The following is a 55797-nucleotide window of genomic DNA, read 5'->3' on the forward strand; positions in this document are numbered from 1 at the left end:
GTACGGGTCGACCTCGCGCGCGTGTTCCCCTCCGGGTCCGGCCAGCACGGCACGATCACCGCGGATCCGCAGCTCCATGGGGTCCCTTCACCGGCCGACTCCCCGAACACTTAGAGGCACTTTAGTCACCCGGGGCCAGTTCGTAGAAGGCGACAGCGGCGGCCGTCGCGATGTTGAGGGAGTCGACACCCGCCGGCATGGGTATCCGCACCGCGTGATCAGCCGCCGCGAGCGCCGTTTCGGTCAGTCCGGGACCTTCGGCGCCGAACAGCAGGGCCACCCGGCCGGGCGCGTGCTTCCTGAGTTCGCGCAGCGGGATCGAGCCCGGGCGCGGGGTGAACGCCGCGACGGCGAACCCGCGCGCCCGCAGGCCGTCGAGGCCGCCCGGCCACTCTGGAAGGTGCCCGAACGGCACGCGCAGGACGTGCCCCATCGATACGCGAACGCTGCGCCGGTACAGCGGGTCGGAGCAACCGGGGCCGAGCAGCACGCCGCCGACGCCGAGCGCGGCGGCGTTGCGGAAGAGGGCGCCGAGGTTTTCGTGGTCCCCCACCCCCTCCAGCACGGCGATCGTGGCCGCGTTCTCGACGACTTCGGAAACCGTGAGGGGCTCGGGACGGTCGGCGACGGCGAGGATCCCGCGGTTGAGGTGGAACCCGACGACGTCGGCCATCGTCTCCGCGGAAGCGACGTACCGGGGCACGTCGAGGCCCTCGAGTTCGCCCGCCAGTTCGGCGAACCGCCGCTCCACGCCCAGCAACGCCCGTACCGGGTAACGGGACGTGAGCAGCCGGGACACCACGACGGTGCCCTCGGCGATGACGAGTCCCTTGCCGCCCGGGCGGTCCGGGCGGCGGTCCGCAGTGGACAGGTCCCGGAAGTCGTCCACGCGGGGGTCGCCGCGGTCGTCGATGTGGATCACTCCCATCCGCCCAGTCTGTCATCCGCTTGCCGGGCGCCGCACTGGTCCGATCGTCCCGCGAACCTTGGTACGAACGGGTTCATTTTGCTGTCGGTTAACTCGTCGTGACGGAGAGCACCAGTTTGGCCGCTAGCCCGGCATCAGCGGCTGTGTAACGGTTGTCCGCCGGGACCTGAAACACGTCCTAGTTCCACGACGACGCAAAGCAGGGATGGTCATGGGGATGGACCTCGCGGCTCAACCGTTCAACACGCTCGACCGGGGACGGTACCGCCGCAAGGTGCAGCGTTGCCTGGACACGTTGGCCCGCATGCTCACGGACGGCAGTTTTTCGTTCCCCCGCAAGAACATCGGCCTCGAGGTCGAGCTGAACCTGGTCGACCGCGAGCTGCGCCCGTCGATGACGAACACGGCCGTGCTGGAGGCGCTCGACGACCCGTCGTTCACCACGGAGCTGGGCCAGCACAACATCGAGCTGAACGTGCCGCCGCGGCCGCTGGCCGGCGATTCGGCCCTCCACCTCGAAGACGACCTGCGCGCGTACCTCGGCACGGCGGCGGCGAAGGCCCGTGACACCGGGTCGATGCTGGCGATGATCGGCATCCTGCCGACGTTGAAGCACGAGCACTTCGACCAGAAGTGGCTCACCAACAAGGCGCGCTACGCGACGCTGAACGACCAGATCTTCGCCGCCCGCGGCGAACGCACGGTGCTCGCCATGGAAGGCGCGGCCCTGCCGGGCCAGCAACCGGAACGCCTGCGCAGCTACGCCGAATCCATCCTGCCCGAGGCCGCGTGCACGAGCGTGCAGCTGCACTTGCAAGTGGCGCCGGAAGAGTTCGCCGCGCACTGGAACGCGGCGCAGTGCCTGGCCGGCCCGCAGATCGCGCTCGCGTCGAACTCGCCCTTCCTGCTGGGCAAGGCGTTGTGGCACGAGACGCGGATCCCGTTGTTCCTGCAGGCGACCGACACCCGGCCCGAAGAGCTGAAGAACCAGGGCGTGCGGCCGCGGGTGTGGTTCGGCGAGCGCTGGATCACGTCGATCTTCGACCTGTTCGAGGAGAACGTCCGCTACTTCCCCGGCCTGCTCCCGGAAACCGACGCCGAGGACCCGATCGAGGCGCTCGACGCGGGCCAGGCCCCGAAGCTCACCGAACTGCGCATGCACAACGGCACCATCTGGCGGTGGAACCGGCCGGTGTACGACGTCGTCGACGGCCTGCCGCACCTGCGCGTGGAGAACCGGGTGCTGCCGGCCGGGCCGACGGTCGTCGACACGGTGGCGAACGCGGCGTTCTTCTACGGCGCCCAGCGCGCGCTCGCCGAGGCGGAACGCCCGGTGTGGAGCCAGATGTCGTTCCAGGCGGCCGAGGAGAACCTCTACGCGGGCGCGCGCCGCGGGTTCGAGGCGCAGCTGTACTGGCCGGGCATCGGCTGGATCCCGCCGGACGAGCTGGCGCTGCGCGTGCTGCTCCCGCTCGCCCACGAAGGACTGCGCCGATCCGACGTCTCCGACGAAGCGCGGGAGCGCTACCTGGGGATCATCGAGCGCCGCTGCCTCGCGCGGCGGACCGGGGCGACCTGGCAGCGCGACTTCGTCGTGCGCGCGCAGGAACGCGGGCTGGACCGCGAAGAGGCGCTGCACCGGATGCTCGGGCGGTACCTGGAGCTGTCGGAAGCGGGCGAGCCGGTGCACACCTGGCCGCTGGCGGACTGACCGCTAACCTGGACCGATGCCGAAGATCCTCGGTGAGTCGCTGGAGGCGCACCGGCGCGAGGTGCGCGCGCGGGTCTTCGACGTCCTGCGCACCCAGCTCTACGAACGCGGTTTCGACGCGATCACGCTCGCCGGGGTCGCGTCGGCGGCCGGGGTGGGCCGGACCGCGCTGTACAACCACTTCCCCGACAAGGAAAGCCTGCTCGTCGCGTTCGTCGAGGACGAAGCGGCCCAGTACGTCACGCGGCTGACCGAAGCCGTCGAAGCGCAGACCGACCCGGCCGACCAGCTGGCCACGTTCGTCCGGCTGCAGCTGCGCGTGCTGGCCGAGTACCACATGCCGCCGGGCACGGCGCTCGCGTCGGCGCTGGCGCCCGCCGCGTACCGCCGGATCAGCGCCCACGCCGACCCGATCACCGACCGGCTGCGCGCGATCCTCGCCGGCGGCGTCGACCTGGGGCGCTGGCCGGCCGAGGACCCGGACGTCCTGATCCCGATGATCACCGCCGCGCTGGGCAACCGGACGCTGGTCGACGGGCCGCCCGAGCAGCTGGAAGACGTCGTCGAGGCCGCCGTTCGCTTCGTGCTCCGGGCGGTGGGAGCCTCGATTTAGGGTAGCCTAAGCCGAACTTGTGCCCTACGATCTTTCTGACAGCGTGTCAGATCGATCGCCGGGAGGCCTGCCCATGTCGGTGACCACGGACGCCCGCCCGTTCTCGGCGACGCTGCGCGCGTCGACGCTCGAGGTGCACGAGAAGGCGAACTACTCGGAGTACATGCGCGCCCTGCTGGGCGGCGAGCTGTCCCAGGAGGGCTACGCCCAGCTGGCGATCCAGTACTACTACGTCTACGGCGCGATCGAAGCGGCGAGCGACGCGATGGCCGGTCACCCGGTCGGGGGCGAGTTCGTCTTCGACGAGCTGCGGCGGCTGCCCAACCTCGAGCGCGACCTGACCCACCTGGTCGGCCCGGACTGGCGCACGACGATCTCACCGCTGGCCTCGACGCAGGCGTACGCCGAGCGGATCCGCGAAGCGGCTTCGTGGGCGGGCGGGTACGTGGCGCACCACTACACGCGCTACCTCGGCGACATCGCGGGCGGCCAGGCCATCCGCCGCCTGCTGGAGCGCCAGTACGACGTCGCCGAGGCGGGCGCGCTGTTCTACCACTTCGACGGGATCGGCAGCGCGCCCCGCTTCCGCGACCAGTACCGCGCGAAGCTGGACAACGCGCCGTGGGACGAAGCCGAGCGCGCCCGGGTCATCGACGAGACGCTGGTGGCGTTCGAATGCAACGTCGCCGTCTTCGCCGAGCTGGCCACGCGGCTGGACGAGTTCCGTGCCTGATCTCACAGCCCGTTGACCTCCAGTTAAGTCCAGGTAGCAGGCTCGGTTTCGGGCGGCGGACCCTCGGGTACGCCACTCACGAGCCGGTCATCCCAGGCGGTGATCACGATGCGCCCCCGCTCGCCGCGGAGGGGCGTGTGCTACTAGGTTCGGTACCGGAAACTTGTGTCGAAGACAGAAGGAGGGCCAATGGCCCGCTACGAGCTGCCCGATCTCGACTACGACTACGGCGCCCTCGCGCCGCACATCTCCGGCGAGATCAACGAGCTGCACCACAGCAAGCACCACGCGACCTACGTCAAGGGCGCGAACGACACGCTCGACAAGCTCGAAGCCGCCCGCGAAGCGAACGACTTCGGCTCGATCGTCGGCCTGGAGACCACGCTGGCCTTCAACCTGGCCGGCCACGCCAACCACGTCGTGTGGTGGAAGATCCTGTCGCCGGAAGGCGGCGACAAGCCGACCGGCGAGCTGGCCGCGGCGATCGACGAGGCGTTCGGCTCCTTCGACAAGTTCAAGGCGCAGTTCACCGCCGTCTCGACGACGATCCAGGGCAACGGCTGGGGCGCGCTGTCCTGGGACCCGATCGGCAAGACGCTGATCACCCAGCAGCTGCGCGACCACCACAACAACCTGATCCTGCCGACCGTGCCGATCCTGCTGGTCGACGTCTGGGAGCACGCGTTCTACCTGGACTACAAGAACGTGAAGCCGGACTACGTCAAGGCCCTGTGGAACATCTTCAACTGGGCGGAGATCTCCAAGCGCTTCGACAACGCCGTCGCCGGCGGCAACGGCCTGCTGCTGGGCTGAGCCCGTCCGGGAACGGGGTCCTCCTGCACGGGAGGGCCCCGTTTTTCGTCGTCGGCTGAATTCGCTTGACCTCGAGTGCGGTCGAGGTGTTTGGCTGGACGCATGGACGTCGACGCGTATCTGGACCGGCTGGGGGTGCGGCGGCCCGCCGCGGCCGACCTCGCGACCCTGCGCCACCTGCAGGAGCGGCACCTGGCCACGGTGCCGTTCGAAAACCTGAGCATCCACCTGGGCGAGCCGATCGAGCTTCGCGAAGACGCGTTGGCCGACAAGATCGTGCGCCGGCGCCGGGGTGGCTTCTGCTACGAGCTCAACGGACTCTTCGCGGCACTGCTGCGCGAACTCGGGTACCCGGCCTCGCTGCACGCCGCGCAGGTGTACCGCCCGGACGGCACGCTCGGCCCGCCCCTGGACCACGCGGCGATCGTCGTCACCCTGGACGAACCCTGGCTGGTCGACGTCGGCTTCGGCCGGTTCTCCCGGCACCCGCTGCGGCTCACCGGCGTGGACGCCCAGCTCGACCCGGACGGCGAGTTCCTCGTCCTGGACGCGCCCCACGGCGACCTGGACGTCGTGCTGGACGGCAAGCCGCAGTACCGCCTGGAGCGCCGCCCGCGCCCGCTCGCCGACTTCGTCCCGATGGCGTGGTGGCAGGCGACGTCCCCGGAGTCGCACTTCACGAAGTCGCTGACGTGCTCACGCCCGACGTCCCAGGGCCGCGTGACGCTGTCGGGCAGCAAGCTGATCGAGACGGTCGACGGCGTGCGCAACGAGGTCCTGCTGCCGACCGAAGCCGCGATCCGGGCGGCCTACCGCGTCTACTTCGGCCTCCCGCTGTCGCGGCTGCCCACGCCACCGGGTGAGAGTCCCTTGACGAGCGGGGCGCTCAGCCCGACACTCCCCTGAAGTGAACGAAGCCCCGGCCTGGGGTTCCCAGGGCCGGGGCTCCGTCCGTTCCCGAACTGACTGCCGCTCCCACCACGAAGCGGACATGTATGAGGTTAGCCTAACCTCACCTCACGGGCAAGACCCTCCTCACGGAGACCCCGATCTCACTCTTTCGAGTGGCTTCAGCTGTGCGAAACCGCCGGATTCTGTCGGTGCGTGGCGCTACGGTCACTCCGTGAACACGAGGGGGATGTACCCACCGAAGAAAGACCACACGGTGCTGATCGCGCTGTCCGTGCTGGCCGCGGTGAGCCTGCTGTCCACGGCGGCCTGGTTCTTCACGCGGGACTCGCCGGAGCCGGCCCCGCTGCGGCTGCCGGTCTTCTGGCCGTCCCCGGGCGGCGAGCAGGTCCGGCGGGTGCCGATGCCGACCGGAGAGATGGCCGTGGCGCTGCCGAACCGGACGAGCGGCCACGTGCTCTGCGGCGCGGTGCCCGAGCCGACGTGGTCGAGCGTGCTGGGCGGTCCGGTGCTGCGAGAGGTCGACCAGAACGGCCAGTGCCACGTCGTCTCGGCCACCCTCGACGTCTCGGCCACCCTGTGGTCCGACCCGGTGCCTGCGCCTCGTCCGGCCCCCGAGCCGGTGACGGTCGCCGGCCGCGCGGGCACCGTGAGCCCGTACGGCTCCGGCGCGGTCCTCACCGTCCGGCTGAGCGACTCCGCCGAGCAGTGGACGCGCTCGAACCTCCATGTGACCGTGAACCAGGTGGCGGGCGACCGGGCCGAACACGACTACCGCGGGATGGCGCTGTCCCTGGCCGGCACGATGGTCGGCGCGATCACCACGCCGGGACCGGCCCTGCCGGCCACCGGCGAGAACCGCGAGATGACCCCGCCACCCGGCACGGGCATCACCGACGCGCCTTACCCGTTCATCACCTGGCAGCTGTGCACGCAGCTGTCCAAGGCCCTGGGCGTCCCCCTGGACCAGCTGAAACCCGGTGCGTTCGGGTCGTGCGAACGCGAGAACGACGGCACGACCGTCTCGCTCACCTACAACGACGAAGGCAAGAACGCCTTCCCCGACCGGCTCGCGGGGCGCCCCGCCCACGCCGACGGGGCGGGCAACACCGTGGAGATCCGGCTCCTCGACGACTCGCGGCAGATCCTCGAGGTGTCCTGGATCGACCCCGCCAAGCCCGCCGACGCCCTGCGCGACCTGGCCGAGAAGGTGGTGCCGCCGCTACTCGGCCGTTAGACCTTCGCCCGCTTCAGCACGCGAAGCCCGAACCCGCGCTGAACCGGCCACGACACCCCACCCCGCCGGATCAGCACGACCGCACAGACCACCGCGGCGACGGCCGAAACCGCGCCCCCGATGTAGAAGGGAGACCGCCCGCCGAAGGCGTCCGCCATCCAGCCGACCATCGGCCCGCCGATCGGGTTGCCGCCGATGAGGACCAGCACGTACAGGCCCATCACGCGGCCCCGCATCTCGGGGCTGACCGACGTCTGCACCAGCGCGTTCGCCGTGTTGAGGAAGGTCATCGTGGCGAAGCCGAGCGGGATCAGGCCGAGGCCGAACGTCAGGTACGTCGGCATGAACGCCGTGATCAGCTCGAACACGCCGAGGAAGAACGCCGACACCAGCATCAGCCGGACGCGCGGGCGCCCCTTCGTGCCCCGGCGGGCGGACATCACCGCGCCGGTGAAGGTGCCGACCGCGACCAGCGTCGAGAGGAGCCCGTAGCCGTCGGCCGCCGTGTGGAAGACGTTCGCCGCGACGATCGGGAGCGAGCTGAAGTACGTGATGCCGAACGTGCTGACGAACAGCACCAGCACCATGACGGTCATCAGGTCCGAGCGACGCCGGACGTAGCGCAGGCCCTCGGCCAGCTGCCCCTTCTCGCGCGGGACCGCCGCGACGCGGAACAGCTTGTCCGGGTTCATCAGCACCAGCCCGGTGATCACCGCGACCGTGCTGAGCGCGTTCGCGATGAACAGCCAGCCCGTGCCGATCCAGGTGATCGCGAACCCGGCGATCGCCGGGCCGACGATCCGCGCCATGTTGAAGATCGACGAGTTCAGCGCGACGGCGTTGGCGACCTGGTCGCGGCCCACCATCTCGGCGACGAACGACTGCCGCGTCGGCACTTCGAGCGCCGCCGTCACGCCGAGCGTGAAGCACAGGACGTAGACCTGCCACAGCGCGACGATCCCGCTCAGGTCGAGCACGCCGAGGATCACCGCCTGGGTGCAGGCGATGGCCTGGATCCAGGTGAGCAGCCGCCGCTTGTCGACCCGGTCGGCGAGGACGCCGGCCCACAGCGAGAGGAAAAGCGTCGGCGCGAACTGCAGCGCGACCGCGATCCCGAGCGCGATCGGGTTGTTGCCGCTGAGGGTGAACACCAGCCAGTCCTGGGCGATGCGCTGCATCCAGGTGCCGATGTTCGAGATGACCTGGCCGGTGAAGAACAGCCGGTAGTTGCGGACCCGCAGCGAGGCGAACATGCTGCCGCGCTTCGAAGGGGAGGGCGGCGAGGCAGACGGCGGTGAAGCCGTTTCCCGGGTAGCAGTGGTTTGGATCGAACGCTTCGTGTCGCTACCCGTGGCCGTCACCGTGGTTAGTTCCCCGCCATCCTGTCGATTATTTCGGCGGCTTTCGAGAGCACTTCGAGCTCGTCGTCGCCGAGTTCCGCCAATTGCCGGTCCAGCCAGGCCTCCCGCACGGAGATGGCCTTCTGCACGTAGGCCAGTCCGCTCTCGGACAGCTCGACGATGGCCTGCCGGCCATCGGTCGGGTGCGGGCGCCGCTCGACGAACCCCATCTCCTCGAGCGCGGCGATCACCCTCGTCATCGAGGGCGGCTGGACGCCTTCCTTCGCGGCGAGCTGCCCCGGGGTCAGCGCGCCGCACTTGTGCAGGGTGGACAGCGCGGCGACCTGGGTCAGCGTGAGGTCGTCCCCGACGCGCTGTGCCCGCAGCCGGCGGTTGAGCCGGACCACCGCGAGACGCAGACGGCTCGCCAAGGAGCGTTCGTGCGTGTCGCCGGACATATAGTTAGCATACCTTACGAAACTTCAGGCGAACGGGTGATCTCCGTCAACCGCAACCTGGGACACCTCCAGGCGTCCTCTCACGGAGAAACCTGGGGGTTCGATGAACAAGAAGCTGGTGGGCTCGGCCGTGGTCGGCGCGGCGGTCCTGGCGATCGTGGCGGCGCAGCTCCTGAGCGGCGGCGAGGACGCCCCCGCGGCCGCGCCGACCACCACGACGCTCCCGTACCAGCAGACGAAGGAGATCTACGACTTCCCCGCCGAGCCCGGCAGCGAGACCGGCGGCTGGGACTTCGAGATCCCGGTCCCGACCGGCTGGGCCGTCGCCCACGACAAGGACCGCGCGACCTACCGCAGCGGGGAGCTCGTCCTGGAGACCGACCGCGTGCCGATCACGCAGGAGGACACGCTGAGTGCCCTGCAAGCCATCGCGAACGCGAGCCCCCACCCGGGCACCGTCGCGAAGCACGCGGACGTCGGCTACCGGGAGGCCGCCGAATGGGACTACACCTACGTCCGCGACGGCGTGGTCCGGCAGGCGAACCTGGTGGGCGTCGGCGCGGGCGACGTGCTGATCACCATCCGCTACGAAGCTCCCCAGCCGGACTTCCTCGGCCACCTGAACGTGCTGGCGGAAGCCCTCGAGGTCAGCAGCGCCGGCTGATCACTTGAACGCCGCCTGGATCGGCCCGACCGCGAAGTAGGCGATGAAGGCCAGCGCGATCACCCACATCAGCGGGTGCACCTGGCGGGCCTTGCCGGTCGCCGCGCGGATCACGACGTAGCTGACGAAGCCGGCGCCGATGCCGTTGGCGATCGAGTACGTGAACGGCATGACGACGATGGTCAGGAACGCCGGCAACGCGATCGAGTAGTCCGTGAAGTCGATGTCGCGGACCTGCGACATCAGCATCGCGCCGACCACGACGAGCGCCGGCGCGGCCGCCTCGACCGGCACCACCTGGTAGAGCGGCGTCAGGAACATCGCGGCGATGAACAGCACGCCGGTGACGATGTTGGCCAGGCCGGTCCGCGCGCCCTCGGCGATACCGGAGGCCGACTCGACGAACACCGTGTTCGAGCTGGCGGAGCCGAAACCACCGGCCGCGCCCGCGAGGCCCTCGACGAACAGCGCCTTGCCGACGTTGGGCAGCTGGCCGTCCTCCGGCAGCAGGTCGGCCTCCTTCGCGAGGCCGGTCATGGTGCCCATCGCGTCGAAGAAGTCGGCCAGCACCAGCGTGAACACCAGCAGGCAGACGGTGATGATCGGCAGCCGCGTCCAGGCGCCGAACGAGACGTCGCCGACCAGCGACAGGTTCGGCAGGCCGACGACCTGGTCCGGCAGCGCCGGGTAGCCGAGGTTCCAGCCCTTCGGGTTCGTGCCCTGCGACGGCCCGGCCTTGACGATCGCCTCGACGACGATCGCCAGCACGGTCGAGGAGAGGACGCCGATCAGGATCGCGCCCTTGACCTTGCGCACGACCAGGATGCCGGTGATCAGGAGGCCGACGACGAACACCGCGGTCGGCCAGGACGCGATCGAGCCGTTGATGCCCAGGCCCACCGGGACCGTCGTGTGCGCGGCGTCCGGCAGGCGCCGGACGAACCCGGCGTCGACCAGCCCGATCAGGCAGATGAACACCCCGATGCCGACGGCGATCGCGGACTTCAGCGCGGCCGGCACGGCGCGGAACACCGCGGTCCGGAAGCCGGTGAGCACGAGCAGCACGATGATGACGCCCTCGATGACGACCAGGCCCATCGCTTCGGGCCAGGTCATCTGCGGGGCGATGGTGACCGCGACCAGGCTGTTGATGCCCAGGCCGGTGGCGATCGCGAACGGGTAGTTCGCGACCAGGCCCATCAGGATCGTCATGACGCCGGCGACCAGCGCCGTCACCGCGGCGACCTGCGGCACCGGCAGGATGCCGCCGAGCAGGTCCTTGTGCGCGCCCGCGTCGTCGGCCGAGAAACTGCCGATGATCAGCGGGTTCAGCACCACGATGTAGGCCATCGTGACGAACGTGACCAGGCCGCCGCGCAGCTCGCGCGGCACGGTCGAACCCCGTTCGGTGATCTTGAAGAACCGGTCCAGTGTGGACGTCCCGGTACGGGTCGTCTCCTGCTCCGCCATTCGCCTGCCCATTCTGTCGCTGCTGCGGAGTACCCTTCACCACGTGAGTGAACCGATCAATCCACCGGACGTTACGGGTGCGTTGCGGCACACGCCGGAGCTGCCCAAGAGGCTGACCGACCTGACTCCGGTGGTGATCGTAGGCACCACGATCTGGGCTGTCGCGTTGGTGGTGCTGTTCTTCACGACTTCGGGGCTGTGGGTGCAGACGGCACTGTCCGGGTTCGTGCTCGGTTTCATCGGGATGGCGATCATCGGCTGGCAGCGTGCCGCCGCCCGCCGGGGCTCGAAGTCGGCGCAGCGGCTCTGAGGTCTGCCGGCCCTGCTTACGCGAGGAGTGTCCGCGGCGAGGGGTCGTCGAGCAGCGCCGTGATGAGGTGCCGGTCGGGCCACCGCTCGGCCGCCCAGGCGAACGCCCTCGCGAGGCCCTCGGACGTGTCGGCCGCGTGCAGCCGGCCGTCGGACCACCACTGGACGTCGCGTTCGGCGTCCTGGATCCGCACGGTGAGCGGGTCGTGCACGAGGACGCCGCCGCCGGGCAGCCGGATGCCGAGCTGGTCGGCGACGAGCTTCAGCGCGGGCAGCTCGGCCCAGGGCGCGTACTCGCCCTCGCTGACCACCCGGGCTTCTTCCGAGCTGGCGAGCGGCAAGTCGACCAGGAACGAGAGCCGGCCGGGGTCCGCGGGCGCGGCGACGAACCGGTCCGGCTCCAGCGCCCCGGCGACCCACGGCACGTCCAGCACCAGTGCACCGTCCACGACGGACCCGTCGGCGGCCCGCACCGCGTCCGGCGCATCGGGTTCGAACCCGGATTCGACGACCGCGTCGTAGGCCCGCGCGGCGAGTCCCGGCGTGATCCGCCGGTCCCGTTCGCCGAGCCTCGCCAGTACGTCGAACGCCTCATCCACAGTGGACAGACTCAGCCCGGTGCGCACCCCGGCGATCTCGAGAAGTTCCTCGCTCAGGCCGACTTCGGGGACTTCGTCGAAGAGCCCGGCCAGGTCGGCGCCGGGGAGGCGCCACTCGTGGGGCGCGGCCCCGCCGAGCACGGCGTACTGCGAGATCCACCAGCGGGCGTGCCCGTCGGGCGTGCGCAGGGCGTGCCAGGTCTCCGGCCGCGCGGCGAGCAGCCTCAAGGCGGCGGGCCAGGCATCGTCGTCCACGAGATCGAGGTCCCGGATGGCGACGAGCGTCGACGGCGGTTCCGCCAGCGAGTCCCACCAGGCTTCCTCGTCGGGCAGGTCGTGATCGGGCTCGTGCGGCTCGTCGTCGACGACCAGCGCGAAGGAGTCGAGCACGCCCGCGGCCTTGAGCGTCTCGACGGGCCAGTCTCCGGCGAAGTCCTCGTCGAGGACGTCGAGCGCACCGTCCTCTTCGAACACTTCCGCGTCGAAGATGTCCAGCAGCGGCGAGGTGGGAAGCGCGAGTTCGTCGGCACGGCGCCACGAGTCGGTGGCGGGCAGCGCGAGCGCGCCGACCCAGCGCGGGGCGTCGTCCCCGCAGTCCGCGATCAGCCTGAGCACCGCGCCCGCGAGCGTCGTACCGTCCAATCCGGACCTGACGTCGTCGACACTGCGCTCGACGGCGTCGCGGAGCTGATCGGCGTTGAGCAGCTCACGCGCGTCGGCTTGCTTGGCCCCCAACCGTTCCAGCAGCGGGTGCGACGCGGCGGGATGCACGAGCCGCAGCCCTGGAATGTCCACATCGGACAACAGTTCGAGGAGTTCAGCCGACCCTTCGACCAGCAGGCAACCCCTCGCACCGGGCAGCGTACGACCGTCGGAGAGCGGGACAGGCAGACCGTCGAGCCTTTCCGCGGCAAGGGCGTGGGACTCGACAGCCTTCGCCAGTGCGGCGTAGACGTCCCGCCACCAGCCAGGCTCACGAGTGACGCCGGTAAGCGTTTCCAGCACTTCTTCGATGCTGACCACTTGCACGGCAACGGCTTTCAGCACGCCGGCGGGCGCTTCCCCCTTGATCAGCCCAGGAACGACGTCGGCGATCAACGCGGCCAACCCTGGGACGTCGACGTCGAGCACCTTCGCCTGACGGCCCGAGACCTCGCTGTCGTCCTGAGTGGACAGCCAAGGCTCTTTGCTCAGGTTCGCGAGCACTTCGTCCCGCAGCTTGGCATCCACAGTGGACTTGGGAAACCCGGGTTCGGGCACGAGCGCGAACCGCCGTTCCGGCGGCAGCAGCCGAACAAGCCGAACGTACTCGGTGGCGGCGTCTTCCAGGGCTTTGTTCAGCTCGGGCCCAGGCAGCGCACGACGCCGGGAAGGCTCGACGGGAACGGCCGCGAGCAGCCGGGCAGGCAGCGACAGCCCGTCGTCGGTGGGAGTGGGCGCGTGCAGAACGTCCGACCCGAGCGGCTTCGGAACGCCGTCGACATCGACGGGCACGGCCCACACGACGTCACCACGATGAACCAGCCACCTGTTTTCCGTTACCGGCCCCCGAATCTCGACGACATCACCCGCGGCCCGCCGCGTCCAAACGCGACCCTCGATGTCTACTTCGGACAGCCAAGGCAAGGCGAGCAGAAGATCACTGACGTCTTCGGCGAGCTGCTCCAGCAGCGCGCGCCCGTCAACCTCGTCCCGCAACGGGAGTCGAACCTCGGTGTCGAACCCCTCGGGTACGTCGGCATCGACCGGCCAGGGCAGCCGCAGCACGGGAACGTCGCCTTCGATACCGGCGGCTTCTCGGGTCCTTTCGGCGGAAAAGACCACTCCGCCGGTCCGGGAAACGACGCTGGGCGTGTCGGAAACGGTGCGGACAGCGGCAAACCCGACCCCGAACCGCCCGACGGTTGCCCCGGTCTTCCCGGAAGCCCGCAGCGACGCGAGCGAGGCAACCCCACGCGCGTCGAGGGGCGCGCCGGTGTTGGCGAACCGCAGTTCACGGTCCACAAGGGACACCCGCACCTTGGCGGGCGTCCCGGCGGCCATGGCGGCGTCGGCGGCGTTCTGGGCGAGCTCGACGAAGAGCCGATCCCGATAGGCACCGACGCGCAGGTCCCGCTCGACGTTGGTGTCCTCGAGGAGCCGGGTGGGCGAGTCCTGCCAGGCGCGCAGGGTGGCATCCCGGAGCCGCGCGGTGCCGAAGGGATCGGCCCCGTGCGGCTCAGAACCCGCGCTGCCCACGCTCGTCGTCTTCGCCGGCTTCGGACTCACCCGGCGCGGCGGTGCCGGTCTCCGCACCGGCGGCCGACGCCTCGGTGACAACCTCATCGGTGAGCGCGGCGACGGGAACCTCGGCTTCCGCCTCCGCCCCACGCCCGCCTTGCTGCGCGTCGCTCTCGGCGACCACCTCGACGGGAGCCGGCTGGCCCTCGGGCGCAGTCTCTCCTGACTGCACGGCTTCGGCCGACTCGTCGACCACGACACCCACCTGGCCCGAAGCAACCGCATCAGCGGCTTCGGGTTGCGTCGACTCCGGCTGCGCCTCGACCGGCTCGGCAGCAACATCAGCCGCAGGCGACTCGGCATCGGCGGACTCAGCCGCAACCTCCGGCTCGACCTCGGCGGGCGCCAAATCGGCTTCCGCAATCCCGGTCTCCGGCTCGGCCGCCGCCGACTCCGGCTCGACCGCCGCCTCCACAGTCTCCGCGGGCTCCGCCTCCGCGACCTCCGGCTCCGCCTCGGCGACCGCCACCTCGGCGGTCTCCGGCGTTGCGGCCTCCGGCTCCGCCGCCGCCTCCGCGGGCTCCGGCGCTGCCTCCGCTTCCACGGCCTCCGCCTCTGCGGGCTCTGCCTCCGCGACCTCCGGCTCCGGCGCTGCCTCCGCCTCCGCGACCTCCGGCTCCGGCGCTGCCTCCGCCTGCGCGGACTCCGCCTCCGTACCCTCCGTCGCTTCCGCACCCTCCGCCACCGGCTCGAAGTCCAGCAGCGAATCGTCGTACACCAGCTCGGCCACCGGGACCGACGACGTCACCTCGACCTCGACCTCCGAGTGTGCTCCGCAGCCGTACTCCACGTCCACGACGTGACCGTCCGCCGGGGAGATGTCGTTGCTGCACACCCCGAACACCCCGCGCAGCGAACCCGCCAGCGGCACGAAGAACCCGCACGTCCCGCACACATCCGGCGCGCTGCGGGCCATGTCGGAGCGCGGGCCGAACTCGCCCGAGTGCCAGCGGGTTGCCGCGTCCGTGCGGCCGAAGCGGGACAACACGTGCACCCGGCCCAGGCCCGCCTCGTGCGAGACCTCCTCCACCGCCGGGTCGTCCGACTGCAGGTACGCCGGGGCCAGGCGGGGGTCGTTGTCGTCCGTGGGGAAGATGTCGCCGACGCCCAGGTCGCCCGCGCGGACTCGGCGCTCCCACGGCACCCAAGCCGGGGCGATCAGCGCCGACGGGCCCGGCACCAGGACGACCTCGCTCGTCGTCACCGGCTCGTCGTCGCCGGCCAGGGCCACCGTTACCGACCAGCGCCAGCCGCGGTAGCCCGGGACCTGGGCCTCGAACAGGTGACTCGCCGTGACCGCGTCCTCACGGGAGACCCCCACGTGGGCACCGATCTGCTCCTCCGGGGCGTCTTCGAGCACCGCCGCGCGCGCGAACTCCACCGCATCGGCGAGCTTGCGCTGCACGGAACCGTCGTCGAGGGTCAGCAGCAGCGTCATGCGGCCAATTGTGCCGCACGCATCTCCGGCGCCCGTGCCAGGCTGTTCCTCGTGCGCACGCCGATCGTCACCACGCTGCTGCTGGCCGCCGCCCTGGGCGGCTGCGCCGGGGCGCCCGCCCAGGACACCGGCCCCGAGCAGCTCACCGTCCAGGTGGTTTCGACGCTGCCGCACGACCCCGCCGCCTTCACCGAAGGCCTCGAGTTCGCCGGCGACACCCTCTACGAGAGCACCGGCCTCGCCGGCCAGTCGACGCTCACCGCGGGCCCGGCCGGCGGGCCGCCGAAGACCACCGCCACGCTCCCCTCGCCGCTCTTCGGAGAGGGCGTCACCGTCCTCGGCCCGACGCTCTGGCAGCTCACCTGGCAGGACGGCTTCGCCATCGAACGCGACTCGAAAACCCTCGCCGAGCTGCGGCGGGTGCCGTTCCAGGGCGAAGGCTGGGGGCTCTGCCACCAGGCCGGCGGACGTCTGGTCATGAGCAACGGCTCCGCGCAGCTGACCTTCCGCGACCCGAAGACGTTCGCCGTCACCGGCAGCGTCGACGTCGGCCGCGACCAGCTCAACGAGCTCGAGTGCGTCGGCGGCGACGTCTACGCAAACGTTTGGCACACCGACACCATCCTGCGGATCGACGCCGCCACCGGGCACGTCACCGGGAGCATCGACGCAGCTCGGCTCCGTGCCCAGCTGAACGAAACCGGCACCGAAGACGTGCTCAACGGCATCGCGGCCGTTCCGGGCACCGACGAGTTCCTCCTCACCGGCAAGCAGTGGCCGGTCACGTTCCGGGTGAGGTTCGTCCCGAAGCACGACTGAAGCACGGATGAGCAGGCGGAACCGACCCCCGGTAAGGCAGGATTGAGACGTGGCACTCTTCGGCTCCCGCTCCGGCTCCGACGGCCCGCGCCCCGAGCGCGGCCGCAAGTCGAAGCGCCGCTGGACGCCGGAGCCGGGTGGCACGCAGGCCAAGCCCTGGCGGGAGGCGGTCGCGCCGCCGCAGGGCCACACCCGCGTCGAGCACCACAGCCCGCCGCCGCCGACCCGCGTCGAGCACCAGAGCGCGCCGCCGCCGCCCCGCGTCGAACGCCCGGTGCCGCCCCGGCAGCCGCCGCCGCGCGTGCCCAACGCGAACGAGGCGCCGACGGCCGCCGCCCCGATGGGACAGCGGCCGCCGCGTGGCGCGCGCCCCTACCCGCCGCACGACCCGAACCGCACCGACCGGATCCACCGGGAGCCGCCCGGCTTCTACCAGGGTGAACGGCCCGGCAGCGGGGAGTACGAGCACTACGACACCGGTGGCTACGCGGGTGAGCCGCGGCCGCCGGAAGAGGCGCCGCGCGAAGAACCGCGGACGCCGGGCGGCACGCCGAAGCTGCCGAAGAAGATCACCGTCACGCGGGTCGCGGCGATGCGCAGCCGGCAGCTGACCGGCCAGGCCGTCGGCGCCTTCCAGCGCGCGACGAAGGCCGACGGCGCCGAAAAGTCCGGCCTGACCTCGCTGACCTACGCCGTGATGCTGAACTACGCCAGCGACGCGGCGATGGCGATCGCGCTGGCCAACACCCTCTTCTTCGCCGCGACCAGCGGCGAGAGCAAGGGCAAGGTCGCGCTCTACCTGCTCATCACGATCGCGCCGTTCGCGCTGGTCGCGCCCGTGATCGGGCCCGCGCTCGACAAGGTCCAGCGCGGGCGGCGGCTGGCGATGTGCGCGTCGTCGATCGGTCAGGGCCTGATGGCCGTCGTGATGGCGCTGCACTTCGACGACTGGCTGCTCTACCCCGCCGCGCTCGGGATGATGGTGCTGTCCAAGTCGTTCACCGTGCTCAAGGCCGCGGTGACGCCCCGGGTGCTGCCCTCGGAAATCACGCTCTCCAAGACGAACGCCCGGCTGACGACGTTCGGGCTGGTCGCGGCGGGTGTGTTCGGCGCGCTGGCCAGCGGCGTCAACGCCATCTCCGGCTCGGCGGGCGCGCTGTGGTTCACCGCGCTGATCTGCGTCGCCGCCGCCGTCCAGTCCATGCGGATCCCGGCCTGGGTGGAGGCGACCGAGGGCGAGGTCCCGACGTCGCTTTGGGCGCACCCCAAGGAGAAGAAGCGCCGCCAGCCGATGGGGCGCCACATCGTCGTCGCGCTGTGGGGCAACGGCTCGGTGCGCGTGCTCACCGGCTTCCTGATGATGTTCGCCGCGTTCGCCGTCAAGGCGCAGACGGAAGGCAGCGGGCACAGCCCGTTCATGCAGCTGCTGCTGCTCGGCGTGATCGGCGCCGCGGCCGGCGCCGGCGGCTTCCTCGGCAACGCGCTGGGTTCGCGCCTGCACTTCGGCAGCCCGGACCAGGTGATCGTCGGCTGCGTCGCGGGCTGCGTGCTCGCCGCGCTGGTCGCGACGATCCTGCCCGGCCTGGCCACGGCCGCGATCGTCGGCCTGGTCGGCGCGACGGCCAGCGCGCTGGCCAAGATCAGCCTCGACGCCGTCATCCAGGAAGACCTGCCCGAGGAGTCGCGCGCGTCGGCGTTCGGCCGCTCGGAAACCGTGCTGCAGCTGGCCTGGTGCCTCGGCGGTGCGGTCGGCCTGCTGCTGCCGCCGACGTACTGGATCGGCTTCCTGGTGATCACGGTCGTCCTGGTGGTCGGCCTCACGCAGACGTACCTGGTGCGCCGCGGCGGCTCGCTCGTGCCGGGTCTCGGCGGCGACCGGCCGCTGCGTCCCGAACCGACCGGCAGCTTCCCGGCCCAGGGCCTGCCCAGGGACCCGGCACCCCGCCGGTAGGCTCCGGCGCATGCGAAGTTCCCGGGTGGTGGCCCTCCTCGCGGCCGGTGGGTTCACGGTGGCCGGCTGTTCGGCACCCGGCCCGGCGGAGGTCACGTTCTACGCCGACGGCCACACGATCACCACCACGCCCGTGCTGACTTGCGACTACTCGCGGCAGCTCGCGCAGCCGTGCAGCGCGAGCGGCGACACGCGGACGCTGAAGGTCCGCCCGGGCAAGCCCGTGCAGATCTCGGTGCCCGGCGAGGTCGCCGACGCGCCGTGGCAGATCGTCTACGAGTACGTCACGCCGCAGGGCGAGTACAAGCAGAGCGACCCGATCCCGTTCACGTCACTGGACCGCTACGCGTACACGGTCACGCCGCCGACGCCCGCCGACCGCATCTCGGCGGTCGACGTGCAGAAGTACACGGCCGTGCTGAACGCGGGCACCGGCGAATCGGGCCTGCTGCCCAGTGACGTGTGGGGTCTCCGGCTCGAAGCCTGAGGCTCAGGGATCGAGGTCCCGGGCGACCGCGCGCATGATCTCGCCGATCTGCTTGGTGTGCTTGCGGTCCGGGTAGCGGTTGCGCCGCAGGTCCGGCTGCACCTTCAGCTCGAGCAGCTTGATCATGTCCTCGATCAGGCCGTGCAGCTCCTCCGCGGGGCGGCGGCGCGCCTCGGCGACGGACGGCGGCGGGTCGAGCAGCCGGACGGAAAGCGCCTGCGGCCCGCGGCGGCCGTCGGCGACGCCGAACTCCAGGCGTTGCCCGGCTTTGAGCCCCTCGACGCCCTGCGGCAGCGCGGCCTTGCGAATGTAGACGTCGGCGCCACCGTCCTGCGTGACGAACCCGAACCCCTTCTCCGCGTCGTACCACTTGACCTTGCCGGTCGGCACTTCCCTCACCAATCCTTCTGCTGTCCCGCTCACGACGAACGCGCCCGGGGGCGTACCCAGGGCGCGCTCCTGAAAGGGTATCTCGCCACACGCCCTGGGGAGAAGTCGATACTGCCGGATACGCTCTGCTTCATGAGTAAGGCGACGAAGGAGGCCGCCGTGGCCGCCCCCGGCAAACCGTTCCTGATGCGCATCGGCATCGGCTTGTTCGGCATCGGCATGCTCGCCGTGCTGACCGTCTTCATCATGTTCGCCGCCGGCCTGGAGAACCTGCCGATCTGGCTGTCCGTCGCCGCCGGCGTCATCACCCCGCTGGGCCTGCTGCTCGGCCTGATCGCGCTGGTCCGCGAAGCTCGCGCCAAGAACTGAGGGTCTTCTCGAACCAGGCGGGAAACTCCGTCAACGAGTCGAACACCACTTCGGCGCCTTCGCTCAGGAGCAGCGCCCGGTCGCACGGCCCGGTCGTGACGCCGACCGCAACCGCTTTCGCGGCGAGCGCACCCCGGACGTCGCCGGCGTGATCTCCGACATACACCCGCGCGTCGTGCGCCAGGAGGGCCTCCGCCTTCCGCGTCGACCACAGCTCGCCGACGACCTCGTCGACCTCCAGGCCGAGCGCGTCGACGTGCAGTTGCGCGTTGGGCCCGTACTTCCCGGTGACGACGAGCGTGCGCCCGCCCGCGGCCCGGACCGCGCGCAGCGACTCGACCGTGCCCGGCAGCGCGACCGTGCTCGGCACGACCATGTCCGGGTACAGCGCGCGGAACCGGTCCACGAGGCCGGGAATGCGCTCCTCCGGCGCTTCGAAGCCGCGCAGGATGTCGTCGAGCGGCGGGCCGAGGTTGGCCGCGAACGCGTCGCCGTCCAGCGGCAGGCCGGATTCGACGCCGAGCGCGTTCATCGCCGCGGCCATGCCCGGCCGCGCGTCGATCAGTGTCATGTCGAGGTCGAACCCCACCGTGATGCCCACGCTCCACACGGTACTGGCCACCACCGACAGTTTTACACGTCAACCGATCATGTACAGCATCTTGACAGTGGAGCAATCCGTGTCAAGGTGAGTGTGTGACCAGCTTCACCGACCGGACGAAGGCGTCCCTGCGGGTGGCCCTGCTCGACGCCGCCGCCGACCTGCTGCCGGACCGCGGGCACGCGGGCCTGCGGATGGCCGACGTCGCGGCCCGGGCCGGGGTGAGCAGGCAGACGGTCTACAACGAGTTCGGCAGCAAGGCGGCGCTGACCCAGGCGGTGGCGCTGCGCACCGCGTCGGAGTTCCTCGACGGGATCCGGCAGCGGTTCGAAACGGCGGACGGGCTCCTGGCGGGCATCCACCACGCCGTCGTCTACACGATCGAGCACGCGCGGGAGAACCGCCTGGTCGCGGCGGCGCTCGGCACCGAAGCCGGCGAGGACCTGCTGCCCCTGCTCACCACGAAGGGCGAGCCGATCCTCACCGCGGCCGCCGACCTCGCCGCGGAGCAGTACCGGGAGTTCGAACCGGGGCTGTCCGCCGAATCCGCCGCCCTGCTCGCGGAGACCGTCGTGCGGCTTTCGCTGTCGCACCTGGTGCTCCCGACGCACTCGGCCACGGAGGCCGCCGACTCCGTCACCGCCGTGCTGGCACCCGCCATCCGCCAATTCGTCCACAATGGAGTGACACGATGACCGACACCCGCGCCGAGCTGCGCACCGGTTTCTCCTCGCTGCGCAAGGGCGGCCTGAACTGGGACTCGTTCCCGCTGCGGCTGTTCGTCAAGGGCAACAAGAAGTTCTGGAACCCCGCCGACATCGACTTCAGCCGCGAACGCGAAGGCTGGGACACCCTCAACGACGAGCAGAAGCGCAGCACGACGTACCTGGTCGCGCAGTTCATCGCCGGCGAAGAGGCGGTCACCGAGGACATCCAGCCGTTCATGCGGGCGATGTCGGCGACCGGCCGGTTCGGCGACGAGATGTACCTGACGCAGTTCTGCTTCGAAGAAGCCAAGCACACGGAAGTTTTCCGGCGCTGGATGGACGCGGTCGGGCTGACGCAGGACCTCCACCCGTTCGTCGCGGAGAACCCGCACTACCGGAAGTTGTTCTACGAAGAACTGCCGCAGTCGCTGCGCGCGCTGGAGGAGGATCCCAGCCCGCTGAACCAGATCCGCGCGAGCGTGACGTACAACCACGTGATCGAGGGCAGCCTGGCGCTGACGGGCTACTACTCGTGGCAGCTGATCTGCACCCAGCACGACATCCTGCCGGGCATGCAGGAGCTCGTCCGCCGCATCGGCGACGACGAGCGCCGCCACATGGCGTGGGGCACGTTCACCTGCCGGCGGCACGTCGCCGCGGACGACTCCCTGTGGGACGCGGTGCAGCAGCGGATGGGCGAGCTGCTGCCGCACGCGCTCGACATGATCCAGTGGGTGCAGGACCAGTTCGAGGAAATCCCGTTCGACAACGACCCGCAGGAGATCATCCAGTACGCGGCGGACCGCGCCCAGCGCCGCCTGGGCGCGATCGAGTCGGCACGCGGGATGCCGGTGGAGCAGATCGACCTCGACTACTCCCCCGAGCACCTCGAAGAGACCTTCGGCGAAGAAGACGCGAAGGCGATCGCTGAGGCCGCCGCCGCGGTGTCCTGATCCGTGCCACGAAGGGCACCTTCACGGCTACTAAGCCGTGAAGGTGCCCTCGCGGTTTCGATCAGAGGCCGACCGCGCCCAGGGTGCCGCTCAGCACGCCCTGGCCGGCGCCGTCGTCGTGGCTGCCGGTGCTCGAGTGCGTGTCGCTCGAGCCCGCACCGTCCGGGGTGGCCCAGCCGGCGTGCTGGCGGTACTGCGCACCGCCGTCACGGCTGGTCTTGGCCGACGTGTCCCGGTCGGCCGCGCCGTCCTTCGAGGCGACGCCCTCGTGCTGCGAGAACCGGCTGTCGCCGTGCTTGCCGGTCTTCGCCGACGTGTCCTGCGTGGTCACGCCGTCCTTCGAAGCGCTGCCTTCGTGCTGCCCGAACCGGCTGTCGCCGTGGCGGTCCGCGCTCGCCGACGTCCCGCTGGTCGCGGCGCCGCCCGGGCCGGCCGCGGTGGAGTTCTCGTCGAACGAGCTCCCGCCGTGGTTCGTGCCGGCCCGCACCGAGTGCGTCGCGGCGCCGTCCGGTCCGGCCTGGACCTCGGTGCTGCCGAAGCTGTCCGCCGAAGCGATTCCGGCGGCGCCGAAGGTCAGCGGCAGGGCCAGTGCCCCGGCGGCCATGGTGCGGCGGATCGTGCGCATGAAGCTCCCCTTTTCGTTGACGGATACGGGGTTTCGGGTCCGGGACGCTCTCACCGTCCCGGAGCCCGGTTGCCCGCCGCCACGAAGATCATGCGTGCGAAAACCTGTGGTCCACCCCACCGCCGCGGTGACCAATCCGGACCGGACGGGCCACCGAAGCGTCACGCGTGCTTCGTCGACGCCGCCTTCTCCAGCCCGAGCAGGCTGATCGACTTCTCGCGCATCTCGACCTTGCGGACCTTGCCGGTGACCGTCATCGGGAACTCCTCGACGACGTGCACGTACCGCGGGATCTTGTAGCGCGCGAGCTTCCCTTCGCAGAACTCGCGCACCTTCTCCACGGTCAACGGCGAAGCGCCCTCGCGCATCCGGATCCAGGCCATCAGCTCCTCGCCGTACTTCTCGTCCGGGACGCCGATGACCTGTGCGTCGAGGATGTCCGGGTGCGTGTAGAGGAACTCCTCGATCTCACGCGGGTAGAGGTTCTCGCCACCGCGGATGACCATGTCCTTGATGCGGCCGGTGATGTTGACGTAGCCGTCGCCGTCCATGATGGCCAGGTCACCGGTGTGCATCCAGCGCGCCGCGTCGATCGCGTCGGCCGTCTTGTCCGCCTGCTCCCAGTACCCGAGCATCACCGAATAGCCGCGCGTGCACAGCTCGCCCGGTTCGCCGCGCGGCACGGTCAACCCGGTCTCCGGGTCGACGACCTTGACCTCCAGGTGCGGCCCGACGCGCCCGACCGTCGAGACGCGCCGCTCGATCGAGTCGTCCGAGCGCGTCTGCGTCGACACCGGCGACGTTTCGGTCATGCCGTAGCAGATCGACACCTCGCTCATCCCCATCCGGTCGATGACCTGCTTCATCACCTCGACCGGGCACGGCGAGCCGGCCATGATGCCGGTGCGCAGCGACGAAAGGTCGAAGCTCGCGAAGTCCGGGTGGTTGAGCTCGGCGATGAACATCGTCGGCACGCCGTAGAGCGACGTGCACTGCTCCTCCGCGACGGCCTCGAGGGTGGCGCGCGGGTCGAACGCCGGCGCCGGGATCACCATGCAGGAGCCGTGGCTGGTGCACGCGAGGTTGCCCATCACCATGCCGAAGCAGTGGTAGAAGGGCACCGGGATGCAGACCTTGTCGTACTCGGTGTAGCCGCAGAGCTCGCCGACGAAGTAGCCGTTGTTCAGGATGTTGTGGTGGGACAGCGTGGCGCCCTTGGGGAAGCCGGTCGTCCCGGACGTGTACTGGATGTTGATCGGGTCGTCGGCCGAGAGGGCGGCCTGCTTCTCGGCCAGCACCGCGGGGTCGCCCTGCCAGCCCGCGTCCAGCAGCGCCTGCCAGCTCTCGCCGCCGAGGATCACGACGTGCTCCAGCGCGGCGCACTTCTCGCGCACCTCGTCGACCATGGCCGGGTAGTCGGACGTCTTGAACGCGTCCGACGCGACCAGCATCCGGATGCCGGCCTGGTTCAGCACGTACTCCAGCTCGTGCGAGCGGTAGGCCGGGTTGATGTTGACCAGGATCGCCCCGATCTTGGCCGTCGCGTACTGCAGGCACGTCCACTCGGCCCGGTTCGGCGACCAGATCCCGACGCGGTCGCCCTTGCCGATGCCCCGCGCGAGCAGCCCCAGCGCGAGCGCGTTGACTTCGGCGGCCAGCTCCCGGTAGGTCCACCTTCGCCCGGCGTAGCGGTCGACCAGGGCGTCTCGATCACCGAACGCGGCCACCGTCCGATCGAAGTTGTCCCCGATGGTGTCCCCGAGCAGCGGCTTTTCGGAGATCCCCGAGGCGTAGCTCGGCAGGGCGGGCGCGTCAGGCATGGTGCCTCCTGAAGTCGGCGGTGACTGCCGCCGAGTCTAAGAACCGAGGCACCGGGGAGCCAGTTCGGTGAGAAGATGTCCGGCAGGGACGACTGGGGAGGAACCCGATGCGAAGAATCCTGGCTCTGCCTTTCGCGCTCCTGCTGCTCACGCTCGCGGTGGCCGCGCCGGCGACGGCGGCGACCCGGGTGATCGTGCTGCCCGGCGCCAGGTCCGCCGAAGGGATCACCGCCGCCGGTGGCGGTGAGTACTACACCGGCGACCTCGTCGCCGGCACGATCTTCCGCGAAGACCTCGGGCGCGGCACGGCCGAACGCTTCATCGAAGCGCCACCCGGCACCACGGCGGCCGGTGTGGACCTCGACCGGCGCCACGACCTGCTGTTCGTCGCCGGCGGGAACGGCGGCAAGGCCTACGTCTACAACGTCCGCACCAAGACGAAGGTCGCGGACTTCACCTTCGGCGACCCGCGGACCTCCTACGTCAACGACGTCGTCGTGACGCCGCAGGGCGCGTGGTTCACCGACTCGTACCACCCGCAGCTGTTCTTCGTGCCGGACGCGGCCGGCGTGCTCGGCACGCCGCGCACGCTGCCGCTGAGCGGGCCGGGCGCGGGTGGTTCCCCGGGGAACTTCTTCATGAATGACGTCATCGCCACGCCGTCCGGCGACACCCTGCTGGTGGCCGCCACGACACCCGGCAAGGTGTACACGATCGATCCGCGCACGGGAGTCAGCAAGGAGATCGCGGGCGTGAACTCGCCCAGCGTCGTCAGCCTCGTGCTCGAAGGAAACCGGCTCTGGGCGGTACAACTGGACGACAGGATCACCCGGTGGTGCCTCGACGGCGACCTGAGCCACGGCACCGCGGCCGGCACGATCACCGACCCGCTGTTCGACCAGCCGGTCTCGGCGATCAAGGTGGGCAACCGGCTGGCCGTCGTCAACTCCCACATCTACAGCGGCTACCCGCCCACCAGTCCGACCTACGAGGTCCTCGTCGTCGGCGCGTAAGGTTCGAGCGGACTTCGAGGGGGCGATCGATGGCCGGGTTCCGCGACGAGCTGACCCAGCTGCTGCAGGCGCGTTACCCGCTGCTGGTCGTCGAGACGCACGAAGAGCAGCGGGTCCTGCGGGAGATCCGCGCGGTCGCGGAGGACCAGCAGCGGCTGCGGACCCCGCGCCGCGTGTACGTCTGGTCGTCCACCACCGGGCTGGCGCCGGCGGGCGGCCCGCCGATCAACGAGACCCGTGCCGCGTCCGCCGCGCTCGAGCGGGTCTATGGCTGGGGCGAGCCCGCCGTGTTCGTCTTCGCGGACCTGCACCCGTCGCTGGTCTCCGAGGGCGGGCACCGGCCCGACCCCGAGGTCGTCCGCCGGCTGCGGGAGCTCGCCGCCGCGTTCAAGACGCGCCCGGCGCCGCTGAGCCTGATCCTCGTGTCGCCGTCGCTGCCCGTGCCGCCGGAGCTGGAGCACGACGCGACCGTCGTCGACTTCCCGCTGCCCGACGAGCGCCAGATCGGCGAGCTGCTCGACGGCATGGTGGCCGCCCACCGGCAGCACGTCCGGATCAGCATCGACCACGAGGACCGCGACCGGATCATCGCCGCGGCGCGCGGGCTCACGTTGCCGGAAGCCGAAAACGCGTTCGCCAGGGCGCTCGTGGAAGGCGGCGGGCTCGACCCCAGCGACCTCGAGCTGATCCTCGCCGAGAAGCGCCAGGCCGTGCGACGGTCCGGGATGCTCGACATCGTGCCCGCGGAGACGAGCTTCGACGCCGTCGGCGGCCTCGACCGGCTCAAGCGCTGGCTCACCAAGCGCACCGGCACCTGGACGCCCGCGGCGTCGGCGTACAACCTCGCAGCGCCGAAGGGCCTGCTGCTCACCGGCGTCCCCGGCTGCGGCAAGAGCCTGTCCGCCGTGTGCGTGGCGAACATGTGGCGGCTGCCGCTGCTGCGGCTGGACCTGGGCCGCGTCTTCGCCGGGCTCGTCGGGTCCAGCGAGAAGAACATCCGCACGGTCATCCGCACCGCGGAAGGCATCGCGCCCTGCGTGCTCTGGGTCGACGAGATCGAGAAGGGCCTCGCCGGCGCGGGCGGCGGAGGCGACGGCGGCACCGCGCGGCGCGTGTTCGGCACCTTCCTGTCCTGGATGCAGGAGAAGTCGGCGCCGGTGTTCGTGATGGCCACCGCGAACCAGGTCGGCTCACTGCCGCCGGAGTTCCTGCGCAAGGGCCGGTTCGACGAGATCTTCTTCGTCGACCTGCCCTCGGCGCCCGAGCGCGCCGCGATCTGGCGGATCCACTTGCGCCGGCGCGTCACGGACGCGTTCGTGGCGAGCGAACTGCGGCTGGACGACGCGCTGTTCGCCGAGCTCGCCGACGTCAGCGCGGGCTACAGCGGCGCCGAGATCGAGCAGGCCGTGCTGGCCGGGCTCGTCGACGCGTTCGCCGAGAAGCGGCCGCTGCGCCGCGACGACCTGGTGCGCGCGGTGAAGTCGACCGTGCCCCTGTCGGTCACCCAGGCCGACGAGATCCTGGCCATCCGGAACTGGGCGGAGACCCGGGCCGTCGCGGCGACGGACACATCGGTTCCGGTTCCGGAGCCCGCCGCGGCACCGCCCCCGCCGGCCCCGAACGGGAGGACGATCGACGTATGACGCACCGCGTGACCGTCACCATCGGCAAGGACGGCTCGATCAGCGCCGAGACGCACGGCGTGACCGGGTCGAAGTGCCTCGACTACATCCCGCTGCTGGAGGACCTGCTCGGCGCGGAAACCGTGACGTCGGAGTTCACCGAGGACTACCGGCGCACGTCGTCCGGCGTGGAGAACACGGCGTCGCAGCAGCAGTCGCAATGGAACTCCTGAACCTCCACCGGATCGTCGACGTCACCGCCGCCGAGGGCCCCGGCCTGCGGTGCGCGGTGTGGACGCAGGGCTGTTCGGTGCGCTGCCCGGGCTGCTTCAACCCGCAGACGTGGACGACCCGCGGGGGCTCGCTCATGCCTTGGCAGGACCTGGTTTCGCGGGTGCTCGCGATCTCCGGGATCGAGGGCGTCACGCTGCTCGGCGGGGAGCCGTTCGACCAGGCCGGGCCGCTGGGGCTCTTCGCTTCCGCTGTCCGTGCAGCGGGACTTTCGGTGATGACGTTCACCGGGCACGTCCTTGAGGACCTGCCGCCGTCGAAGCTCCTGGACGCCACGGACCTGCTGGTCGACGGGCCGTACCTGGCCGACCGGCCGGAACCGTCCCGGCCCTGGGTCGGCTCGGTCAACCAGCGGTTCCACTTCCTGACCGATCGCTACGACGAAGCGATCTTCCGCACCCCGAACCGCCTGGAGCTGCGGATCGCGCCGGACGGCGAGATCGAGCTGAACGGGTTCGCCACCACCGAAGTACTCGAAGCGCTGCTCGAAGGGGACCACCGATGAGTGTCACGCTCAAGCTGCGTAGCGAGGCGCTCGCGCAGCTCAACGCGGCCACGATCGCCGCGCACACGCAGGCCGGCGTCGTCACCGTCCGGACCCGGATGCGCCACCGCGACCTGCTGGCCCGCGCGCTCACCGGGCTGCGGGCGCAGGTCACCGACGACGGCACCTCGGTCGTCGCCGCGTGGGAGGGCCGGCGGATCACGTTCGGCTACGGCCCCGACGGCGTCCAGGTGGCCCACGTCGACGGCCCCGGCCTCGCCGAGCCGGAAGCCCAGCGGCTGGTGCTCTCGGTCGACGAGGCGTACGCCGCCCAGGTGCAGCAGGCCGTGCTCGCCCGGCTGAAGCAGCGCGCGGCGTCGAACGGGATGGTCGTCGAGTCCGAGCGGGTCAACGCCGACCAGTCGATCAGCGTCACCCTGGCCGCCACGTCGTGACCGAGGTCAGGGTCGGGCTGATCGAGTTCGGCAAGGCGCTCAACGACTCGGTTTCCCTGCCCGGCCTCGGGGAACTGCCCGGCGGGCAGGTGAGCGCCGGGCGCGCGGTGCGAGGCGCGCGAGCGCGGCTGAAGCGCGGCGACCGGATCCTGGCGGACAACCTGCGCCTCGGGATCATGGTGCGGAAGAAGTTCTTCTCCGGCGACGTCGAGCCGGTGACCGACGCCGGGTTCCTCAAGGACGTCTTCGTCGCGGTCGGGCGGCGCGACCTCGGCAACGGCGACGCGCTGGAGCTGTACAGCGACGAGCAGGCCTGGCCCGACCTCAGCCGTCAGGAGGGGCGTTCGCAGGTCGTCGCGCCCGGGTACGACCCGCTGACCGGGTTCCACGTGCAGGTGGTCGTCCGGGAGGGCGTTCTGCGGTTCGGTGCGCTGACCGCGTTGTCGCGGGGCGGCCGGCCGATGCGGGTGCTCGGGTTGTTCGGGCCCGGCCCGGTGGAGGAACTTCCGGCCGGACGGCAGGGCACGGTGCTGCTGGGCTTCCAGTGCGACGCGTCGCCGATGGCGGGTGACGCGCTGACCGCGTTCTTCGAGCCGGCGCACGACCACCTGGAGCGGCGCGAGGGCGTCGCCGTCGTGCACGGGCTGACCGACCTGGGCAACGGCTCGGTGGTGGCGGCGGTGGAGGTCCCGGAGGGGCGCGGTTCGCTGTTCACCGTGGGCACGCGGGCGCGAGTGCTGCGGCCGCTGGGCACGACGTTCAACGAGCGGAGCACGGTCGTGGCGTCCGGCCTGCGGATCCTGTCGCTGGCCACGAACGGGGTGGCGGGCCGGACGAACGGCGGCGCGCGGGCGTTCACCCTCGGGCTGGGGTTCCGCGACCTGCGGCAGAACGACACCATCGAGGCTTATGTGCCGGTGGACGCGCCCGCGCCGGCTCCGCCGCCCGTTTCGGTTCCTCTTGTGGATGTCAACGCGGCTTCGGGGCCGGAGCTGGCGCAGCTGCTTTCGCCGGAGCAGGTGGCCAAGGCCCTCGAGGTGCGGCAGCGGCAGGGCGGGTTCCCGGACGTGGAGGCGTTCGGCGTCGCGATCGGCCTGCAGCCGCACGAAATCGTCCGCCTGCGCAAGCGCGCGACGGCCGGCCGGGTGCCGCTGCGCGAGACCGGGGTGCGGCAGCTCGACATCTGAGCCGGCGGTGGCGGGTCCGCTACGCTTCGAGACGTGCCGGAGGAATTTTCACTGGGCGTGGCTGAGGTCGACACGGCGGTCCGGCGTACCGGTCTCCCGGCGAACTGGCACCCGTTCGAAATCCGCAGCCCGGGCCGCACGATCGCGGAGCACGAGCAGATCGCGGCGGCGTCCTGGGAGTCGATGCGCGCGCGAGGCCTGGCGGGCCCGGACAAACTGGACATCGAGGTGGAGCAGACGCTCCGCGCGTGGACCCAGCCGGACGTGCTGATCATCGTCCGCGCGGCGGAGGAGGGCCGCCAGGTCTTCTACCGAGCGGCGATCGGCCACGGCCTGGGCGTGTTTTCGGAGCAGTCGGGCAAGGAGATCCTGTTCGCCCAGACCCGGCCCGACCGCCTGGTCGACCTGGTGGTGGGCATGCTCCCGGCGTACCGCCCGGTCCCCCTGGCTGAGCTGACGTTCGTCGCACCCCCGTCCCGCCAGGACGCGTCGGCGGCGGCGGAGTTCTCGTCGTGGCCGCTGCACCGCTACGGCACGTTCGAGCTGTCGGTCCGCCGAGATTCCCTCCACCCGGCGGGAACGGTGACGTTCATCGACAACGACGGCGGCCGGTTCCTGATGTTCAGCGAGCCTTTACCAGGCGGCGAGACCCGCGTGCGGTTCACCCCTTCGGATGGTTCTCACCTGCGAACCTGGCTCCACGAGCGTGGCCGGAACCACTGACGCACCGCCATCGTCACTAGTACAGTGCGAGGGACCACGCAGGGTGGTCCCGGACGACTTGGGAGGGGCGTCATGGACGGTTCGCACTTCGGCGCACCAGGCTCGTTCACACCCCCACCAGCAGCCGGGGACGCGGGGTCGAACTTCATCTCCGGGCTGCTCAGCGAGCCGGTGAGTTCGAAGAGCGCACAGCAGGCGAGCGATGCCGGCAACCGCCTCAAGTCCCTCGCCGAGGGCGGCCAGTTCGCGGTCAACGAAGAAGGCTTTCAGGCGTACCTCAAAGCTTGCGACTTCTTCCTCGATGGCTGCGACAGGATGATCGGCGATCTCAACATCCTGGTGAGCAAGGCCCAAATGGGCGGTAGCGATTACGCCAAGGCTGTTGCTGTCTTCAACGTGAAGGTGGCCGACGGCGAAGGGGACTCGCTGCTTCCCAACCTCATGAAGATGCGTGACGGCGTCCGGCAAGCTCGCGAAGCCATGGTGATCGCGCGCAAGAACTATCGTGAAACCGAGGACGCTCACAGCATGACTTTCGCTCAACTGAACAAGGGGCTGCAGGCGCAGTGATCGCAAGACGCATTGCGATAGCGAGCGCTGCGCTGGCTTTCGCTTTCGGCCTCTCCGCCTGCACCGACAAGGTCGGCGGCCAGGCGACGCCAAGCTCGCCTCCGGCGGGAAGCACGGCGCCGGCGACGACCAGCGGAGCAGGCGACCCCGACAATCCGTTCGCGCACCTGAGCCCGTGCACGATCGTCGATCAGGCGCTCGCCGGTCTGGGCTTTCCCAAAGCCGAGCCGACGGTCGCCGACGCGAAAGAAAGCTGTCGCGCCTCCAAACCCTCCTCCGTAAGCACTCAGGGCGCAGATGTCGCGGTCTCCCTGCAGCCTGGGCGGGGCTATCGGGACAACGTCGGAAATCCGAGCCAGGCGAGCGAAGGAAACGTCAACGGACGACCTGCGGTCGAAGAGCGCGATCCGCTGAACGTGACCGGGCAGTGCGGCGTCTGGCTGGAAGTGAAACCCAGCTCTCGTGCGCTCGTCCTGGTCAGCTCGGGTTCCGATACCTCGGCCGCCTGCAAGCTGGTCGAAGACGTCGCCGCGAAGGTAGAGCCACAGCTGCCGAAGACCAACTGAGACGGAGTCGAGCCATGAGCCAGCCGCACCGGGCGCAGCACCGTCAGTCCGAGGGTGACTACTACGCGGCCAATGCGCACAAGCTCCAAGGCAACACGGACGGTCAGCGGCTGACTCAGCAAGCCGCATCGGACTATTCGGTCGCACAGGGGAAGCTCCTTCAAGAAGGGCAGACCTTGCGAGGCGACTCGCCCGCGCCTGGCGAGAACTACGCGAACATGCCACACGAACTGCTGTACGACATGGTCCACAAAGACCTCGACATCGAGGGGATCAACGAGCGCAGCCGGGTGACGAACGTCTACGGCAACTGGCTGGCCGACGCCTCCAACCAGTTCCGCGACGCGGCCACGGCCGCTGGAGGTTCATGGCAGGGGAACGCGGCTTCGGAAGCCAACACCTTCTTCCAGAGCACCGCCGGCCACACCGAGCAGACCGGCAACGCCATGCAGCTCATGTCCAACCACTACTCCCAGCAGTCGGCCGCGGCTTACTACGCCAAGACCAACATGCCCGAGCCCACCGGCTTCAACCAGCAGGCCGAGATGGACAAGGCTCGGCAGCAGTACAACTCCGGTGATCTCGTCGGCATGAACACCACCATGACCGGCATCCAGGCCAAGCAGCAGCAGGCCGACGCCGCGCACCAGCAGGCCGTTCAGGTCCTCCACGGCCTCGACGGCACCTACCACGAGACCGCCAGCTCCCAGCCCACCTACTCGCCGCCGCCGCAGCTGGGGCAGGGGGACTCCACCTCCGTCTCCGGCTTCCACGGCACCAGCGGCACCGGCTTCACCGGCACCCCGACCATCGGCGGCGGCGGTGGCGGAGGCGGTGGCGGCACCAACCTCGTCGGGCCGGGTGGGACCGCGGCCGTGCCGCCGGGGTCGACGCCGCCCGGTGCGCCCTCCTACGTTCAGCCCGGGACCACCAGCGGGGTCGGCGGGACCACCTTCGGCGGCGGCAACACCGGCTTCCGCGGCGCGCCCGCGCCGAGTGCCTTCCCGCGGGTGGGGCCTGACGGGCTCGCCATGCCCGGAACGGCACCCGGTGCCGGTGGCTCCGGCGGCGACATCACGCGCGGCAAGTCCGGCATCGGACGGGCCGGGAGCGGGTTCGCCGGGTCGCGCGTCTCCGGGGGCGGCTACACCGGCGGCCCGAAGGAGGCCGCGGGCGAGAGCGCCAAGACCGGCGGCAAGGTTCCCGGCGAACGGCTCGAGCGTGGTGCCACCGCCGCCGCGGCCGCCAAGGGCAAGGGCGGCGGGGCCGCGGGCGCTGCCGGGGCCGGCGGCAAGAAGAAGGAAGACGACAAGGAGCACAAGAACAAGTACGCCGTCGAGGAAGACGTCTTCGACCTCAAGCCCGAACGCGGTCCGGACGGCGAGAAGCTCGTCAAGCCCGTCATCGGCGAGACGGCCGAAGCTCCGCGGCAGGACCGGCAGGACCTCGGGGAGAACCCGTAAATCTCCCTGATAAATGATCACCACGCCCAGGTCGCGGGCTAGATTGGGGTCATGCGCTTCTTCGTCGTCGACGCCTTCACCGACCGGGCCTTCTCGGGCAACCCCGCCGGGGTCGTCCTGCTGGACGAGCCGGCCGACCCCGGGTGGATGCAGGCCGTCGCCGCCGAGATGAAGCACGCCGAGACCGCCTTCGTCGTGACCACCCAGGAGGGCGCGAAGTCGCTTCGGTGGTTCACCCCCGAGGTCGAGGTCGCGCTGTGCGGCCACGCCACCGTCGCCGTCACCCACGTCCTCGGCGGCGAACAGACCTACACCACCAAGAGCGGCGAGCTGCGCGCCAAGGCCGACGGCGGCTGGGTGGAGCTGGACTTCCCCTCCGACCCGCCGACGCCGACCGAGGACGACCTGTCCGAGATCCTCCCCGGCGTCGAGCTCGAGTACGTCGGACGCGGCGTCGAGAACCTCTTCGCCGTCGTCCCGGACGCGAAGACCGTCGAAAACCTCGAGCCCGACCTCGCGAAGCTCAAGACCACCTGGACCGGGCGGCTGCTGGTCACCGCGAAGGGCGACGACTACGTCAGCCGCTTCTTCGCGCCGGGCGTCGGCATCGACGAAGACCCCGTCACGGGCTCGGCGCACTGCATCCTGTCGCCGTACTGGTCCGGGCAACTGGGGAAGACCGAACTCACCGGCCACCAGATCTCCGCGCGCGGCGGGGTCGTCCGGACGCGCCAGGACGGCGACCGCGTCCACCTCGCCGGCCAGGCCGTCACCGTCGTGAGCGGGGAGCTGCACGTCTGATGCGCACGCTGCTGAACATCATCTGGCTCGTCCTGTGCGGCTTCTGGATGGCCGTGGGCTACCTGGTCGCGGGCGTGATCTGCTGCGTCCTGATCGTGACGATCCCGTTCGGGCTGGCGTCGTTCCGGATCGCGAACTACGCCCTGTGGCCGTTCGGCCGGACGGTCGTCGACCGGCGCGACGCCGGTGTGGGGTCCTTCCTCGGCAACGTCATCTGGTTCCTCTTCGCCGGCCTGTGGCTGGCGATCGGGCACGTCCTGACGGGCGTCGCGCTGTGCGTCACGATCGTCGGCATCCCGCTGGGTGTGGCGAACTTCAAGATGATCCCGGTGTCCCTGATGCCGCTGGGCAAGGAGATCGTCGACGCCCCCTAGGACTCCGGCTCGTACGGCAGCTCCACGACCAGGCAGGGCCCGCCGACGAACAACCCGCCGTCGACACCCAGTGCCTTTCCGCCCGCGTAGAGGAACGGGCCCTCGATCTGCGTGGGGTGGATGCCGAGCTGGTCCGCGATGACGCTGTGGCCGTGCACGATCCGGGACCCGCCGAGCGCGTCCATCAGCTTCTGCGCGTTCTCCTCGCCGTCCGGGCCGCGGAACGCGTAGCGGGTCGTCATGCGGCGCCAGACGTCCCACCACGACTCCAGGTCCGAACCCGCCAGGATCTCGGCCGCGGTTTCGTTGATCTCCTCGACCGTCGACCCCCAGTCGAGGTACTCCAGGGTGTCCGAGTGCAGCAGCAGGTGGTCCGCCGCCAGCGCGGCCAGGGGCCGCGCCGCCAGCCACTCGATGTGCTCGGGCGTCAGCCGGTCCTGGTCCGACAGGAGCCCGCCGTTGATCTCCCAGCTGCGGGCGAAGCTGCGGGGCCCGAAGTCGGACGGCACCGGCTCGTCGCCGAAGTGGTACATCCCCAGCGCCAGGATCTCGTGGTTGCCCAGCAGCGTCTGGACCTGGCCGCCGGCCTCGGCCGCCTGCGCCTCCAGCCGCATCACCAGGTCGATCGCGCCGACGCCGTCCGGCCCGCGGTCGACGAAGTCCCCCAGGAACCAGAGCTGGTCCTCACCACCGGACCAGTTGTCCTCGTCGTCCACCAACCCCTCGGCGCGCAGTGCCTCGACCAGCTCGTCGCGGTGGCCGTGCACGTCGCCGACAACGTACGTGGAGTTGTTCATCCGGTGACGATAAGCCCTGCTCGCACCCGGCCGACCGTCAGCCTTCGCCGAACGGGTCCTGGGTCCGCCCGATCAGGTCGGCGACCGAGTCGATCACCCGGGTGGGCCGGTACGGATAGCGGTCGGCCGACTCCCGGGTGGAGATGCCGGTGAGCACCAGGATGGTCTGCAGCCCGGCTTCGATGCCCGAGTGCACGTCGGTGTCCATCCGGTCGCCGATCATCAGCGTCGACTCCGAGTGCGCGCCCAGCCGGCGCAGCGCCGAGCGCATCATCAGCGGGTTCGGCTTGCCGACGTAGTACGGCGAGCGCCCGGTGGCCTTCTCGATCAGCGCCGCGACGGACCCGGTGGCCGGCATCGAGCCCTCCAGGCTGGGGCCGGTCGCGTCGGGGTTCGTCGCGATGAACTTCGCGCCGCCCTCGATGAGCCGGATCGCGCGGGTGATCGCGCTGAAGCTGTACGTCCGGGTCTCGCCGAGCACGACGTAGTCCGGGTCGCGCTCGGTCAGCACGTAGCCGACCTCGTGCAGCGCCGTCGTCAGGCCCGCTTCGCCGATGACGTACGCCGAGCCGTTCGGCCGCTGGGACGAGAGGAACTTCGCGGTCGCCAGCGCCGACGTCCAGATCGACTCCTCCGGGATGTCGAGCCCGGTGCGCTCGAGCCGGGCCCGCAGGTCTCGCGGGGTGTAGATCGAGTTGTTGGTCAGCACCAGGAAGTCGGTGCCGTTCGCCTTCAGCTCGGCGAGGAACTCGTCGGCCCCCGGGACGAGGTGCTCCTCCTTCACCAGGACGCCGTCCATGTCGGAGAGGTACGTCCACCGGCCTTCGCTCATGCGCGAAACCTATCACGCGCGTGAGCCCCCTGCGGGGCACGCCGAAAAGGGCTACAGTGGGAATTGCCGGTATCGCGAGGGGAGTCGCGTGCCGGCCACCGAGGGGGTTCGGGGGAATATCTTTCGACGTCGCCTGCGTAATCGCCGCGGCGCAATTCGTCCTGCCCCCGGAAACGAAGGGGGAAACCGCATGACCGACATCATCGAGCGTCCGGCGGCCGCCGGGCCGATCACGGGCCCGAACTGGGGACTCACCAAGTTCCTCGACCCACTGCCGGTTCCGCCGCTGTTCCGCGCCCGCGGCCGGGAAACGATCACCATTCCGATGGTGGCGAAGAAGCAGCGACTGCACTCACAATTGCCCGAAAGTGCATTGTGGACGTACGCCGGACATTTCCCGGGGCCGACGATCGAGGTGCGCAGCGGCGAACAGCTGCGGATTTCGTGGTCGAACGAAATCGACGGCGACTTCCCGTTGGTCGCCGTTCAGGGCCCGGTCACCGACGGGCCCACGAGCCGTCCCGGCCGCGAGCTCGACCGGCCCGGCTACTCGATCCTCGACGGCGTCGCCGAGCTGCCCGCGTGGACCGTCGTGCACCTCCACGGCGCCCGCACCAACGCGGGCAACGACGGCTGGGCGCACAACGCGGGCCTGAAGGGCACGTCGCAGCTGACCGAGTACCAGAACCGCCAGCAGGCGATGCCGCTCTGGTACCACGACCACGCCATGGCGATCACGCGCTTCAACGTCCACACCGGTCTCGCCGGGATGTACCTGATCCGCGACGACGAAGAGGACGCCCTCGGCCTGCCGCACGGCGACCGCGAGGTCCCGCTGATCCTCACCGACCGCAACCTCGACACCGACCCGGTGACCGGCGCGCTCACCGGGCAGCTGCTCTACAAGTTCCCGTACGTGCCCAACGGCCCGATGATCCCGTTCTCGGGGCCGTTCAACCTGGTCAACGGCGTGATCTGGCCGCACCTCGACGTCGACGCGCGCTGGTACCGCTTCCGGGTGCTGAACGCGGCGAACTCGCGGTTCTACACGCTGAACCTGGTCGACGAGAACAACACCCCGGTCAACGACGCCGTCCGGCTGATCGGCACCGACGGCGGCCTGCTGCCCGCGCCCGCCGCGCTACCGGGCGCCGGCCTGACCGTCGCGCCGGCCGAGCGGTTCGACGTGCTGATCGACTTCAGCCGCTTCAAGGGGCAGAAGCTCAAGCTGCGCAACGGCGACCCGCGGCTCGGCGGGATCGAGCCCGACCTGATGGAGTTCCGGGTGGACGGCCGCGCGAAGCACGACTCCTTCGAGCTGCCGGAGAAGCTGTCGACGTCGTACGTCCGGCTGGTGCACGGCTCGACCCTGCCGGAGGACCACGACCACGTCTGGGTCGCGCTGCTGCTCGGCAAGGACGGCCACCCCGAGATGTGGGACCTCGAGCAGGTCGAGGCGGACCCGGGCGGCGCGGGGATCATCCAGCTCCAGGACCCGGCGGGCGGGCTGAAGACGTTCCGGATGAACGGGCGGCTCTTCGACGACACCACGGGGATCTTCATCGACCACGACCGGTACGCGGTGTGGAACCTCCTGCACGTCGCCAACGGCGGCCCGGCGCACCCGGTCCACATCCACCTGACGGAGTTCCAGGCGCTGTTCCGGCGGAGCTTCACCACGACGTTCGACCAGGCGTCGGAGCGGACGACGGCGCCGATCAGCGGGTTCACCGACGTCCCGCTGGAGAGGTACGAGGAGGGCTGGAAGGACACGATCATCGTGAACCCCGGCCAGTGGGTGAGCGTCGCCGGGCAGTTCGGCGGGGGCACCGGCGAATTCATGTTCCACTGCCACATCCTCGACCACGAAGACGAGGGCATGATGCGGCCGTTCGTCGTGCACCCGCCGGAGGTGGCGAAGTTCCACGTCCACCCGGGCGGCGGCCACCACCACGACGGCTGATTCAGGAGGCCGCGGCCGGGTGCACGGTCACGGTCGCGGCCTTCACCGACAGCGTCACCGCCGAGCCGGGCTCCAGCGCGAGCTCGGCCACGGCGGCCGGGGTCAGGTCGGCGGTCAGGCCGTGGGCCCAGCCGTCGGCCTCGGCCCGGACGCGGATCACCGGCCCGTGCGGTTCCAGCGCCGCGACGACGGCGTCGGCGGTGTTGCGCGGGCTGCCGCGGTGCTCGCCGTCGTGCGGGTAGACGGCGACGGCGTTCGGCGCGAACACCGCCACCGCGGGCTCGCCCACCACGACGTCCTCGGCCGGGAGGCCGCTCACCACCTCGCCCGACGTCGTCCGCAGGCCGTCGGCGACCGCTGTCCCGGCGACGAGGTTGAGCCCGGCGATCCGCGCGGTGAACGCCGTTCTCGGCGCGGAAAGCACTTCACGGGTCGGGCCGCGTTCGACGATCCGGCCGCCGTTCATCACCGCGACGTGGTCGGCGAGCGCCAGCGCGTCGAGCGGGTCGTGCGTGACGAGCACGGTCGTCGGCCCGGTCTTGAGCACCCGCCGCAGCAGGCCGCGGATCGCGGGCGCGGCGTCGACGTCCAGGGCGGCGAACGGCTCGTCGAGCAGCAGCAGGTCCGGCTCGGCGGCGAGCGCGCGGGCGATCGCCACGCGCTGGGCCTGGCCGCCGGACAGCTGCCCCGGCCGCCGGTCGGCGAGCGCGACGGCGTCCACTTCGGCCAGCCAGTAGAAGGCCCGCTCACGCGCGGCGCGACGGCCCGCGCCGGTCGAGCGCGGCGAGAACGCGACGTTGTCCACCGCCGACAGGTGCGGGAAGAGCAGCGCGTCCTGCGACAGCAGGCCGATCCCCCGCCGGTGCGGGGCCGTGCCGGCCAGCGCGCGGCCCGCCACGGTGATCTCCGCCGACGTCGGCGTGATGAGCCCCGAGAGGCACCCCAGGACCGTCGACTTGCCGGAGCCGTTCGGGCCGAGCAGGGCCAGCACGGTCCCGGTCGGCACGTCCAGGTCGACGTCCAGCGTGAATGAGCCGCGGACGGCCTCGATGCGCGCGGTCAGGCTCACCGCAGGCCGCCTTCCCACGAGCGCGGCCGCGCGACGGCGATGACCAGGACCGCCACGACGATGAGCAGCAGCGAGAGCGCGACGGCGCTGTCGATGTCCACTTCGGCCTGCGTGTAGACCTCGAGCGGCAGGGTGCGCGTGACGTCTTCGAGGCTGCCGGCGAACGTGATCGTCGCGCCGAACTCGCCGAGCGCGCGGGCGAAGCTGAGGACGACGCCGGAGCCGAGCGCGGGCAGCAGCAGCGGGAGCGTGACCCGCCGGAAGACGGTCCACGGGCGCGCACCGAGCGTCGCGGCGACCTGCTCGTAGCGGTCACCGGAACCGCGCAGCGCGCCCTCGAGGCTGACCACCAGGAACGGCATGGCGACGAACGTCTGCGCGATCACCACCGCCGTCGTCGTGAACGGCACCGATTCGCCGGTCAGCGTGGTGATCAGCATGCCGAGGAAGCCCTTGCGGCCGAGCAGGTAGAGCAGCGCGAGGCCGCCGACGACCGGCGGCAGCACCAGCGGCAGCAGCACGATCGAGCGCAGCAGCCGGACCCCGCGGAACCGGGCGCGCGCCAGCACGACGGCCAGCGGCACGCCGAGGAGCACGCAGGCCAGAGTGGACAGCGCGGCCGTGATCAGCGACAACCGCAGCGCGTGCCACGACGACGGCGTGACGATCAGCGACGGCAGCCGCGTCAGGTCCGAGCGGACCAGCAGGCCGACGACCGGCAGCACGACGAGCGCCAGCGCCAGCGTCGCGGGGATGCCCAGGACCCACGGGACGCGCGAACGGCCGGCCGGGACGGATCCCGGCCGGCCGTTCGCGAGCCGCTTACTGCGCAGGGCCGAACCCGACCTTCGTCAGCTCGTTCTTCCCCTCGGTGCCGAGGACGAAGTCGTCGAACTCCTTGGCCAGCGCGGTCTGCCCGCCCTTGACCACGGCGATCGGGTAGTCGTTGATCGCGCCGCTCGCCTCGGGGAAGTCGACCTTGTCGACCTTGCCCGCGGCCGAGGTGGCGTCGGTGACGTACACCAGGCCCGCGTCGGCGTCGCCGGAGGAGACCTTGTTCAGCACCTGCTTGACGTCCTGCTCCTCGCTCTTCGGCTTGAGCGTGACGCCGGTGGCGGTCTCCACCTTCTTGGTGGCCGACCCGCACGGCACCTGCGGCGCGCAGGTGACCACGGTCAGGCCGGGCTTGTTCAAATCGGCGAAGGTCTTGATGCCCTTCGGGTTGCCCGGGGCGACCGCGATGGCGAGCTTGTTGGTCGCGAAGACCGTCGGCTGGCCGTCGATCACGCCACCCTGGACCGCTTTGTCCATGTTGGCCTGGTCGGCCGAGGCGAAGACGTCGGCCTTCGCGCCGTTGGTCAGCTGCTGCACCAGGCCGGACGAGCCCGCGAAGCTGAACTTCACGGTGACGCCGGGGTGCTGGGCCTCGAACTCCTTGCCGAGCGCGGTGAACGACTCGGTGAGGGACGCGGCGGCGAACACGGTGAGCGTGCCGGTGCCGGCGTCGCCGCTGCCCTTGGGCGCGGGCGCGGTGACCGACGACCCGCCGGTCTGCGTGCTGGGCTGGTCCGAGCTGCTGCACGCGCCCGCGAACAGGGCGACGGCCGCCACGGCGAGAGCAAGCTGTGACAAGCGGGGCTTCGCCCCGGGCCGGGGGCTTCGCCACCCGGACCCCCGAAAAGCGAGGTTCTTCATTTACTTCCTTCCGGTGTTTCCACCACGACAGTGGTCGCTTTGACCACCGCGACCGCGAGCACCCCCGGGCGCAGGCCCAGCTCGCGGACGGCTTCCGTACTCATCAGGGACACCACCCGGTGTGCCCCGCACTGCAGTTCCACCTGGGCCATCACCTTGTCGGCGACGACCTCCGTGACCAGCCCGACGAACCTGTTGCGGGCGGAGCGGCCGACGGCGGAGGGGTCCTCGGGGCCGGTGGCCTGGGCCCGGGCGAAGCCCGCGAGCTGGGCGCCGTCGACGACCTTGCGCCCGGCGGCGTCGTCGGTCGCGGTCAGCTGCCCCGCGCGCACCCACCTCCGGACGGTGTCGTCGCTGACGCCGAGCAGGCGCGCGGCCTCGGACAACCGAAATTGCGGCATGGCGCAGACATTATCTCCGCAGTTGAGGAAAAGCTACGCGGGGCGGGAATTGTGCATGATCTCGGCACGCAGCTGTTCGAGCATGACATTCTGATAACGCTCGATGGCTTTTCGCTCGGCCGGGGAGAACTGCGCCAGCGTGTCGCGGAGGGCGTCGAAGGCCGACTGGAAGAGCGGCGCGAAGCGCTCGGCGGCCCCGGGCACGACCTCCACGAGGACCTTGCGGCGGTCCTCCGGGTCGCGGACCCGGCGGACCAGCCCGACCTTCTCCAGCCGGTCGATGACGCCGGTCACAGCACCGGTCGAGAGGCCCGTCAGCTCGGCGATCCGCCCCGCGGTCAACGGTCCGCCCGATTGGATGACCAGGTCGAACGTCTTGTGGTCGGTGCCGGACAAGCCCATCTGCTCGGCGATCCTCGCGTGCCGGAGGACGGTGAGCGTGCTGCCCGCGCGGCCCAATTCCGCGAAGCGGAACAGCTCCTCTTCCGTGACCGCGTAGGTCTTTTCCGTCACAGGCCCTCGTTAGTTCGGCAACTGAACCACTCACTCCGCAAAGTATCCTACTCGGCACGGTGAGATCCCGCCTTCGCGAGATACCCTGTGCGTAATGACGGCAGTGGATCTCGGGTTTCCTCGCGTCCCCGGTACACGAGGGTCTTCTCGCGTGCCCAGGCCCGAGAACCCCGCACTCATCGACACGTTCGGCCGGGTGGCCACCGATCTGCGGGTTTCCCTGACGGATCGGTGCAATCTCCGCTGTACCTACTGCATGCCCGCCGAAGGCCTCGACTGGATGCCGGGCGAGCAGGTGCTGACCGACGACGAGCTGGTCCGGCTGATGCGGATCGCCGTCGAACGGCTCGGCGTCACCGACATCCGGCTCACCGGCGGCGAGCCGCTGCTGCGGCCGGGCCTCGAGGACATCATCGCGCGGGTCACGGCGCTGTCGCCGCGGCCGCGGCTGTCCATGACCACCAACGGGATCGGGCTCGCCAAGCGCGCGTCCGGGCTCGCGACGGCCGGGCTGAACCGGATCAACGTCTCGCTCGACACCGTCGACCCCGAGACGTTCGTGAAGATCACCCGCCGCGACCGGCTTTCGCACGTCGTCGCGGGCCTCGCGGCGGCGCGGGACGCCGGGATGACGCCGGTGAAGGTCAACGCCGTGCTGATCCGCGGGGTCAACGAGGCCGAGGCCGTGCCGCTGCTGAAGTTCTGCCTCGACGAGGGCTACCACCTGCGGTTCATCGAGCAGATGCCGCTGGACGCCCAGCACGGCTGGAACCGCGGCGAGATGATCACCGCGGCGGAGATCCTCTCGATGCTGGAGGCGGAGTTCACGCTCACGCCGTTCCCCGTGGCCCGCGGCGGCGCGCCGGCCGAGCGTTGGCTGGTCGACGGCGGCCCCGGCGACGTCGGCGTGATCGCGTCGGTGACCCGGCCGTTCTGCGCCGCCTGCGAGCGGACGCGCCTGACCGCGGACGGCGCGGTGCGCTCCTGCCTCTTCAGCAACGACGAGACGGACTTGCGCGCTCTCGCGCGCGCGGGCGCGCGCGATGAAGAGATTGCCGACGCCTGGCGCGCGACGATGTGGGGCAAGCTCGCGGGACACGAGATCAACGACGCCGGCTTCGCGCAGCCGATCCGGCCGATGAGCGCGATCGGCGGCTGAGATGACCACTTCGACGATCGTGGTGCGCTACTTCGCGGCGGCGCGGGCCGCGGCGGGCTCGGAAGAAGAGAAGGTGCAGCTGCCTTCGGGCGCGTCGGTCGGCGACGCGGTCGCCGAGCTGCGCCGGCTGCACCCCGCGGACCTCCCGCGAGTCCTCGACGCGGCCAGCTACCTCCTGGACGGCATCGCGGTGCGCGACCTCACCCGCCCCCTGCACGACGGCGCCGAGCTGGACGTCCTCCCGCCCTTCGCCGGCGGCTGACGCCCCCGAACAGCCAACACGCGTGATCCAAGGGTCGACACGACGCGCGGCCGCGGTTCCCCCGTGATGCCCCTCCAATCACGCGTGATGCCCCTCCAATCACGCGTGATGCCTCTCTGATCACGTGTGATGCCCGGCGTGTCGTCCGTGGGGACGCGGGGTGGGTGGTTCGGCGCTCCGGTGGGCGGCTGACCGTTCGGGGACGGCAGGGGACCGCTCGGCGAAGCCGGTTCGCGGTCCTCGGCGTGGCGCGTCACCGGATCCGGGTGTTCGCGAGAAGCTGATCGCGACCGGCCGCAACGCCATCCGGTGACGGGTCCGGCCTGGTCGGTCGCGGTGCGTTGCCCCACCCGGGCACCGGGTGCGGGCGTCGCGACTCCGGCCGTGCGGTCAAACCGCCCGAACAGGTGGGGCTGGTGTGACTCAAGGGGCGCTTGGGGCACAGTTGTCAAGTCTGGCGCACTTCGGAGGCCCGTCATAAGATGCGCGCTTCAATCGCTGAGCGGACGCCGCGAATGGTCCATTCGCTACGCAAAACACGTGATGCAAGCCTCACGATCCGTGTTTTATCTCGGCAAGGAAACGGGCAGATAACGGCCCTCTGACCTGCACAAACACCCGCATCGACAGGGGTTGCGTGCTGTTACTGTGACGTAGGTCACGCCCCGAATAATTTCCGATCACGGCTCTCGTTACGTACCGTCGCTTTTCGGTTGGCCCCGACCAGCCGAGCAAGACCGGGAATCCGTAGCGCCTAGCCCTGTCCGACGGATCCCGGACCCATACCCCGAGCGAAAGCATTTCCGGACAGGGACGAGGGGACGACGAAGACGCGCCGTGCGTCGGACTCGTCTGCCGGCCTGAGACGGCCGGCGCCAGGACCCCGAATCCTGACCCTCAGCACCGGCTCGTAGGCGCAGGGAAACCGAGAAGCATCCAAATGTCTTACCGAGGCAAGCACCGCAAGATGTCCGCTGCCACCCGCACCGTCGCTCGCGTCGCCATCGCGGGCATTGCGGTCGGCGCGCCCCTCGCCATCGCCGCGACCCCCGCGTCGGCGACGAACTGGGACGCCATCGCGCAGTGTGAGAGCGGCGGCAACTGGAGCACCAGCACCGGCAACGGCTACTACGGCGGCCTGCAGTTCACGCAGAGCACCTGGAAGGCCTACGGCGGCACCGGCAGCCCGCAGGGCGCGTCCCGCGAGCAGCAGATCGCCGTGGCCGAGCGCGTTCTGCAGGGCCAGGGCATCGGCGCCTGGCCGGTCTGTGGCAAGAAGGGCGGCGGCTCGTCGGCCCCCAAGGCCACCCACAAGAGCACCACGACCACCAAGAAGTCGACCGCGCCGAAGCAGAGCACCGCCCCGAAGCTGGCGGCGGCTCCGGCGGCGACCGGCGTGGCGAGCTCCAACCCGGCCGGTGACTACACCGTCGTGGCGGGCGACAGCCTGTCCAAGATCGCCAAGCAGTTCAACGTCCAGGGCGGCTACCAGAAGCTGCAGGAGCTGAACGCGAAGTACATCCCGAACGCGGACCTGATCCTCGTCGGCCAGAAGATCGCCACCAAGTGACGATCGCGCGCACTGATGCGTGAGTCCGGCCTCGAGCCGTGACACCCAGGCCCTCCACCGCCGATCCCCCGGGCGGTGGAGGGCTTGTGCGTTGCCCCGCGGTCAGGGCGAGTTGACCCACTCGTCCGTGCCGTCGGTGAAGTGCTGGTGCTTCCAGACCGGCAGGCGGGCCTTGACCTCGTCCACGAGGTCCGAGCACGCCGAGAACGCCTGGCCGCGATGCTCCGCCGCCACGGCGCACGCCAGCGCCACGTCGCCGATCGCCAGGTGCCCGACGCGGTGGCTGACCGCGACCGCCCGGACGCCCGTCCAGCGGGCCGCCAGGTCCGCCACGACGTCCGCGATCACCTGGCTCGCCGAAGGGTGGCCCTCGTAGGTCAGGTCGCGGACGCCCTTGCCGCCGTCGTGGTCGCGGACCACCCCGGCGAACGTCACCACCGCGCCCGCGGCGTCGTCCTCGACCAGGCGGGCGTGCTCCTCCACCGAAAGCGCGTCCTCGGTCACCAGCGCCCGCGCAACGCGCACTGAGGGCGCCGAAGCGGCGGGACGCGGGTGGTCGCCGCCGGCCAGCTGGTCGACCGCGTGGTCCAGGATGCCGTCCAGCACGCCCAGGCCGTCCTTCACGCCGCCGCTGGAGCCCGGGAGGTTGACGACCAGGGTGCGGCCCGCCACGCCCGCCACACCGCGCGAGAGCACCGCTGTGGGCACCTTCGGCAGCCCGGCCGCGCGGATCGCGTCCGCGACGCCCGGCAGCTCGTGGTCCAGGACCGCCCGCGTGACGTCCGGGGTGCGGTCGGTCGGCGAGATGCCGGTGCCGCCCGTCGTGAGCACCACGGCCACCTCGTCGGCCAGCGCGGCCCGCAGCGCCACGCCCACCGGGTCGCCGTCCTCGACGACGACCGGCGCCGGCACGTCGTAGCCGCGGCCGGCCAGCCAGCCGGCGATCACCGGGCCCGTCTTGTCCTCGTACACGCCCTTCGCGGCGCGGTTCGACGCCACGATCACCCGCGCGGTGCGCTTCACGGCCGCTCCCAGGTCCCGGTCTTGCCGCCGTCCTTGCGGAGCAGGCGGACCTCGTCCAACGTCGCCGCCGGGTCGACGGCCTTGATCATGTCGTGCAGGGTCAGCCCGGCCACGGCCACCGCGGTCAGCGCCTCCATCTCGACGCCGGTGACGTCGGTGGTCTTCGCCGTCGCGCGGATGCCGACCTCGGCCTCGCCGAGGGTGAACTCGACCTTGACCCCGGACAGCGCGATCTGGTGGCACAGCGGGATCAGCTCGGGCACCCGTTTCGCGCCCATGATCCCGGCGATCCGGGCCGTGGCCAGCGCGTCGCCCTTGGGGAGGCCGTCGGTGGCCAGCAGCCGGAGCACCTCGGCGGTGGTCCGCACGGTGCCGGCCGCGAGCGCCGTGCGCGCCGTGGCGGTCTTGCCGGAGACGTCGACCATCCGGGCGGCGCCGGTTTCGTCGACGTGGCTGAGTTCACTCACACGCCGAGGCTACTTCCGCCGGCCGCCGCCGGTGACGCTGCCTCGGAACGGGCTCAGCCCCGCTCGGCGCGCACGGCCTTCCGCACGGCTTCGGCGACCGCGGGCGCCACGGCGCTGTCGAACACGCTCGGCACGATGAACGACGCGTTGAGCTTGCCGTTGTCGACGACGTCGGCGATCGCGTCGGCCGCGGCCAGCAGCATCGTGTCGTCGATGTTGTGCGCGTTCGCGTCGAGCAGGCCGCGGAAGACGCCCGGGAAGGCCAGCACGTTGTTGATCTGGTTCGGGAAGTCGCTGCGGCCGGTCGCGACGACCGCGGCGTGCTTCTGCGCTTCCAGCGGGTCGATCTCCGGGTCCGGGTTGGCCAGCGCGAAGACGACGGCGTCGGACTTCATCGTCGCCACCTGCTCGGCGCCGAAGAGGCTGGGCGCGGAGACGCCGATGAAGACGTCCGCGCCGGCCAGCGCCTCGTGCAGGGTGCCGCTGACCTGGTCCTTGTTGGTGTGCGACGCGATCCAGGTCAGGTTGTCGTCGAGGTTGCCGCGCGCGGAGTGGACGATGCCGTCGATGTCCGCGGCGACGATGTCGCCCGGGTTCTTGCGCAGCAGCAGCCGGATGATCGCCGAGCCGGCCGCGCCGACGCCGCTGACCACGATCTTGCAGTCCTCGATGTTCTTCCCGACCACGCGCAGGGCGTTGCGCAGCGCGGCGACGACGACGATCGCGGTGCCGTGCTGGTCGTCGTGGAACACCGGGATGTCGAGCTGCTCGCGAAGCCGTTTCTCGATCTCGAAGCAGCGCGGCGCGGCGATGTCCTCGAGGTTGATGCCCGCGTACACCGGCGCCAGCGCCTTGGCGATCATGATGATCTCCTCGGTGTCCTGGGTGTCCAGGCAGACCGGCCACGCGTCGACGTCGGCGAACTTCTTGAACAGCGCCGCCTTGCCCTCCATCACCGGCAGCGCGGCGGCCGGGCCGATGTTGCCCAGGCCGAGGACCGCGGAGCCGTCGGTGAGCACCGCGACGGTGTTGCGCTTGATGGTCAGCCGGCGCGCGTCCTCGGGGTTGTTCGCGATGGCCTGGCAGACGCGGGCGACGCCCGGGGTGTAGGCGCGGGAGAGGTCGTCACGGTTGCGGAGCGCGACCTTGGGGGTGACCTCGATCTTGCCGCCGAGGTGGATCAGGAACGTCCGGTCGGAGACCTTGCGGACCTTGACGCCGGGCAGCGAGTCGAGCGCCTGCGTGATGTCGTTCGCGTGGTTCTCCGACAGCGCGTTGGCGCTGATGTCGACCACGATCGAGTCGGAGTGGGACTCGACGACGTCGAACGCGGTCAGGACGCCACCGACGCGCCCGACGGCGGTGGTGAGGTCACCGGCCGCGCTGGACGAGGCCGGGGCCTCGACCCGGACGGTGATCGAGTATCCGGGACCGGGAACCGGCATGGCACTTACCCCCGCATGGGAAAGGTCGGGTGGGACGGGTGCGAACCTACTCCCGTGACCGCCCTCACGAGGGGCCGATACCGGTACTGACCAGTAACTCTAGGGTCGGGTGTTGATCTCGGTTTCCGGGTGCACGTAGGGCACCGAGTCGAGCGGGAAGGTCACGTCGCCGAACGGCGAAAGCGCGCCCTGGCGGTCCGACGCGAGCTCGGTCACGGGGTGCTCGCCGGCTTCGCCCGGCCAGGTCGGGTCGACGCCCTTGTGCTTCTTCTCAGCCTTGGCCACAACGTCCTCCACACCGTGCTCGGTTCTGTGACACGCGGGGCTGCGCCCCGGCCGGGGGCTCCGCCACCCGGACCCCCGAAATATGTCGGGGACAGTCTGCCTGAGCCCGGACAGCCTGCCGCAACCGCCCGGTATCCTGGCCTTCTATGCCCGCGACCTCTTTGGCGGACTGGCTGCGCGCGGAGCCCGACGACGCACTGACCGAGCTCCTCCGCACTCGGCGCGACCTGTCGACGCCGCCGCCCTCCGACAGCACGGTGCTGGCCACCCGGGCCGGCACGCCGGGCTCGGTCGCGCGCGCCTGCGAGGATCTGGACACCTTCACCCTGGCCGTCGTCGAGGCGTGCCTGCTGGCCGGGGCCGACCGCGATCCCGTGCCGGTCGAGGACGTGGCGAAGCTGGTCGGCGCCGACATCGCCGTGCCGCTCGCCCGGCTGCGGGCGCGGGCGCTGACCTGGGGGCCGGACGACGCGCTGCGCGTGCCCCCGGCGGCCCGGGAGGCGCTCGGGCCGTTCCCGGCCGGGCTCGGCGCGTCGTCGCCGCCGCTCGCCGGCGAGGACCTCGAGGCGCGGCTCGCGGAGCTTCCCGACGACGAACGCGCCGTCCTGAACGCGCTGGCCGCCGGCCCGCCGATCGGCCGCACCCGCGACGCCGGGCTCGACCTGACGCTCGCGAAGGCCGCGACACCGGTGCAGAAGCTGCTGGCCCGCGGGCTGCTGCTGCGGCGTGACGACCAGACCGTCGAGCTGCCGCGCGAGATCGGCGTCGCGGTGCGCGGCGGGGTCTTCGCGCCCGGTTCGCTGACCGAGCCCGAGCTGCCGGTGCACCCGCACCAGCCGTCCACTTTGGACGAAGCCGCGGCCGGTGAGGCGATGGAGTTCCTGCGCCACACCGAATCCCTGCTGCGCTCGTGGTCCGCCGCGCCGCCACCGGTGCTCAAGTCCGGCGGCCTCGGCGTGCGCGAGCTGAAGAAGCTCGCCAAGGACCTGGAGATCGACGAGACCCAGGCGACGCTGCTGGCGGAGCTCGTCGTCGGCGCCGGGCTCGTCGCGGACAGCGAGACGACGGCGCCGGAGTGGGTGCCGACGACGCTGACCGACTCGTGGCTCGCGTCGCCGACCGCGCAGCGCTGGATGACGCTCGCCCAGGCCTGGCTGGAGCTGCCGCGGCTGCCGGGACTGGCCGGCGGGCGCGACGCCAAGGACAAGCCGATCGCGCCGCTGTCGGAGGACCTGCGCCGCCCGCTGGCGCCGGTCGCGCGGCGGCGGGTGCTGGCGACGCTGGCCGGCCTGCCCGAGGGCGCCGGGGTGAAGAGCGTCGACGAGCTCGTCGCCGTGCTGGCCTGGCGGGCTCCCCGGCGCGGCGGGCGGCTGCGCGACGAGACGGTCCGCTGGACGATGGCCGAGGCCGCCGCGCTGGGGATCGTCGGGCTCGGCGGCGTCACGACGGCGACACGCGCGCTGCTGGCGGACGACCGCCCCGGCGCGGTCGAGGCGATCCTCGACGCGCTGCCCGCGCCGGTGGACCACGTGCTGCTGCAGGCCGACCTCACGGTCGTCGCGCCGGGCCCCCTGGAGCCGGAGCTGGCCGCGGAGATGGACGCGGTCGCGGACGTCGAGTCGGCCGGGCACGCGACCGTCTACCGCATCACCGAGGCGTCGGTGCGGCGGGCGCTGGACACCGGCCGGACGGCCGACGAGCTGCACGCGTTGTTCAAGGCGAAGTCCGCGACGCCGGTGCCGCAGGGCCTGAGCTACCTGGTCGACGACGTCGCGCGGCGGCACGGGCGGCTGCGCGGCGGCGCGGCGGCGTCGTTCCTGCGGTGCGACGACGAGGCGCTGCTGGCGGAGGTGCTGGCCAACCCGGTCGCGGCGGAGCACGACCTGCGGCTCATCGCGCCGACGGTCGTGGTCAGCCCGGACCCGCTGCACGAGGTCCTCGCGGGACTGCGGGCGGCCGGGTTCGCGCCGGCGGCCGAGGGCCCGGACGGCCGGGTCGTCGACATCCGGCCGGGCGGGCGGCGGCTGCCCGCGAAGGCCAGGGCGGCCCGGCGCAGCCCGGGTGAGCAGGCGGTGCTCACGCCCGACCAGGCGGCGCGGATCGTGTCGAACCTGCGAGCCGGGGACGCGGCTTCGGCCCGGCGTCGCGGGTCGGCCGTGCGGGCGCCCGTCGGCGGCGGGGCGGACACGTCGGCGACGCTGGAGCTGCTGTCGCGGGCGACGCTCGAACGCCGTGAGGTGTGGATCGGGTTCGTCGACTCCCGCGGCACGGCCAGCCAGCGCGTGGTCCGGCCGGTGCGCGTCGGGGGCGGGATCCTCGAAGGCGACAACAACGAGCGGTACTCCCTGCACCGCATCACGTCCGCCGCGATCGTCGAGGACTAGAGCGCGCGCAGGCCCGCCAGCACCCGCTCCATGAACTCCCGCGACGAGCGGTCGCCGAGGATCAGCTCGGTCTGGTGGATCAGCACCAGACCGATGTCCGACATGTCGCCGACCAGGACCTTCACCACGCCCAGCGGCAGCCTCAGGTGGGCGGCGATCTCCGCGACCGACCGGGTGTCCAGGCACAGGTCGCAGATCCGGCGGTGCTCGACCGACCGCACGCCGCGGTACCGGCGGCCGTCGTCGGACGTCGAGACCAGGGCCTCCAGCGCCAGGTTGTGGTCCGAGCGCGTGCGGCCGCCCGTTCGCGTGTACGGCCGCACCCGCGACCCCGTCGAGGCCGGCGGGGCCGGGCTCGCGACCCGCGCCGGCTCGTAAGCCGGTTCTTCCCACGGCTCCGGCTGCGGGATCCAGCGGGTCTCCGGGTCCGGCGGGGGCGTCCAGTTCGTCCGGGGGTCGACCGGCGGCGCCCACGACTGCGGCGGGGCGTGCCGGGGCGACGGCGGCCGGGGCGGGGCCGGGGGCCGGGGCGCCGGCGGACGGGCGCCGCGCGGCGGCGTCCACGCCGGCTCCAGGGCCGGAGGCTCCGGGGCGAACCGCTCCTCGTCCTGCCATTCGGGCGCGGCCGGGTCGTAGCCGTCCTCCGGCCCGCCCGGCGGCTCCCACTCGCGCGCCGCGGTCTCGTAGTCCTCCGGGACGTACCCGTCGCCGTCCGACGGACCCCACTCGCGCGTGTCCTCGTCCGTGTAGCCCTGCGGGTCCGGCTGGGGCCGGGCCGGCCTGCGCTTCGGCATGATCATCGACAGCGTCGACATGTCGAACTTGCTGGGCGAATCGAAACCCTCGCGCTCGGTGCCCCGGTGCAGTGCGTCCCAGCCGCTGGAGTCCGGATCGTCGAATCCCGAAATCCTCATCTCGTCCTACCCACGCACGCCGCCCTGGAGCTGGGCGCGCAGTTCGGGGGTGATCTGCTGGCCGACCCGCTCGACGAGCAACGTCATCTCGTACGCGACCGTCCCGATGTCGCACGTCGGCGCGGCCAGCACCGCCAGCGACGAACCGTCCGAAACGGACATCAGGAACAGGTAACCGCGCTCCATTTCCACCACGGTCTGGTTGACGCCGCCCGCCTCGAAGCAGCGCGCGGCCCCCTGCGTCAGGCTGATCAGCCCGGACGCGACGGCGGACAGCTGCTCGGCGCGTTCCTGGGGCAGCCCTTCCGACGGCGCCAGGAGCAGCCCGTCGGCGGACACCAGAACGGCGTGCGCGGCGCCGGGTACCCGGCGCACGAAGTCCGTGATGAGCCAGCCGAACGAACCCTGGCCGGAAGCCGTCACTACTGCCCCTCCTTGCTCCTGCGGCGCCGCACGCCGCACCCCGGAGTGGCCGGCACAGCCGGTCGACGACGCCAAAGTAGAGCGTATTCGCCGCGCCGACGGTGTCGAGTACACCTCCGGCGGACCGCTGCGCACCCTACGTGTGCGGTCGGCCGCGCTCCGCGCCGGGCCAGTCCGGTCGGCACGGGCGAAGCGCACCCCGCGAGCCGCGACGGCGTCGTGTCCGCGCAGGTCAGCGCGGTGGCCGGCGGAGCGGGCCGTCACCGGTACCGAACGGCGGCCCGTGTTCCGTCCACCGGACGGCGGCGAGGCTCCCCGAAGTGGGTGAAGCACGCGGAGTTCACTCCAACGGCCGCACCTGGTCCGCGAAGCCATGGCCTCAGCCCGCGCGCAACGCCGTATCGTGCGCGATCGCGTGCTGGACGACCGAGATCAGCACCTGCTTGGCGGAGTCGCGCTCGCGCGCGTCGCACGCCATGATCGGGACCGACGGCGCGATGGTGAGCGCGTGCCGGACGTCCTCGATCTGGTGGTGCAGGAGCCGGTCGAAGCAGTTGATGGCCACGACGTAGGGCAGCTTCCGGTTCTCGAAGAAGTCGATCGACGGGAACGCGTCGGCGAGCCGCCGCGTGTCCACCAGCACGACCGCCCCGATGGCGCCGACCGCGAGGTCGTCCCACATGAACCAGAACCGGTGCTGACCGGGCGTGCCGAACACGTACAGCACCAGGTCCGAGTCCAGCGAGATGCGCCCGAAGTCCATCGCCACGGTAGTGGTGGTCTTGTTGGGCGTGGCCGAGGTGTCGTCGTGTCCGACGCTGGCCTCGGTCATCATGGCCTCGGTGGTCAGCGGGTCGATCTCGGAGATCGCCCCGACCAAAGTTGTCTTCCCCGAACCGAACCCGCCGGCGACCACGATCTTGGCCGACGAGGTCGGACCCGTCACCTGCGGCGCGTTCGCGTCGGAGTCAAATTCTCCGAAGCCCACTGAGCACCCTTTCCATGAACTCGATACTCGGGCGGTCGCCCACGGTCGGGCTGCTGGAGTGCACCAGCACCAGCCCGAGGCCCGCCACGTCACCAATCAACACCCGCACCACGCCGAGCGGCAGCCGCAGCAGCGCCGCCACCTCGGCCACCGACCGGGTGTCGAGGCACAGGTCGCAGATCGACCGGTGCTCGGGCACCCGGACCCGGTCGAGCATCCGGCCCTGTTCGCTGGTCGAGATCAGCGCCTCGATCGCCAGGTCCAGCGTCGCCTTCGTCCGGCCGCGGGTCCGGAAGTACGGCCGGACCAGGCCGGACGTCTCCATCTCCGTCGGCGCCGGCGCGTCGACGTACTCCTGGTGGGCCTGCTGCGGCAGCGCCGCCGCGAGCTCACCGGAGTCCGGCCCCGCCGAATAGTCGCGATCGCGGCCGTTGCTGTACGCGGCGAACTCCGCCGCGTCGTACAGCGGCCCGCTCGAACCGCCGAACAGCTCCGCACCGGGGCCACCGAGCAGCCGGTCGCGGTATTCGCCGCTCCCGGGCTGGATCGGCCGGATCGGCTCCTGACCCGCGTTGCTGTCCGTCAGCCAGTTCGGGGGTTCGCGCACGGGGTCGTTGTCGGACGCCTGCACGCGACGCGACCGCCACTCGCGGTCGACCCGTTCCCGGAACGACTGCCAGTCCTCGCGGCCGTCGTCCGGTTGTTCGGACCACCCGCCGGAGAAGTCGTCACCGAGCCGGCCATCGCCCCTCAAGCGCCCGTCGTCCACGGCTCTCTCCTCGGTTCCCGGGTCCTCAGCGGCGGACCGCTGCTCCCTGCAGTTGCGCCCGCATCTCCGGGGTCAGCTGCTGGCCGACCCGCTCCACCAGCAGGGTCATCTCATAGACAACCAGGCCGATGTCACTTTCCGGCGAACCGAGCACCGCCAGACAGGAACCGTCGGAAACCGACATGAGGAAGAGGAAGCCGTTGGCCATCTCGACCACGGTCTGCGCGACCGGACCACCTTCGAACACCTTGGCCGCGCCGCGCGCGAGGCTGGTCAGCCCCGACGCCACGGCGGCCAGCTGGTCGGCCCGGTCCTTCGGCAGCCCGCGAGAGGCCGCCAGGAGCAGGCCGTCCGCCGAGACCACGACCGCGTGGGCCGCGCCGGGCACCCGGTGCACGAAATCCGTGATCAGCCAAGCGAAGCTGCCGGCACTACCCGCCTTCGCCTGCGCCTGGCCGTTCGGCTGCGCGGCGCCACCCGGCTGCATTGCACCCGCCCGTGTCACTTTCACTCCTCACTGCTGTCTGTGGTGTTGCCACTCACCGGAACCTCTTCATGCTCCTTCAGCGCATGACGTCCGGAGGTGTAGCCACGCTGGAAGCTTGCCATCCGGCTCCGCGCGGCGGACGCCGAGCGGGTGATCGCACCCGTTCCGGGCATACCCGCACCCGCGTCCGCGAAGTGGCTCTGAGCCGGTGCCTCCGCCGTTGCGGGGCTGCTGATCGACCCCGGCACCAGGTAGGCGTTCGGGACGCGCTTGGGCAGCCCGGCCGGGGTGATCTCCTCGTTCTTGGACTCCAGCAGCGACTGCGCCGCGCTCCAGCCGTCGTCGGAGGCGCTGTGCCAGCCGTCGTCGGCGGGGAGCAGGGGGTGCCGCGTCGCCGCGGTCGGCTGCAGCTCGTCCGCCGGCCGCTCGCGGTGCTCGGCCACCGGCGCGGCCGGTGCCAGCGGCTCGTCGGAGCCGGTGAGCGGAGGCAGGTTCGGGTCCTCGCCTTCGCCCTGCGGAGGCACCGGGTCGGCCGCCGAGTCGTCGCCCTCACTGAACCAGCGTGACAGCACCGACTGGTAGATGGGCAGCCGCCGGGTGGGTACATCGTCTTCGAGCGCCGACGGGCCGTTGTCCGCCGCGGGTGGCGGCGGCGGGGGCGGCTCCTCCGGCGGGACGAACTTCGGCTCGCGCTTCGGCAGCACCAGCGGCGCGAACTGCGTGTCGCCGGCGTGGGAGCTGGCTCCGTCGCCGTTCGACGACGGGGCCAGCGGCGCGAGGTCTTCGGCGGTCGGCCAGGCCGGCGTCTCCGGCTTCGGCAGCTCGGGCGACAGGAACGGGCCCGCCGCGCGGCCGCCGCTGACCAGGTCGTCCAGGCTGATCGGCTGGTCGAGCGGGACCAGCCCGCCCTGGTTCGCCACCGGCTCGTGCGCCGGCGGGGCCGGGGGCGGCGGAGGCGGCGGGGCCGAGGGCGGCACCGGCGTGTGCGCCTGCGTCTGGTCCCAGTCGGTGCGCGCGGCCGGGATCGGGATGCTCGGCATCGACATCGACGTCTCGGACCGGTTGGCCGGCGGCGGGGTCTGCCGCGCCATGCCCGGGCGGAGCTGGGTGAGCAGCTCGGCCGGGACGACGACGCGGGCGATCACGCCGCCCTCGATGTCCTCGTTCTCGCGCAGCCGGACCTCGATGCCGTGCCGCTTGGCCAGCCGCGAGACCACGTACAGGCCCATCCGCCGGGTCACGGACACGTCCAGGTCCGGCGGCTCGGCGAGCCGGCCGTTGACCTCGGCCAGCCGCTCCTCGCTCATGCCGACACCGTGGTCGGTGACCTGGATGGCGAGGGCCTTCCGGCGGGTCACCACGGCCCGGACGATGACCTTCGTCTCCGGCTCGGAGAAGTAGGTCGCGTTGTCGAGCAGCTCCGCGAGGACGTGCACGAGGTCGTGGATCGCGAGCCCCTGGACCGCGACGTCGGGCACGATGCCGACCTCGATCCGGGCGTACTGCTCGATCTCGGACACCGCGGCGCCGATGACGTCGGCGGCGGGCACCGGCTTGGGCACCGACTTCGCCAGGCCGGCGCCGGAGAGCACCAGCAGGGACTCACCGTTGCGCCGGAGCCGGGTGGCCAGGTGGTCGAGCTCGAACAGGCTCGCCAAGTGGTCCGGGTCCTGCTCGTCGGCTTCCAGGCGGTCGATGACGCCGAGCTGGCGTTCCACCAGCCGCTGCGACCGCCGGGAGAGGTTCACGAAGATGCCGTTGACGTTCTCGCGCAGGAGGGCCTGCTCGGCGGCCATCTTGACGGCCTGCTCGTGGACGATGTCGAACGACCGCGCGACCTCGCCGATCTCGTCGCGGGAGGTGACGGGCACCGGCGTGACGGCCTTCTTGGAGGCGCCGACCGGGTCCGGGTCGTCCAGGATCGACTGCACCGTCTCCGGCAGCCGCGTGTACGCGACGTCCAGCGCGCTCTTCCGCAGCACCCGCAGCGGGCGCAGCATCAGGCGGGCGACGACGAGCATCAGCGCGATCGCGGCGGCCAGCGCGGCGAGCACCACGGCACCGCCGACCCAGGCCGAGTTGACCGCCGCCGTGGCGAGGTCGTCGGCGCGGGTCTTCAGCTGGGCCAGCAGGTTCGACTCGACGGCGTGCAGCTTGTCCGCCGACACCGTGCTGTCCTTGCTGAGCGCCGTCGTGTCGATGCTCGGCGCCTGCCCCAGCTGGGCGAAGGAGAACGCGGCGGTCTGGATCCGGCGGCGGTCGTCGACCTCCGGGCCGGAGTAGGTGTCGTTGTAGAGCTGCCGCTGGTCGTCGTCGGCGTTCGCGAGGAAGGCGATGACGGAGGCGTCCGCGCTGGAGGCCGACGCGCGCGTCTGGTCCAGGAGGTCGCCGGGGAAGCTGCCGCGGAAGGCGGCGATCTGCAGCTCGGCGTCGGAGCGGGTGGTGAACTCCTTGGCCTCGCTGATCGCCTGCGTGCTCGTGCCCAGCCGCAGCACGTCCCGGTCGGTGACCGCGGTGGTCACCTCGCGGCCGAGCTCGATGAGCGAGTCGAGGATGCCCGAATAGGCGGTCAGCACCG

Annotated in this window: 59 protein-coding genes (2 of these 59 only partly in view); 31 read left to right on the forward strand and 28 right to left on the reverse strand. The window is 71.2% G+C overall.

What is annotated here, in order from left to right; all coding sequences use genetic code 11:
* Both ACWEN0_RS04400 and ACWEN0_RS04405 read right to left on the reverse strand, forming a co-directional pair.
* Positions 1-78: the beginning of a DUF2537 domain-containing protein gene (locus ACWEN0_RS04400; RefSeq protein WP_451968830.1), read on the reverse strand. It extends 534 nt beyond the left edge of the window; 78 of the gene's 612 nt are visible here — the first part of the coding sequence; it begins with the start codon at positions 76-78; the stop codon falls past the left edge of the window.
* A 43-nt stretch (positions 79-121) separates the two neighbouring features.
* Entirely contained in the window at positions 122-928 is an 807-nt protein-coding gene (locus ACWEN0_RS04405; RefSeq protein WP_451968832.1) for a TrmH family RNA methyltransferase, read from the reverse strand.
* 211 nt (positions 929-1139) lie between these two features.
* Here ACWEN0_RS04405 and ACWEN0_RS04410 point away from each other — a divergent pair, with 211 nt between their 5' ends.
* The 6 genes from ACWEN0_RS04410 to ACWEN0_RS04435 all read left to right on the forward strand — a co-directional run bounded on the left by ACWEN0_RS04410 (position 1140) and on the right by ACWEN0_RS04435 (position 6944).
* Positions 1140-2639: a glutamate--cysteine ligase gene (locus tag ACWEN0_RS04410; RefSeq protein WP_451968834.1), complete on the forward strand. Its 1500-nt coding sequence runs from the start codon at positions 1140-1142 to the stop codon at positions 2637-2639.
* Positions 2640-2655: 16 nt separating this feature from the next.
* Positions 2656-3252, forward strand: coding sequence for a TetR/AcrR family transcriptional regulator (locus ACWEN0_RS04415; RefSeq protein WP_451968836.1), 597 nt, complete (start codon positions 2656-2658; stop codon positions 3250-3252).
* A gap of 73 nt (positions 3253-3325) precedes the next feature.
* Positions 3326-3985, forward strand: coding sequence for a biliverdin-producing heme oxygenase (locus tag ACWEN0_RS04420; RefSeq protein WP_451968839.1), 660 nt, complete (start codon positions 3326-3328; stop codon positions 3983-3985).
* 189 nt (positions 3986-4174) lie between these two features.
* Positions 4175-4798, forward strand: coding sequence for a superoxide dismutase (locus ACWEN0_RS04425; protein WP_003088226.1), 624 nt, complete (start codon positions 4175-4177; stop codon positions 4796-4798).
* Positions 4799-4900: 102 nt separating this feature from the next.
* On the forward strand, positions 4901-5704 hold the full coding sequence (locus tag ACWEN0_RS04430; RefSeq protein ID WP_451968841.1) for an arylamine N-acetyltransferase family protein: 804 nt from the start codon (positions 4901-4903) through the stop codon (positions 5702-5704).
* Between the two features lie 217 nt (positions 5705-5921).
* Positions 5922-6944 (forward strand): hypothetical protein, encoded by a 1023-nt coding sequence (locus ACWEN0_RS04435; RefSeq protein WP_451968843.1) that lies wholly within the window; start codon positions 5922-5924, stop codon positions 6942-6944.
* Here the strand turns inward: ACWEN0_RS04435 and ACWEN0_RS04440 are convergent.
* Together ACWEN0_RS04440 and ACWEN0_RS04445 are read right to left on the reverse strand one after the other, a co-directional pair.
* Positions 6941-8197 carry an MFS transporter gene (locus ACWEN0_RS04440; protein ID WP_451968845.1) on the reverse strand — a complete coding sequence of 419 codons (1257 nt, stop codon included), beginning with the start codon at positions 8195-8197 and terminating at the stop codon, positions 6941-6943. The two genes, ACWEN0_RS04435 and ACWEN0_RS04440, sit on opposite strands and share 4 nt — an antisense overlap.
* Before the next feature lie 113 nt (positions 8198-8310).
* Positions 8311-8742 (reverse strand): MarR family winged helix-turn-helix transcriptional regulator, encoded by a 432-nt coding sequence (locus ACWEN0_RS04445; protein ID WP_451968846.1) that lies wholly within the window; start codon positions 8740-8742, stop codon positions 8311-8313.
* Between the two features lie 103 nt (positions 8743-8845).
* Here ACWEN0_RS04445 and ACWEN0_RS04450 point away from each other — a divergent pair, with 103 nt between their 5' ends.
* Positions 8846-9406: a hypothetical protein gene (locus ACWEN0_RS04450; protein WP_451968847.1), complete on the forward strand. Its 561-nt coding sequence runs from the start codon at positions 8846-8848 to the stop codon at positions 9404-9406.
* Here the strand turns inward: ACWEN0_RS04450 and ACWEN0_RS04455 are convergent, their stop codons facing one another.
* The gene (locus ACWEN0_RS04455; protein ID WP_451969859.1) at positions 9407-10876 is read right to left on the reverse strand and encodes an NCS2 family permease; all 1470 of its coding nucleotides are present in this window, start codon (positions 10874-10876) and stop codon (positions 9407-9409) included.
* Between the two features lie 82 nt (positions 10877-10958).
* On the opposite strand from ACWEN0_RS04455, the gene ACWEN0_RS04460 reads away from it, so the two are divergent.
* Entirely contained in the window at positions 10959-11186 is a 228-nt protein-coding gene (locus tag ACWEN0_RS04460) for a DUF2530 domain-containing protein (protein WP_451969860.1), read from the forward strand.
* A 16-nt stretch (positions 11187-11202) separates the two neighbouring features.
* Here the strand turns inward: ACWEN0_RS04460 and ACWEN0_RS04465 are convergent, their stop codons facing one another.
* Entirely contained in the window at positions 11203-14022 is a 2820-nt protein-coding gene (locus tag ACWEN0_RS04465) for a sacsin N-terminal ATP-binding-like domain-containing protein (RefSeq protein ID WP_451969861.1), read from the reverse strand.
* Entirely contained in the window at positions 14003-15502 is a 1500-nt protein-coding gene (locus ACWEN0_RS04470; RefSeq protein WP_451968849.1) for a DUF3027 domain-containing protein, read from the reverse strand. Before ACWEN0_RS04470 ends, ACWEN0_RS04465 begins: the two co-directional genes overlap by 20 nt.
* A 51-nt stretch (positions 15503-15553) precedes the next feature.
* Between ACWEN0_RS04470 and ACWEN0_RS04475 the strand changes: the two genes are divergently transcribed.
* From ACWEN0_RS04475 to ACWEN0_RS04485, 3 genes are read left to right on the forward strand one after another with little or no spacing between them, the layout of a single operon-like run.
* Positions 15554-16321 carry a glutaminyl-peptide cyclotransferase gene (locus tag ACWEN0_RS04475; RefSeq protein ID WP_451968850.1) on the forward strand — a complete coding sequence of 256 codons (768 nt, stop codon included), beginning with the start codon at positions 15554-15556 and terminating at the stop codon, positions 16319-16321.
* A gap of 49 nt (positions 16322-16370) precedes the next feature.
* Positions 16371-18272 carry an MFS transporter gene (locus tag ACWEN0_RS04480; protein WP_451968852.1) on the forward strand — a complete coding sequence of 634 codons (1902 nt, stop codon included), beginning with the start codon at positions 16371-16373 and terminating at the stop codon, positions 18270-18272.
* Positions 18273-18282: 10 nt separating this feature from the next.
* The gene (locus ACWEN0_RS04485; protein ID WP_451968853.1) at positions 18283-18759 is read left to right on the forward strand and encodes a DUF2771 family protein; all 477 of its coding nucleotides are present in this window, start codon (positions 18283-18285) and stop codon (positions 18757-18759) included.
* Positions 18760-18762: 3 nt separating this feature from the next.
* On the opposite strand, the gene ACWEN0_RS04490 is transcribed toward ACWEN0_RS04485, so the two are convergent.
* Complete coding sequence (locus ACWEN0_RS04490) at positions 18763-19149, reverse strand: cold-shock protein (RefSeq protein ID WP_086861937.1); 387 nt, start codon at positions 19147-19149, stop codon at positions 18763-18765.
* Between the two features lie 132 nt (positions 19150-19281).
* Between ACWEN0_RS04490 and ACWEN0_RS04495 the strand changes: the two genes are divergently transcribed.
* Positions 19282-19518, forward strand: a complete 237-nt coding sequence (locus ACWEN0_RS04495; RefSeq protein WP_451968855.1) for a hypothetical protein — start codon at positions 19282-19284, stop codon at positions 19516-19518.
* Here ACWEN0_RS04495 and ACWEN0_RS04500 read toward each other — a convergent pair.
* Complete coding sequence (locus tag ACWEN0_RS04500) at positions 19454-20119, reverse strand: HAD family hydrolase (RefSeq protein WP_451968857.1); 666 nt, start codon at positions 20117-20119, stop codon at positions 19454-19456. The two genes, ACWEN0_RS04495 and ACWEN0_RS04500, sit on opposite strands and share 65 nt — an antisense overlap.
* Before the next feature lie 95 nt (positions 20120-20214).
* Between ACWEN0_RS04500 and ACWEN0_RS04505 the strand changes: the two genes are divergently transcribed.
* Positions 20215-20814 (forward strand): TetR family transcriptional regulator, encoded by a 600-nt coding sequence (locus ACWEN0_RS04505; RefSeq protein WP_451968860.1) that lies wholly within the window; start codon positions 20215-20217, stop codon positions 20812-20814.
* Positions 20811-21779 carry a R2-like ligand-binding oxidase gene (locus ACWEN0_RS04510; protein WP_451968862.1) on the forward strand — a complete coding sequence of 323 codons (969 nt, stop codon included), beginning with the start codon at positions 20811-20813 and terminating at the stop codon, positions 21777-21779. Before ACWEN0_RS04505 ends, ACWEN0_RS04510 begins: the two co-directional genes overlap by 4 nt.
* Positions 21780-21840: 61 nt before the next feature.
* Here the strand turns inward: ACWEN0_RS04510 and ACWEN0_RS04515 are convergent, their stop codons facing one another.
* Positions 21841-22404: a hypothetical protein gene (locus ACWEN0_RS04515; RefSeq protein ID WP_451968864.1), complete on the reverse strand. Its 564-nt coding sequence runs from the start codon at positions 22402-22404 to the stop codon at positions 21841-21843.
* Between the two features lie 161 nt (positions 22405-22565).
* Positions 22566-24224, reverse strand: coding sequence for an AMP-binding protein (locus ACWEN0_RS04520; RefSeq protein ID WP_451968865.1), 1659 nt, complete (start codon positions 24222-24224; stop codon positions 22566-22568).
* Between the two features lie 107 nt (positions 24225-24331).
* On the opposite strand from ACWEN0_RS04520, the gene ACWEN0_RS04525 reads away from it, so the two are divergent.
* The 12 genes from ACWEN0_RS04525 (at position 24332) to ACWEN0_RS04580 (ending at position 33773) form a co-directional block, all read left to right on the forward strand.
* Positions 24332-25237, forward strand: a complete 906-nt coding sequence (locus tag ACWEN0_RS04525) for a hypothetical protein (protein ID WP_451968866.1) — start codon at positions 24332-24334, stop codon at positions 25235-25237.
* A gap of 29 nt (positions 25238-25266) precedes the next feature.
* Positions 25267-26880: an AAA family ATPase gene (locus ACWEN0_RS04530; RefSeq protein ID WP_451968867.1), complete on the forward strand. Its 1614-nt coding sequence runs from the start codon at positions 25267-25269 to the stop codon at positions 26878-26880.
* Positions 26881-26888: 8 nt separating this feature from the next.
* On the forward strand, positions 26889-27092 hold the full coding sequence (locus ACWEN0_RS04535) for a DUF2997 domain-containing protein (RefSeq protein WP_451968869.1): 204 nt from the start codon (positions 26889-26891) through the stop codon (positions 27090-27092).
* Positions 27080-27655, forward strand: a complete 576-nt coding sequence (locus tag ACWEN0_RS04540) for a 4Fe-4S single cluster domain-containing protein (protein WP_451968871.1) — start codon at positions 27080-27082, stop codon at positions 27653-27655. Before ACWEN0_RS04535 ends, ACWEN0_RS04540 begins: the two co-directional genes overlap by 13 nt.
* Positions 27652-28089, forward strand: coding sequence for a hypothetical protein (locus tag ACWEN0_RS04545; RefSeq protein WP_451968873.1), 438 nt, complete (start codon positions 27652-27654; stop codon positions 28087-28089). The genes ACWEN0_RS04540 and ACWEN0_RS04545 overlap by 4 nt, the downstream gene beginning before the upstream one ends.
* The gene (locus tag ACWEN0_RS04550; RefSeq protein WP_451968874.1) at positions 28086-29276 is read left to right on the forward strand and encodes a hypothetical protein; all 1191 of its coding nucleotides are present in this window, start codon (positions 28086-28088) and stop codon (positions 29274-29276) included. Before ACWEN0_RS04545 ends, ACWEN0_RS04550 begins: the two co-directional genes overlap by 4 nt.
* A gap of 33 nt (positions 29277-29309) precedes the next feature.
* The gene (locus ACWEN0_RS04555) at positions 29310-29999 is read left to right on the forward strand and encodes an ESX secretion-associated protein EspG (RefSeq protein ID WP_451968876.1); all 690 of its coding nucleotides are present in this window, start codon (positions 29310-29312) and stop codon (positions 29997-29999) included.
* 72 nt (positions 30000-30071) lie between these two features.
* On the forward strand, positions 30072-30569 hold the full coding sequence (locus tag ACWEN0_RS04560; RefSeq protein WP_451968878.1) for a hypothetical protein: 498 nt from the start codon (positions 30072-30074) through the stop codon (positions 30567-30569).
* Positions 30566-31135, forward strand: coding sequence for a DUF3558 family protein (locus tag ACWEN0_RS04565; protein ID WP_451968880.1), 570 nt, complete (start codon positions 30566-30568; stop codon positions 31133-31135). Before ACWEN0_RS04560 ends, ACWEN0_RS04565 begins: the two co-directional genes overlap by 4 nt.
* A 14-nt stretch (positions 31136-31149) precedes the next feature.
* Positions 31150-32598, forward strand: a complete 1449-nt coding sequence (locus ACWEN0_RS04570) for a hypothetical protein (protein WP_451968882.1) — start codon at positions 31150-31152, stop codon at positions 32596-32598.
* 51 nt (positions 32599-32649) lie between these two features.
* Positions 32650-33399, forward strand: coding sequence for a PhzF family phenazine biosynthesis protein (locus ACWEN0_RS04575; RefSeq protein ID WP_451968884.1), 750 nt, complete (start codon positions 32650-32652; stop codon positions 33397-33399).
* Positions 33399-33773, forward strand: a complete 375-nt coding sequence (locus ACWEN0_RS04580) for a YccF domain-containing protein (RefSeq protein ID WP_451968886.1) — start codon at positions 33399-33401, stop codon at positions 33771-33773. The genes ACWEN0_RS04575 and ACWEN0_RS04580 overlap by 1 nt, the downstream gene beginning before the upstream one ends.
* On the opposite strand, the gene ACWEN0_RS04585 is transcribed toward ACWEN0_RS04580, so the two are convergent.
* Together ACWEN0_RS04585 and ACWEN0_RS04590 are read right to left on the reverse strand one after the other, a co-directional pair.
* Positions 33770-34570, reverse strand: a complete 801-nt coding sequence (locus ACWEN0_RS04585) for a metallophosphoesterase (RefSeq protein ID WP_451968888.1) — start codon at positions 34568-34570, stop codon at positions 33770-33772. The genes ACWEN0_RS04580 and ACWEN0_RS04585 overlap by 4 nt on opposite strands.
* 37 nt (positions 34571-34607) lie before the next feature.
* Positions 34608-35402, reverse strand: a complete 795-nt coding sequence (locus tag ACWEN0_RS04590; RefSeq protein WP_451968889.1) for an HAD-IIA family hydrolase — start codon at positions 35400-35402, stop codon at positions 34608-34610.
* A 190-nt stretch (positions 35403-35592) separates the two neighbouring features.
* On the opposite strand from ACWEN0_RS04590, the gene ACWEN0_RS04595 reads away from it, so the two are divergent.
* Complete coding sequence (locus ACWEN0_RS04595; RefSeq protein ID WP_451968890.1) at positions 35593-37365, forward strand: multicopper oxidase family protein; 1773 nt, start codon at positions 35593-35595, stop codon at positions 37363-37365.
* 1 nt (position 37366) lies between these two features.
* Here ACWEN0_RS04595 and ACWEN0_RS04600 read toward each other — a convergent pair whose 3' ends face one another.
* The 5 genes from ACWEN0_RS04600 to ACWEN0_RS04620 form a co-directional block, all read right to left on the reverse strand.
* Positions 37367-38434, reverse strand: coding sequence for a sulfate/molybdate ABC transporter ATP-binding protein (locus ACWEN0_RS04600; protein WP_451968891.1), 1068 nt, complete (start codon positions 38432-38434; stop codon positions 37367-37369).
* Positions 38431-39195: an ABC transporter permease gene (locus tag ACWEN0_RS04605; RefSeq protein ID WP_451969862.1), complete on the reverse strand. Its 765-nt coding sequence runs from the start codon at positions 39193-39195 to the stop codon at positions 38431-38433. The genes ACWEN0_RS04600 and ACWEN0_RS04605 overlap by 4 nt, the downstream gene beginning before the upstream one ends.
* 61 nt (positions 39196-39256) lie before the next feature.
* Entirely contained in the window at positions 39257-40066 is an 810-nt protein-coding gene (modA, locus tag ACWEN0_RS04610) for a molybdate ABC transporter substrate-binding protein (RefSeq protein ID WP_451968893.1), read from the reverse strand.
* A 59-nt stretch (positions 40067-40125) separates the two neighbouring features.
* Positions 40126-40530 carry a TOBE domain-containing protein gene (locus ACWEN0_RS04615; RefSeq protein WP_451968895.1) on the reverse strand — a complete coding sequence of 135 codons (405 nt, stop codon included), beginning with the start codon at positions 40528-40530 and terminating at the stop codon, positions 40126-40128.
* A 33-nt stretch (positions 40531-40563) separates the two neighbouring features.
* Entirely contained in the window at positions 40564-41043 is a 480-nt protein-coding gene (locus tag ACWEN0_RS04620; RefSeq protein WP_451968896.1) for a MarR family winged helix-turn-helix transcriptional regulator, read from the reverse strand.
* A 151-nt stretch (positions 41044-41194) separates the two neighbouring features.
* Here ACWEN0_RS04620 and moaA point away from each other — a divergent pair, with 151 nt between their 5' ends.
* The 3 genes from moaA to ACWEN0_RS04635 all read left to right on the forward strand — a co-directional run bounded on the left by moaA (position 41195) and on the right by ACWEN0_RS04635 (position 44034).
* A complete protein-coding gene (gene moaA / locus ACWEN0_RS04625; protein WP_451968898.1) occupies positions 41195-42202 on the forward strand; it encodes a GTP 3',8-cyclase MoaA in 1008 nt (335 codons plus the stop codon).
* 1 nt (position 42203) lies between these two features.
* Positions 42204-42464 carry a MoaD/ThiS family protein gene (locus ACWEN0_RS04630; RefSeq protein WP_451968900.1) on the forward strand — a complete coding sequence of 87 codons (261 nt, stop codon included), beginning with the start codon at positions 42204-42206 and terminating at the stop codon, positions 42462-42464.
* A 940-nt stretch (positions 42465-43404) separates the two neighbouring features.
* Positions 43405-44034 (forward strand): LysM peptidoglycan-binding domain-containing protein, encoded by a 630-nt coding sequence (locus ACWEN0_RS04635; RefSeq protein ID WP_451968901.1) that lies wholly within the window; start codon positions 43405-43407, stop codon positions 44032-44034.
* A 102-nt stretch (positions 44035-44136) separates the two neighbouring features.
* Here the strand turns inward: ACWEN0_RS04635 and ACWEN0_RS04640 are convergent, their stop codons facing one another.
* The 4 genes from ACWEN0_RS04640 to ACWEN0_RS04655 all read right to left on the reverse strand — a co-directional run bounded on the left by ACWEN0_RS04640 (position 44137) and on the right by ACWEN0_RS04655 (position 47254).
* Positions 44137-45057: a molybdenum cofactor biosynthesis protein MoaE gene (locus ACWEN0_RS04640; protein WP_451968902.1), complete on the reverse strand. Its 921-nt coding sequence runs from the start codon at positions 45055-45057 to the stop codon at positions 44137-44139.
* A complete protein-coding gene (gene moaC / locus ACWEN0_RS04645) occupies positions 45054-45524 on the reverse strand; it encodes a cyclic pyranopterin monophosphate synthase MoaC (RefSeq protein ID WP_086852742.1) in 471 nt (156 codons plus the stop codon). Before moaC ends, ACWEN0_RS04640 begins: the two co-directional genes overlap by 4 nt.
* A 53-nt stretch (positions 45525-45577) precedes the next feature.
* Entirely contained in the window at positions 45578-46969 is a 1392-nt protein-coding gene (locus ACWEN0_RS04650; protein ID WP_451968903.1) for a malic enzyme-like NAD(P)-binding protein, read from the reverse strand.
* Between the two features lie 99 nt (positions 46970-47068).
* Positions 47069-47254 carry a hypothetical protein gene (locus tag ACWEN0_RS04655; protein WP_451968904.1) on the reverse strand — a complete coding sequence of 62 codons (186 nt, stop codon included), beginning with the start codon at positions 47252-47254 and terminating at the stop codon, positions 47069-47071.
* 146 nt (positions 47255-47400) lie between these two features.
* Here ACWEN0_RS04655 and ACWEN0_RS04660 point away from each other — a divergent pair, with 146 nt between their 5' ends.
* The gene (locus ACWEN0_RS04660) at positions 47401-49638 is read left to right on the forward strand and encodes a helicase-associated domain-containing protein (protein ID WP_451968906.1); all 2238 of its coding nucleotides are present in this window, start codon (positions 47401-47403) and stop codon (positions 49636-49638) included.
* Here the strand turns inward: ACWEN0_RS04660 and ACWEN0_RS04665 are convergent.
* From ACWEN0_RS04665 to ACWEN0_RS04690, 6 genes are all read right to left on the reverse strand, one after another.
* Positions 49635-50552: a DUF742 domain-containing protein gene (locus ACWEN0_RS04665; RefSeq protein WP_451968909.1), complete on the reverse strand. Its 918-nt coding sequence runs from the start codon at positions 50550-50552 to the stop codon at positions 49635-49637. The genes ACWEN0_RS04660 and ACWEN0_RS04665 overlap by 4 nt on opposite strands.
* A 6-nt stretch (positions 50553-50558) precedes the next feature.
* Positions 50559-50975 (reverse strand): roadblock/LC7 domain-containing protein, encoded by a 417-nt coding sequence (locus tag ACWEN0_RS04670; RefSeq protein ID WP_364452140.1) that lies wholly within the window; start codon positions 50973-50975, stop codon positions 50559-50561.
* 379 nt (positions 50976-51354) lie between these two features.
* Positions 51355-51963 carry a GTP-binding protein gene (locus ACWEN0_RS04675; protein ID WP_086676271.1) on the reverse strand — a complete coding sequence of 203 codons (609 nt, stop codon included), beginning with the start codon at positions 51961-51963 and terminating at the stop codon, positions 51355-51357.
* On the reverse strand, positions 51944-52732 hold the full coding sequence (locus tag ACWEN0_RS04680; RefSeq protein WP_451968911.1) for a DUF742 domain-containing protein: 789 nt from the start codon (positions 52730-52732) through the stop codon (positions 51944-51946). The genes ACWEN0_RS04675 and ACWEN0_RS04680 overlap by 20 nt, the downstream gene beginning before the upstream one ends.
* A 25-nt stretch (positions 52733-52757) precedes the next feature.
* Positions 52758-53219, reverse strand: coding sequence for a roadblock/LC7 domain-containing protein (locus ACWEN0_RS04685; protein WP_143168868.1), 462 nt, complete (start codon positions 53217-53219; stop codon positions 52758-52760).
* 20 nt (positions 53220-53239) lie between these two features.
* Positions 53240-55797: the 3' portion of a sensor histidine kinase gene (locus tag ACWEN0_RS04690; protein ID WP_451968913.1), read on the reverse strand. 574 nt of this gene lie beyond the right edge of the window; 2558 of the gene's 3132 nt are visible here — the last part of the coding sequence; the start codon falls outside the window, past its right edge; the stop codon is at positions 53240-53242.

The sequence above is a fragment of the Amycolatopsis sp. NPDC004378 genome, from assembly GCF_053602455.1.

Coding starts and splice junctions, on each gene's coding strand:
- ACWEN0_RS04405 (WP_451968832.1), bottom strand. CDS start 928: ATGGGAGTGATCCACATCGACGACCGCGGCGACCCCCGCGTGGACGAC.
- ACWEN0_RS04410 (WP_451968834.1), top strand. CDS start 1,140: ATGGGGATGGACCTCGCGGCTCAACCGTTCAACACGCTCGACCGGGGA.
- ACWEN0_RS04415 (WP_451968836.1), top strand. CDS start 2,656: ATGCCGAAGATCCTCGGTGAGTCGCTGGAGGCGCACCGGCGCGAGGTG.
- ACWEN0_RS04420 (WP_451968839.1), top strand. CDS start 3,326: ATGTCGGTGACCACGGACGCCCGCCCGTTCTCGGCGACGCTGCGCGCG.
- ACWEN0_RS04425 (WP_003088226.1), top strand. CDS start 4,175: ATGGCCCGCTACGAGCTGCCCGATCTCGACTACGACTACGGCGCCCTC.
- ACWEN0_RS04430 (WP_451968841.1), top strand. CDS start 4,901: ATGGACGTCGACGCGTATCTGGACCGGCTGGGGGTGCGGCGGCCCGCC.
- ACWEN0_RS04440 (WP_451968845.1), bottom strand. CDS start 8,197: ATGTTCGCCTCGCTGCGGGTCCGCAACTACCGGCTGTTCTTCACCGGC.
- ACWEN0_RS04445 (WP_451968846.1), bottom strand. CDS start 8,742: ATGTCCGGCGACACGCACGAACGCTCCTTGGCGAGCCGTCTGCGTCTC.
- ACWEN0_RS04450 (WP_451968847.1), top strand. CDS start 8,846: ATGAACAAGAAGCTGGTGGGCTCGGCCGTGGTCGGCGCGGCGGTCCTG.
- ACWEN0_RS04455 (WP_451969859.1), bottom strand. CDS start 10,876: ATGGCGGAGCAGGAGACGACCCGTACCGGGACGTCCACACTGGACCGG.
- ACWEN0_RS04470 (WP_451968849.1), bottom strand. CDS start 15,502: ATGACGCTGCTGCTGACCCTCGACGACGGTTCCGTGCAGCGCAAGCTC.
- ACWEN0_RS04485 (WP_451968853.1), top strand. CDS start 18,283: ATGCGAAGTTCCCGGGTGGTGGCCCTCCTCGCGGCCGGTGGGTTCACG.
- ACWEN0_RS04495 (WP_451968855.1), top strand. CDS start 19,282: ATGAGTAAGGCGACGAAGGAGGCCGCCGTGGCCGCCCCCGGCAAACCG.
- ACWEN0_RS04510 (WP_451968862.1), top strand. CDS start 20,811: ATGACCGACACCCGCGCCGAGCTGCGCACCGGTTTCTCCTCGCTGCGC.
- ACWEN0_RS04515 (WP_451968864.1), bottom strand. CDS start 22,404: ATGCGCACGATCCGCCGCACCATGGCCGCCGGGGCACTGGCCCTGCCG.
- ACWEN0_RS04520 (WP_451968865.1), bottom strand. CDS start 24,224: ATGCCTGACGCGCCCGCCCTGCCGAGCTACGCCTCGGGGATCTCCGAA.
- ACWEN0_RS04525 (WP_451968866.1), top strand. CDS start 24,332: ATGCGAAGAATCCTGGCTCTGCCTTTCGCGCTCCTGCTGCTCACGCTC.
- ACWEN0_RS04530 (WP_451968867.1), top strand. CDS start 25,267: ATGGCCGGGTTCCGCGACGAGCTGACCCAGCTGCTGCAGGCGCGTTAC.
- ACWEN0_RS04540 (WP_451968871.1), top strand. CDS start 27,080: ATGGAACTCCTGAACCTCCACCGGATCGTCGACGTCACCGCCGCCGAG.
- ACWEN0_RS04545 (WP_451968873.1), top strand. CDS start 27,652: ATGAGTGTCACGCTCAAGCTGCGTAGCGAGGCGCTCGCGCAGCTCAAC.
- ACWEN0_RS04560 (WP_451968878.1), top strand. CDS start 30,072: ATGGACGGTTCGCACTTCGGCGCACCAGGCTCGTTCACACCCCCACCA.
- ACWEN0_RS04570 (WP_451968882.1), top strand. CDS start 31,150: ATGAGCCAGCCGCACCGGGCGCAGCACCGTCAGTCCGAGGGTGACTAC.
- ACWEN0_RS04575 (WP_451968884.1), top strand. CDS start 32,650: ATGCGCTTCTTCGTCGTCGACGCCTTCACCGACCGGGCCTTCTCGGGC.
- ACWEN0_RS04580 (WP_451968886.1), top strand. CDS start 33,399: ATGCGCACGCTGCTGAACATCATCTGGCTCGTCCTGTGCGGCTTCTGG.
- ACWEN0_RS04585 (WP_451968888.1), bottom strand. CDS start 34,570: ATGAACAACTCCACGTACGTTGTCGGCGACGTGCACGGCCACCGCGAC.
- ACWEN0_RS04590 (WP_451968889.1), bottom strand. CDS start 35,402: ATGAGCGAAGGCCGGTGGACGTACCTCTCCGACATGGACGGCGTCCTG.
- ACWEN0_RS04595 (WP_451968890.1), top strand. CDS start 35,593: ATGACCGACATCATCGAGCGTCCGGCGGCCGCCGGGCCGATCACGGGC.
- ACWEN0_RS04615 (WP_451968895.1), bottom strand. CDS start 40,530: ATGCCGCAATTTCGGTTGTCCGAGGCCGCGCGCCTGCTCGGCGTCAGC.
- ACWEN0_RS04630 (WP_451968900.1), top strand. CDS start 42,204: ATGACCACTTCGACGATCGTGGTGCGCTACTTCGCGGCGGCGCGGGCC.
- ACWEN0_RS04635 (WP_451968901.1), top strand. CDS start 43,405: ATGTCTTACCGAGGCAAGCACCGCAAGATGTCCGCTGCCACCCGCACC.
- ACWEN0_RS04650 (WP_451968903.1), bottom strand. CDS start 46,969: ATGCCGGTTCCCGGTCCCGGATACTCGATCACCGTCCGGGTCGAGGCC.
- ACWEN0_RS04660 (WP_451968906.1), top strand. CDS start 47,401: ATGCCCGCGACCTCTTTGGCGGACTGGCTGCGCGCGGAGCCCGACGAC.
- ACWEN0_RS04665 (WP_451968909.1), bottom strand. CDS start 50,552: ATGAGGATTTCGGGATTCGACGATCCGGACTCCAGCGGCTGGGACGCA.
- ACWEN0_RS04685 (WP_143168868.1), bottom strand. CDS start 53,219: ATGCAGCCGGGTGGCGCCGCGCAGCCGAACGGCCAGGCGCAGGCGAAG.